Below are 57,671 nucleotides of genomic sequence, written 5' to 3'. Positions count from 1 at the left end.
TCGCCAGCTGGGAAAGGTCGCTTTTTCGTTCGGAATTACGCGTGCGCATTTGATAATTAGGATAGTAGACCGCCACAAGACCAATCAAAATACCAATAACTCCAATAACAACCAACAATTCGATGATGGTAAAGCCCGATTTGTTCTCGCGTTGCCTATCGAAGATGCCCATATTCGATCAGTTCCTTTTCCGTCACTATAGCATAAGCGTTACTTGGGCGGCAAATACTTTGAGATAATTTTAGCCTTCGCCTCGCCAACGGCACCGGCAAGCTGCTCAAGGCTTGCCGCCTGAACACCACGAAGACTACCAAATGTACGGATAAGTTTTTTGCGGGTTGTCGGACCGACACCGGGAATATCCTCAAGATTACTCGCTGTTTGTTTAGCGCGTTTTAAAACAGTATGATAGCTGACTGCAAAACGGTGTGATTCGTCGCGAATGCGCTGGAACAGCTTCGTGACGTCGGAATACGTACTGTGAGTTGAGCCTCCACGAAGGTTTTTTGAATGGGGCGATGCGTTCAGCTGTCCGGCGTGCAAATTAACAATAAGATATTCGCCCGAATTCATAACAAGCACGCCAGGAATCGGATCGTTTAGTAGTTCCGTCATTTTTTCCAAATTAACATTCGAGCGGGCTTTATGAACAACCACTTCTTCTTCTCGCTTGGCAATGCTGATCGCAGGTACTTTGACATTGCGCTCCTCGAGCGCCCGCAAAGCGGCATCGAGCTGCCCTTTCCCGCCATCAATCAAAAGTAGATCTGGCATTCCCCATGCCTTGATATTTTTTTCGCTAAAACGCCGGCTAATTGTCTCGTGCATATTATAAACATCGTCGTTGTGTTCGATACGGGTTTTGAACTTGCGATAGTTTGCACGGTCGCTCACACCGTTCGTAAATACCACCATACTTGCCACGACATTCGTGCCGCTCATGTGCGAAATATCGTACCCCTCTATTCGAGCTGGCGTTTTTTCAAGGCCAAGTAAATCACGAAGATCACTCAGCGCACGGTCTTTGCTGATATTCAAAAACTCCTTATCGCCAAACATAATGCGACGTTGCAGCTCACGAAGATTATTCAGTTTGTTGCGAAAACTTGCCGCCGCTTCAAAGTCCTGTAACCCCGCGGCCGTTTTCATATCACGTTCCAGTTCGCGCACCAGCGCCACACGCTCGCCCTTTAGGTACCGAACAAGATTGCGAAGCGTGGCTTTGTATTGTTCGCTTGTCGTGCCGGGCTTTGGGCTAAGCCCAATATGAACGTCGAGATCTGGTCGGCCGCTTGTTGGCGTTTTTGTGTAATACGGAAATGTTTTACGCAGATAACGAAGCGCCTTTTTAACTGCATAGCCATTGTAGTAGGGGCCGTAGTAATCTGCTCCATCGTCGGCAGGATTACGCGTAAATTCGACGTGCGGCCACTCGTTTTTCATATCAATACGCACAAAAGTTTGCGACTTATCATCGCGAAGCAATATATTGTAGCGCGGCATATACCGCTTGACCATCTCGCTTTCAAGAAACAGCGCGTCGATTTCGCTCTCGGTTTCAATCCAGTCGGTGTCATCGATCTCGGCAACTAAAGCGCGGGTTTTTATATCCATGTCACGTTGGTTTTGGAAATATTGTCGCACACGGTTTTTTAATACTGCCGCTTTGCCAACGTAAATAATCTCGCCGGTTTTTGACTTATGAAAATAAACCCCAGGGCTGCGAGGAAGTGTGGCTAGTTTTGCCTTGTGGGCTTCGTTCATAGTTGTATTATACCTTTTTATTTAGAGTATACTGATAGTATGACAGCAGATAAAAAAACCGAAGAGTTCAGCGTTAACGGCGAGGAATTACTCGCAAAAGTTAAGTCACTTATCAATGAAGGCAATATCCGCCGCATTATTATTAAAGGCGAAGACGGCAAAACCCTTATTGAACTGCCCCTTACTATTGGCGTTGTTGGGGTGGTGCTTGCACCAGTTCTTGCCGCAGTCGGGGCTATTGCTGCGCTTGTTACCAAATGCACGCTTATTGTTGAACGCCGCGAAGACTAAGCGCGCTTCGTTCGCATATCTTCAATAATTGTCTCAACGGCGTCGTTGAGCTCGTCGTGAATTTGCACCAAAAATGCAAGTTGCTCGGGCGTACATTTGCTAACAATACGATGATATGCCTCACTTAGCGGCGCATATGCATCGCGTACAATACAGCTTTTTTCTTCGTCGTCGACGGGTTTTAAAAACACGCGGCGGCGATCTTTAGGGTCACGTGTTCGCGTTACCAGACCTTCGCGCTCTAGGCGATCAATAACGCCAGTAATTGCGCCTGTTGTTAGCCCGCACTTTGCCGCAAGTTTTCCAGCACTCATTGGCTGGTACCTGGTAATAACATCCATCGACTCGAATTCTGTTGCACTAAGGCCAATCTTGTCGGCGATAGCATTCGTATGAAGCACGGTAAGGGTACCGGCGCGCTGCATTGACTGGTTGAGTTCTTCTACTAATTCTTTTTTGGATTTCATAGTTGACTCGACTTTCGAATTATCTTACAATCTAAGATAATTATTAAATAAACTATTTCGTATAGTATAAATTGGAAAGAACAACATGTCAACCGAACATCCTACGCATTCGGCGTTGCATCATGCGGGCAAATTTACCCACAAGCAGCGCACGATCGCACTTGTCGTTGTCGCCCTTGCTTTTGTCATGGACCTCCTCGACACAACTATTGTTAACATTGCCATTCCGTCGATCCAAAGCGGGTTAGGTGCAAGCTTTGCATCTATCCAGTGGATGATCGCCGGCTATGCCCTCGCCTTCGCCGTCCTTTTGGTAACAGGTGGACGCATGGGCGACGTCTTTGGCTATAAAAAAATGTTCCTCATTGGAGTTGGTGGCTTTACGCTTGCCTCACTTCTTTGTGGATTTGCCTGGAACCCTGAGGTGCTTATTGGTGCCCGACTCGTGCAAGGTGCCATGGCCGCGCTTATGGTGCCGCAAGTAATGTCGCTTATGCAGGTGATGTTCAAACCGCATGAACGCGCAGGAGTTATGGGACTATTTGGCGCGCTTGCCGGAATCGCCGCGTCTATGGGACCGGTTATTGGTGGTATTCTTATCCACGCAAATATTGCCGGACTCGACTGGCGGCCAATCTTCTTGATAAACATTCCTGTCGGTATCTTTGCGCTACTTATGGCTATGAAATACCTTCCTGAAGGTAAATCGTCACACCCACTAAAGCTCGATATGTGGGGCACCGGCCTTATTATGGTCGCAATGTTCCTTATCGTATTTCCACTTATTCAGGGGCGCGAACTTGACTGGCCAATTTGGACATTCATTATGATGTTCCTTGCCCTTCCTGTATTCGCCCTATTTATATGGTGGCAAAAACGCAAAGATTCAATCGACCAGTCGGCTCTTATGGCACCGATCCTGCTTAAGACTGGTTCGTTCATAAAAGGTCTGACCGTTAATATCGTGTTTCAGTCAGCAATGGCCGGATTCTTCCTACCATTCACCTTGCTCCTACAAATTGGTCTTGGCTACGAGATCATTACCGCTGCCCTTACGGGTATTCCGACGGCCGTCGGTATCGCGCTAAGTATCGGCCTTTTCGGCCAAAAGCTTATTCCAAAACTTGGCCGTTATGCGCTAAGTGTTGGTGCGATTGTTATGGCAATTGGACTTGCGATTACCTATATTACCGTTCAGCAGAACGGTCTAGACACTGCACCTCTGCAGTTTACGCCAGGCCTACTTATTACCGGACTTGGTATGGGCCTAATTATGGCACCTATCTTCGCGCTCGTTCTTACCGACGTCGATCCTCGTCACGCTGGTTCTGCGTCTGGCGTTATGAACGCCGTTCAGCAGCTTGGTGGCGCAATTGGTATCGCGCTTATCGGCGTTATCTTCTTTGGCCAGCTTTCGCACAACGCCGAAGCAAGCTTTACGTCGGTTGAATCGAACATCCGCAGCGAACTAACAGCGGCAAACATTCCTGAACAAATGCAATCTCCAATTATCGAGGGCGCAAAGGAATGTTACACCGACAGCGCAAAACAAAAAGACGCCAGCGAAACACCTGAAAGCTGCGAAGCACTTGAAGGTCAGCCCGCTAACCCTATGTCAGAAAAAATTGGTAGCATCATAGAGGAAAGTGTTAAAAAGGCCAACGCAGATAACTTTGCCAACGCATTTCGCGCAGGGCTTATCTACGAAGGAATCCTTATAGCGGTGACATTCGTGATGAGTTTCATGCTTCCGCGACACATTCGACCCGAAGCCATGCAAGCCGGACATTAATCCGTGAGCATAAAAAATAGCCAGGCAATCGCTTGGCTATTTTTATATGTACCTTAGGCAGTTGCCCCTATTTTTGCCTTGTCGCGACACATGTCACTGTGGAACAAAAGGTCTGGGTTCTGCTTGCAGAACAGGCAGATTAACACTAGATCGTTACAATTTGCCCAGGCGCAGTTTTCGTAGTTGTTGGTTTGGCCGCCGCAATGGCTACACTCGCCAATAACTGCAGCGTGGTCGCTAAAATCAACCGTCATGCGGTCGTCGAATACGCGTAGACTCCCCTCCCACAATCCATCGTCGCCAAATGTTTCGCCGTATTTTACGATACCGCCATCTATCTGATATACCTCTTTAAAGCCGCGGTTTTTCATGAGGCTCGATAAAATTTCGCAGCGAATACCGCCCGTGCAATACGTGACGATCGGCTTATCTTTAAGGTCATCATATTTGCCGCTTTCTAATTCGCGGATAAAATCACGCGAGGTATGCGTATCTGGGACAACTGCATTTTTGAATTTGCCAATTGCCGCTTCATGGGCATTGCGACCGTCAAAAAACACTACTTCGTCACCACGTTTTTCAACAAGCTCGTTCACTTGTTTTGGTTTTAGATGAACACCACCGCCAACAACTCCATTTTCATCAACTTTCAGCTCATCTGCTGCGTCGAACGCGACAATTTCAGGGCGAACCTTTACGCTCATACGAGGAAACTCTTCACGACCACCGTCGCTCCACTTAAAGACAATGTTCTTAAAGCCATCGTACTGTTTTGTTGCTTTAATATATTTTTTTACGTCTTCGATATCACCGCCGAGTGTACCGTTAATGCCGTGCTTAGAAATAAGAATACGCCCACGAAGATTAAGACTATCGCACAACGTTTTTTGCCATAGTTTTACTGCCGCCTCGTCGCTAATTGGCGTAAACTTATAGTAAAGAATGATTTTTTGCATACGTGCAATTATACCATTTTTTAGAGTTTTTAGCATATACGCTTGTGCGGCGTAACGTCGGTTGCTATACTGGTAGCACTATGATCAATCGCTGATCCTCTATTCGTTCACGTTCGGACGGCCGAACCACTAGCGATACAAACATTAAATTTCACATGCTAAGGAAAACTTATGCAAAAACAAATCATCTCATTGCTGTGGCATACGGCAATGAAATACCCCGCTCGTACACTACTAACTCTTGTTGGTTCTGCCGCAACCACGGTCATTGGTTCATTTTTTGGACCTTATATTATCTCGGAACTGCTCAATCAGCTCCAAACTGGGTCGGTATCACTAAACGCCGCCATGCCGCTTATCATTGCGTACACGGCAACCCAAATCTATGGCCAAATTATCGGCTGGCGTCTTAACCTATACTTTGCCTGGACCATGGAAACGGCAGCACAGCGTGATCTTTACCGCCGGATTTTCTCTAGCCTAACCGAACAGAGCCTCACCTTTCATTCAAACCGTTTTGGTGGCGCCCTTGTATCACAAACGACCAAAATGATTGGCGCGTTTGAACGTTTTTGGGATACAATCATTTTTCAAATCATGCCATCGCTCGCAAGCGTTGTAGCTGCCACGGTTATTTTGAGTTTCGTTTTTTGGCAGTACGCAGTTTTTCTTTTCGTTCTTTCTATCGTCTTTGCAATCACCGTTTTTTGGGGTTCAAAGTTTCTCGCAGTGCGAAACAAAGAAGAGGCGCAAGCAAGCACGGCAACAAATGCATACGTTGCAGATGCCGTTACGAATGTCGTTACTATAAAATCACATGGCACCGAACAAATAGAGCTCGATACACTTACTGAAAAAGCATCTGATTGGCGCTCAAAGAGTCTCTCAACAATGCGCGGTTTTTTGGCGGTCAGCAGCGGCTATTCACTTCTTATTAGCGTTCTCAACGTTGTTGCACTAGTTGGTGCTATTTGGGCTTCCGAACACAATATCATCTCGATTGGGACGGTATACCTAAGTATTACTTATACGTTTACCGTGGGACGCCAGCTATGGGAGATGAACAGTATTATGCGCAACTACAACCGTATTATGGGTGATGCGCATGACATGACCGAGATTCTACAGCTCGAGCCAACTGTCGTTAATAAAACCGATACGCCAATTTCGGTCAGTAGAGGTGCGATCGACTTTAAAGACGTTACCTTTGCGCACGACGGCAGCAACGAGAACCTCTTTGATAAGTTCTCTCTTCGCGTCAAACCAGGCGAGCGAATCGGACTTGTTGGGCATTCTGGTTCTGGCAAAACCACATTATCGCGGCTTCTTTTGCGTTTTTCAGATATCGAGAGTGGCGCGATTCTTATCGACGACCAAAACATTGCCGAAGTTACCCAGGAATCGCTCCGCCGAAGTATTGCCTACGTTCCGCAAGAGCCTATGCTCTTTCACCGTAGCCTGCGCGATAACATCGCCTATGGTAAAAAGAATGTTACCGACGAGGATATTCTAGAGGCTGCACGTCAAGCCAATGCTATCGAGTTTATCGAAAAGCTGCCCGAAGGCCTTGATACAATGGTTGGCGAGCGAGGCGTGAAGCTTTCGGGTGGCCAGCGCCAGCGTATTGCTATTGCCCGCGCCATCTTAAAAGACGCGCCTATCCTTCTCCTCGACGAAGCAACCTCTGCGCTCGATAGTGAAAGCGAAAAGTTAATTCAAGATGCCCTCGAAAAACTCATGAAAGGCCGCACGAGCATTGTTATTGCACACCGGCTTTCAACTATTGCAAAGCTCGATCGCATTGTCGTACTTGAAAACGGAACGATCAGTGAGCAAGGCTCGCACACACGCCTGCTTGAACAAAAAGGAACATACTCGAAGCTGTGGTCGCACCAATCTGGCGGCTTTATAGAAGAAGACACCGAGGAATAATCATGACCGAGCGTAACCTAGCCAGCAAACAAACAATCAAAAAAACGCTCGCTATTTATAAGCAAGAAATCCTCAAGGACAAAAAATCACTGGCGATGTATTCGGTAATGATACCGATCAACCGCCTTTTGTACCTTGTTATTCTGCCGTTTATATTTAGCTTGATTATCCAGTCGCTGATTACCCACCCAAGCAACTGGCAATATCCAGCGCTTCTTTTGGGCATCGCGACGGTCGTGTCGATTCTTGCGCTTATTACCGCGCAACTCGGCTTTTTAAAACTTTTCCTCCACGAAGAAAAGATGAAAACGTCACTACTGCGGAGAGCAACCGAAAACCTGATGCTTCACAGCGATCAGTTTTTTGCCAACCGTAAGGTTGGGTCACTGGCGGGCGACGTCAGTACGTTTAGCGGCTCAATCGGCACTTTCCTTGACATTCTTTTCCTGCAGGCCAGCGGTATCACTATCAACTTTATCGCAAGCCTCATTATTATCGGTATCATGTCGCCGATACTCCTTATTCCACTTAGTCTTGGAACATTCTTTCTAGTATGGCGCAGTATGGTTGCCGTATCGTCGCGCCGAACATTACGCCACAAGCGTAAACGTTTGGTTTCGCAGTTAAATGGCACCGTGGCTGATATCTTAGGTAATCTTCAGATCGTTCGTTATTTTGCGATGGGCAATAGCGAAGTCGAGCGCGTTATTCGTGACCGCACAAAAATTGAACATGTCGTACACAAAGAAATCGATATCTTCCAGCGCGAATCAATTACCCGACAGATGACCCTTTTTGCATTTCAGCTTATTACAATGGGTGTGTGTATTTGGCTGTTTACCACAGGTAATGTCACGATTGCCGCGCTTGTGTTTGCCGTCACCTATCTAGGTCGTCTCACAAGTTCACTATTTGAAATTACCCCAATTATTCGTGGGATGGAGCAGCTATTTCTCGATGCATCAAACATTACGGATATTCTCGATGAACAGCCCGAGATAAAGGATTCGCCAAATGCCGCTGATCTTGTCGTAAAAAAGGGCGGTGTCGAACTGCAAAACATCAGCTTTGGCTATGCCGATAACAAGAAGACAAAAGTTATTCAGAATATCTCAATTTCAATTAAACCAGGTGAACGTATTGGTCTTGCGGGCTCAAGTGGCGGCGGTAAAACCACACTTACGAAACTCTTACTTCGCTCTGCCGATGTTTCAGATGGCGCGATTCTTATTGATGGCCAGAATATTTCGGAGGTAACGCAAAAAAGCCTGCGAGCTTCGATTGCTTACGTGCCCCAGGAACCTTTTTTGTTTCACCGTACACTACGCGAAAATATCGCCTACGCCCACCCAGAGGCTACCGACGAAGCAATATTCTCGGCGGTTAAGCGCGCCAACGCCTACGAGTTTATAAAAGATCTTCCAAGCGGACTCGATACGGTCGTTGGTGAACGTGGGGTTAAACTTTCGGGTGGGCAACGCCAGCGAATCGCGCTCGCCCGGGCAATCCTAAAAGACGCGCCGATTCTTATTCTCGACGAAGCAACCTCTGCGCTCGATAGCGAAAGCGAAAAACTCATTCAGGACGCACTCGCAAAACTTATGAAAAACCGTACATCAATCGTTGTCGCACACCGTCTTAGCACTATCGCCGACCTCGACCGTATTATCGTGCTCGATAAAGGCCAGATTGCCGAAGAAGGTACTCACTCGGCACTTATAAAACAAAAGGGTATCTACGCCAAGCTTTGGGCTCACCAATCCGGCGGGTTTATCGAGGAATAGAGACGAAAAGAGCCCGCCCGAAAAGGCCAGCGATAAGATATAATTTTATATCTTATGGGCTCTTTTCGGGCGGACAGGACAGATCAGATGCGAACCTCGCCGCTGGCGACGAGACTCTCGATCTCCTTCAGGAGCCGAGTCATCACCGTGGCCTGGTTGACGCCCGCAGCGGGCATCATGACAGCCGTGTTCGGCAGCGTGCTCGCCGTCGTGAAGCCGTTCGGCATCAGCAGTCCGCTGCGCTCCATGGCCTCGCCCACCTTGTAGTGGGTGGCACCCGGGCAGCTTACGACGATGGCGACGGTGCTCAGCACGACGAATTCGATCTCTTGAGTCATGGCTTCTCCTTCGGATAGAGAGTCGAGAGTATCCTCGTCTCTTGGCCATTTTTATATTATAGCATACAATAAGCTTTTATGCAAAACGCCCTCGCTAGCAAAAGCAAGGGCGTTTTTTAAATTCCAGAGCTTATTCTATTTTGCTGGCTCTTCTTTTTCTTCCGTTGACTCACCATTCTCAGACTCAACCTCAGACTCATCTTCAGCATCACCACCAGCCGCGTCGTTTGCCGCCTGAAGTGCGCTTGGCTCGTAAACATTTGCAACAACCAAATCCATATCTTGGTCGTTCGAAGCAAATTCAACACCTTCTGGAAGTTTAACATCCGCAAGTGTCAACTTGTCTTCGTCGGTTGTCAGTTCAAGAATCGACATTTCTAGTGATTCAGGTAGTTTGGCTGGAATTGCCTTAACTTCAATCTTTTCAATTGCCTGAAGCACCACCAAGCCGGCGCGCTCTGCGGCACTCTCACCAAGACCAGTTAGTACAATTGGCACCTCGGTAGTAATTGTTTCGTTCTGTTTGATCGTGTGAAACGCTACGTGGCGAACCATGTGCTTTACAGGATCAATATCGATACTCTTAATAATCGCGAGCTTCTTTTTATCGCCAATCATAAGGTGGACGGGCGAGTGCTTGCCTGCTTGCTTTGCAACTTTCGTTGTCTCAACCATTGGAGATTGTGTTGCAATCGGCTCGGCCTTGCCGCCATAAACAACGCTTGGAATCATTCCTTCGCGCCGTAGCGCATCCATCTTTTTTCCTACTACTGTACGTTCGGTTAATTTCAGTGAAATTTCGTTCATAGTCCTCCTAATCGGTCTTTTACCATTATACCATTTTCGGCTCTCATGCTAAAATAGGTGGAGTTATGATACCTGGATTTGACCTTACAGAATTTGCCATGACCACCGGGCCGTGGATAGTGACACTTGTTATTGCACTTATTATTTTTGCCGAGAGCGGGCTGTTGATTGGCTTTTTCTTACCAGGAGACAGTCTTCTTTTTAGCGCCGGCTTCCTTATGAGTGCGGGCAAGCTCGACTTTGATATTCATTTTTTTGTTGTCATTATGTTCCTCGCCGCAGTTATTGGCGACGGCGTTGGTTATTTATTTGGGCGTCGTATCGGGCCAAAGATATTCAAACGGCCTAATTCCCTTCTCTTCCGACAAGAAAACATCGAAAAGGCAAAAGAATTCTACGAAAAGCATGGCAGTATAACTATTGTTATTGCACGCTTTATTCCTGTGGTTCGCACCTTCGCACCGATTGTCGCAGGCGTTGGACAAATGAAATACAAAAGCTTTCTTACTTTCAACGTTATCGGCGCGCTTTTGTGGGCGGTAGGCATTACCTACGCCGGCTTCTATATCGGTGAAGTACTTCACAGCATGGGAATCGAGATTGATACCGTTCTTCTACCGATTATTCTCGTCATTCTTATCTCATCGGTACTTCCCCCAGCTATTCATATTCTTAAAGATAAAGACCGTCGCTATTCGATATGGAACGGTACAAAAAAACAAATCAAGATTCTTCTTAGGAGAAAGTAAAAGTAAGAAAGGCCGCAGTAACAGATGTTCAATCCGCAGTCGTATCGTAGTTCAACACCACGTAATTTGCTTGTGGCTCTTGCATTTTTTATCACGGGCCTTACCCTGATTGCGATTATTTACGCAGGAGTGCGCAGTAACACAGGCCTGGCGTCATGGGACGTGATTGTCCACGATTGGTTCGTCGCCAATCGAACAGCCGGCATGACTCAGTTTATGGAATTCGTCACCTTCTTATTCGACCCCTACCTGCTGCTCGGAGTTACTGCGCTGGGGTCTGTCGTTTGGGCGTGGCACAAAAAAGAATATTGGCGACCAGCACTCGTTTCACTTTCGCTAGCGATTGCCTTTGTTGTTTCGACACTTATAAAAACAATCATTGAACGATCGCGACCACCCGAAGCCGACATGATATTGCCGCTGGAGACGGGCTTTGCCTTTCCCTCAAATCACACCTATGGCGTCGCTGTTCTTGCGCTTATCATTGGTTATTTTCTATATTCACGACGCGCCACGGTGAAAACATTCTACTCATGGCTCGCCGGAGCAATCATTTGTACAATTCTTATTGCTGCTAGCCGTCTTTACCTAGGCTATCACTGGCTAACCGACGTTACGGCATCGATATGTCTTGCACTTGTCGTGCTCGCCATTATTATGGCCGCCGACCGCCTTCAGACCAGGCGATTCCGTCCGCAGACTACAGAAGATCTTTAAGATATTTGCCCGTAAACGAAGCGGCAACCTTAGTGATTTCTTCTGGCGTACCGCTAGCAACCACCACACCACCACCAACACCGCCTTCAGGGCCCATGTCGATAACATGATCAGCCGACTTAACGACGTCGAGATTGTGTTCGATAATCACCATGCTGTTGCCGCCTTCAATCAGTTTTTGCAAAATCACAATAAGGCGCTTCACATCGGCGCTATGAAGACCAGTTGTCGGCTCGTCGAGAATATACAAAGTTTTACCGGTCGCACGGCGCGAAAGCTCGGTTGCTAGTTTAATACGCTGCGCTTCACCACCGCTAAACGTCGTTGCTGGCTGGCCAAGGCGAATATACCCAAGACCAACTTCTACAAGCGTGTCTAATTTTCGTGCAATGCCCGGAATATTCTCGAAAAACTTCGCGGCTTGCTCGACAGTCATTTCTAAAACATCGCTAATTGTTGCATCTTTGTATTTAATTTCGAGCGCTTCGCGGTTGTAACGCTTACCGTTACAAACGTCACATGTAACATACACGTCTGGCAAAAAATGCATTTCGATCTTAATAACGCCATCACCCTGACAGTTTTCACAGCGACCGCCCTTTACGTTAAAGCTGAATCGCCCGGCTTTGTAGCCGCGAATATTAGCCTCGGGCGTACCCGCAAACAACTCACGAATAGGCGTAAATACACCCGTATATGTTGCAGGGTTAGAACGAGGCGTGCGGCCGATTGCCGACTGATCAATAACAATCGCCTTGTCGAGGTGTTTGATTCCTTCGATATTCTCGTGCGCCCCAGGAACAGTCTGCGCGCGGTGAAGCCGTGCCGAAAGTTCTTTTGCCAAGATATCATTCACGAGGGTTGATTTGCCGCTGCCACTAACGCCACTTACTACAGTCATAACCCCCAGCGGAAATGCCACGTCAATATTCTTGAGATTATTTTCGCGAGCGCCACGAATCACAAGCTGACGATCGGCCATAATTGTTCGGCGTTTTTTAGGCACATCAATCTTTTCAGTTCCTGCAAGATACCTACCGGTAATGCTGTCTTTTTGCGCCGCAACCTCGGCAGGCGTTCCCGCTGCAACAACGTTTCCACCCGCTACACCAGCGCCCGGGCCAATATCTAACAAGTAGTCGGCTTGGCGAATTGTATCTTCATCGTGCTCAACAACAAGTACCGTATTACCAAGATCACGAAGTCGTTTCAGCGTACCAATTAAACGGTCGTTATCACGTTGATGTAGACCAATCGAAGGCTCATCAAGGACATACAATACACCCTGAAGGCCCGATCCAATTTGCGTCGCTAGGCGAATACGCTGCGCTTCACCGCCCGAAAGTGTATTAGCAGCACGGCCAAGTTCAAGATAATTAAGCCCAACATTACTCATAAACCCAAGACGTTCTGTAATCTCTTTCATGATTTGCGTCGCAATAAACCGCTCTTGTTCAGTCAGCTTCAGCTCGTTACGGAAAAGATCAAGTGCGTCATCGACACCCAAGTTACAGATATCCATAATATTCAGATCGTGGACGGTTACCGCAAGCACCACAGGCTTAAGGCGGGCTCCTTTACAGGTATGACATTGACGTTCGCGCATGAACCGTTCAATATCCTTGCGCATAAATTCACTGTCGGTCTCTTTATGGCGACGTTCTAGATTTGGAATAACGCCTTCGTACGTGGCATCGTAGTGGCGGCCATTGCCAAGTGATACAGTATATTTTTGATCGCCAGTTCCATATAAGATCTTGTCGAGATCATCTTTTTTAAGCTGGCCAACAGGAACGCTAAGACTAAACCCATGTTCTTCGGCAACTTTTGCAAGGCGTTTCATGTACCACGCGTCGCTGTTTACACGGTTGTACGGGCGAATTGCACCTTCGGCAAGTGTCAGATTAGGATTAAACACAAGCTCTGGATCAACCTCAAGACGGCTGCCGAGTCCGGTACACACCGGGCATGCTCCTTGCGGCGCGTTAAAGCTAAAGAGGCGTGGCTCTAGCTCGGGAATATCCTCGTTTGGGTGATCGACACAAGCATAGCGCTGGCTAAATACCGTAATGCTGTCACTATCGGCGTTCAAAAGCTCTACCACTCCATCGGCAAGCTCAAGCGCCTGCTCAATAGATTGCGTCACACGCCCTAGGATTTCTTTACTCATTGCGATACGATCGACGACGATTTCGATATTGTGCTTGTAGCTTTTTTGCAGATCTGGGAATTCATCGAGCGAGTATATAACACCGTCAACTCGAGCCCTCGCAAAACCAAGACGGCGATACTGCTCTGGCACGTGTGCAAACTCACCCTTTTTATCTTTAATGATCGGTGCCAAAATCATCAGGCGAGCGCCATCTTCGATCTTCATTACTTCATCGATAATCGCCTGAGGCGTGCGGCGAGAAACTTCTTTGCCACAAACAGGACAGTGCGGAACACCGATGCGCGCAAAAAGCAGACGCAAATAGTCGTAGATTTCGGTTACTGTCGCCACGGTCGAACGCGGGTTGCGGCTCGTTGATTTTTGGTCGATAGAGATAGCCGGGCTCAAGCCTTCGATCGATTCGACATCTGGCTTGTCCATAATTCCAAGGAACTGGCGTGCATAACTTGAGAGACTCTCAACGTAGCGGCGCTGACCTTCCGCATAAATGGTATCAAAAGCAAGGCTCGATTTTCCCGAACCAGAAAGACCAGTGATAACCACCAGCTTATCTCGTGGAATCTCCACACTGATATTTTTTAAGTTGTGCTCGCGGGCACCTGTAACGCGAATAACCTCTGGCATAACAACTAATTATACCACGAAAAGCAATGATCCTCCTACCCCGCTAAACGTCAACCTTTTTGTAGATCTAGGGAATTATTCGTCCGCAACAACTTCGTCGATACGATAGTATTTCGACGCCATCAGCACCTTAAACGGCTGCCATACACGTCGGGCTTTTTTGTGAGTTAACGTACTGAGTTTTACCAGAATAAACACCAGCATGGTAAGCCCCGTACACAAAAGTGCGGTCACAATATCAAGCGCCAAAACGCCGCCCGTATCAATCATAACGATGAATGCAAGCGTGATCGAAAACAAAACAATCATCACCATCCACTCGTTACTAAACACCTTGTTTCCTACCTGCATAGCGTAGTTGGTGCGGTTTTGCTGGTTCGCAACCAGTTTTTCAAGCAATTTATTAACATCTTCTTTGTGCTTGCCTTTGTAATCGACACAATAGCTAATAAGATCTTCGTATTCTTTTTCAGCAGCTAACATGTTGTTGTCAGAAGTCTTTCTTAGATACGAAGTAATGCGCGTTTTAATCTCTTGTTTCATCGATTCGGGCAATGTTCGTATGGCAAGCATTATTGCAAAAATAGCATTCGCCTCGGCGCGAACAATCTTGTGCAGTTCTTCAATGCGCGTTTTTTGCGCTGCGAGGATTGGAGAAATATAAAATCCATATAAAAACGAGTTAACCGAAAAAAGCGCAAGCGTATCACGGGTAAACGATATCTGCGGCATTATCGAAATAACTACCATGAAAATAACAAATAGAACCACAAACAGCACACTCAGACGAACCTTAGTAAGAATAAACGTTTTCATAGTGCTTCTATGATATATCAACTATTCATAAAACACCATTCTGCTTATCTTTGCATGGTTTTGACAGAACTGCTATATTGACTTTAAGTATATATTATAAAAGAGGTGCGGTTGGTGAAAAAGGTAGTAATTTTAACGGTTGTGGCGGGTTTCGGGCTAGTCGTTCTGCTTAATTCGGGCATTTTCGAATCTCTCGTTCTCTTTCTTCTCGCCGGCATCGTACCGGGCACCAACTATGCGATACCTTCGAGCATCATGCTGCTTTGTATTATCAGTATTGTATGGCTGATCCTCTTTCGGTTCATGGCTATCGAAGCGTACATTGTCTACATAAATAAACGCTCAGCTAAAAAAACCGCTCTCCACAAAAAGCGCATGCCTAAGCGCCGTTTCGAACAGGTTTAGCTTTCGGTCTCTTGGTTTTCGATATCGCTTGGCATGACACTCTCAGCCCAAAGCTGTAGTTCTTGCAAAATAAACTGTTTATTTTCATCTTTTTCCGTTGCCGAAAGTCGCTGAAGCGATTTCATGAATTGCGGCATTTGCGATGCAATATACGCGCCGCGCCATAATTCCCAGGTGTGAGCTTCGTTTTCATTAAGACTCTTCGGGTAATTGCGTGCTTTGTAGCGAAGCAACAGCGATGGCAATCTTTCATCTCCAAAGTCGGGGTTAAAATCGGCCAGTTCACGCTCGGCGGCATTACGCACTGTTTCTATGCGTAGTCTATCCATGTCGCCAACAAAACCATCGTATAGCTGCGCCTCGGCGTGAGGTGATTTTTTAAATTCGGCCCGCGACTCAAACAGCGAGCGAATATTCTCGGCAAAATGCGGCGCACGAAGTAGTGCTGTTTTGTGTTTTTCGATCGTCTCTTTGTTGAGGTGAATTTTTTTCCAGCCATCTGCCTGTTCTAAGACTCCAAGCGGCGCAACCGCCGGCGCCCTGTTATACTGCAGCTCTTTTACCGGCAATGGAACAAAGTCACTCTTCTGGCGCTCTTCCCATGGAGCGTAGAATTTTTTCTTCAAATCTTCAAGGCTCAGATCAATCACCGTCGACGGATCATAGCGAAGATCATACACGATAACATTGCCGTTCTTGCCAGCCGTCAGAGGAAAAGCCACGGTTGTTTTGTTGTGCTCAGAATCATATCGTCCGCTTGTATAAATAAACGGTTTTTTATCATCAAGATTCACCAACTCTTTTACTTTTTTCTTGTCGCGCATTGCAAAAAGATAGCCAAAAAGCTGGGGCTGCTTGGTTTTAATAAGTTTCGTCACCGCAATAAGTGCCTCGACATCACTAAGCGCATCATGCGCCTTAAGATGATCTATGCCATTCTCTTTCGTAAGAAGTTCGAGCCGGTTAGACGCCTTGCCATCAACCACCGGCCAGTTAATACCTTCCGGACGCAGCGCTCGGGTCATGCGAACCACATCTAAAAGGTCCCACCTAGAGCGACCGTCTTTCCAGCTCCATTCATACGGGTCATGAAAGTTTCGCCACATGTGATGTCGCACAAACTCGTCATCAAATCGAATACTATTAAACCCTACCGCCACTGTTTCAGGCGTAAAGATATCATCGTTCAGCATTTTAGCAAATTCGGCTTCGGTATAGCCATCTGCCTGGGTTTGTTGTGGCGTAATACCTGTTACCATAAGCGCCTCTGGGCTTGGCAACGTATCGTCACTAAGTTTAATGAGGATATTATAGGGTTCACCCACTGGATTCAAATCCATATCCGTCCGGATACCAGCAAATTGCATAATACGCGCATGGCGTGGATCGAGGCCGCTCGTTTCGAGGTCGTAAAAGAAGAATGTTTGTGCCATACCTCTAGCATAGCAAAAATCTACCTTTTACGCGGCGTTTAAATCACATTGATTATCGAATTAACCAAAGAACTGTTTCGCACTGCCTTAATTTATTGTTCTAAGTACGTAAACTCTTTGCCACCAATTTCGATAACACTATCGCCAGCTGCGCCGTTTCTCGTTAGCTCATGGGTAATACCAAGCTTTTTCATAATATCGCGAAGCCTGTTAACACCTTCGAAGTTGTCAAAGTTAGTCCGCCTAGCAAACTTTTCGATCTTATCACCCTTTACGATAAAGTGGCCCGTCTCTTCGTCTTTTTCGACCGTCCATGCATTTGCAATCTGAGCATCGTTGAGTGATATAACGTGAAGATCATCCTCGTCGTCTTCAAGTTCGCGTTCGATAGCACGAACGTTGTCTACCTTAGTACGAAGCGCACGTAGTACTTCTCTTAGACCTTTGTGTGCGGTCGACGAAACAGCAAAAATCTCTGCCTTTTTGCCAGCCACTTCGCGAAGTGCGTCAATCTGCATTTGAATCATTTCGTCATCGAGGCCATCGGTCTTCGTTAGTCCAATCACCTCTGGTCGCTCGGCAAGATCACCGCTATAGTTTGCAAGCTCGTTACGAATCGTTTTGTACGCGTCACCGATATCGTTCGTATACGCATCGACAAGATGAAGAAGTACGGCAGTACGCTCTACGTGGCGCAAAAACGCATCGCCAAGCCCCTTGCCTTCGCTAGCACCTTCAATAAGGCCTGGAATATCCGCAATCAAAAGGCTCGTGTCGTCGATATCGGCCACGCCAAGATTTGGCGTAAGCGTCGTAAAGGCATAGTCGGCAATTTCTGGGCGAGCATTGCTTACGACAGACAAAAAGGTTGATTTGCCCGCATTAGGAAACCCAACTAGTCCCACATCGGCAAGTAGTTTTAGTTCGAGTTCAGCTTCAAAAGTATCGCCGCGCTCACCAAGTTCTGCCATACGAGGCGTTTGACGAACCGATGATTTAAAGTGAGCGTTACCAAAGCCGCCGTCACCGCCTTTTGCAATTACTACACGCTGGCCATTTTCAACAAGGTCAGCAATCACCTCGCCACCTTTACGAACCACCGTTCCCATAGGAACTTTTACAATAAAGTCTTCGCCCGAGCGGCCACGCATATTTTGCTTTGAACCGTTTTGGCCGTGCTTTGCCTTTAGTTCCGGCTTGAATCGAAAGTCAACGAGCGTGTTAACATTTTCGCTTGCCTCAAAGATAACATCGCCGCCTTTACCGCCGTCACCGCCGTCTGGACCACCCTTGTCGATATAAATTTCATGCCTAAAACTGACGTTTCCGTTTCCGCCATTTCCTGCTGCAATAAAAACTTTCGCTGTATCAACAAACATAATTCCTCCCATTATAACAAAATCGCCCCTATATTGACAGGGGCGATTTTTTATTCAGAAATAAACTGTTAGTGAATGAAGCTGTAGCCGCCGCTTGTTGCCTCGCCCCAGCTCATAGTACGGCTAGTGACGCGGTTAAAGTTACCGGCATAGTTCATTTCGCTAATAGTAATGCTTTCGCCTGGGTTAACGCTTTCAACGATACCAACGTGACCATAGCCACCACCGTTTTGGATAACGGCGCCAACGCCAGGTTTCGTATCAACACGGTAGCCAGCTGCACTTGCGTACATAGCCCAGGTTGCCGCGTTACCCCAGAAGCTTCCAACTGGGCGGCCAAGCTGCATACGGCGCTCGTAGGCATACCACGTACAGTTACCGAAGGCATAACGGTTACCAGCAGACGCTCGCGCAATCTGTGCGTCGATAGTTGAGTAACCACCGTTGTATGCACCCGAAGTATAGCCACCAGTAGACGGTGCAACATAACCAGGGCGTTCGGTATTAGGAAGAACACCGCCAGGAATGATAATCGTCATGTTTTTACGAAGGCCGCTAAGTTCAAGGTCGTTAAAGGCAACAATCTGATCTTTGTTCGATTTGTATTTGGCAGCAATGCTTGAAATCGTGTCACCAGCCTTAACAATATAGACAATACCGTCAATTGGTGGGATTTTGAGCTTTTTACCCACAGCAATGGCGTCAGACGTCAGGTTGTTCGCCCATTTAATTGTATTTGCCGAAACGCCAAACTTGCGAGCAAGTTTTGAAGTCGTGTCACCAGCAACGGCCGTGTAAATTTTTACTTCGCGACTATCAGCCATTGGCTGAATGATTTGTGGCTTACTAATAGCATTCGCGTCGTTTTGGGCAAGCTCGCTCTCGGCAGATAGTGAAACCGAAAGGTTAGCAACGTTTGTTGCAATAGGTAGTTCAGCACGTTCAGCAATACCGGCTGCAACGTTCGTTGCAACAAGGTCGTCGACCGAAGGTTGGCTGGTTGACGTTTGAGATTCGGCAGCGCTTGCGACGCTATCCATATTTTGTGGTGGTTGGTAACCGATTGCTACCAACGACATAATAAGCAAGAAAACACCAGTATACGCTGCGACCGTTGTCGACTTGAGTCCGCCCTTAGCCTTTTTAGAGCTATTTTTATGACGAGCAAACACTTGTTGCCGTAACTCGGCAGCTGACGCTTGAGCTGAGCTCAGAACGGTTTGATGATTACTAATTATTGTTCTCCTGCCATTCGTATTACTACAAAGGCGTCTACCTTACTTTGTCTTTCTTCTCGCAATTTAAGAACAGGGTATGTGTGTCGACCGATTTCATTAATTATTATTAGTTGAAAAGTTCTTTATTCAATACCCGTAGCGACATTTTTGGTAGGCTCATTTATGGCTCGCTTTCCACCCGCAGATGCTGTCACAGACAGGCATTGGCAGACGAACTCACAAATGTGCTGTAAACAGTGTATCAGCTATTGCAAAGTATGTCAATTTATTTTATAGAATGTAAAATTGTCAAGTTCTATGGAATACTGCACTTAACTTGGCAATGGTTCTTGATATTGTCTTCGTGCTCTTCGTTCGTAATCGCAAAGTACGTTACTTCGTCGTCACCACTGAGGAAATAGACATAATTACCACTCGCTGGAGCCGCCACCGCTTGAAGTGCCGTTAACCCCGGCGTACCAATAGGTCCTGGGGGCAAACCCTTGTGAAGGCGAGTGTTGTATGGGGTGTCGACAGCAACCGAGCGAGAAACACCCTTTTTGTCCGCCCCATAGTACGCCGTCACATCCGACCCTAGCTGCATATCCATATCAAGGCGCTTAAAGAATACCTGCGCTACCTGCTTTTGATCGTCGGCATCGGGTACCTCGCGCTGGATAATAGAGGCGAGCGTAATGCCTTTATAGAGGTTCAGACCCTGTTTTTCGAAGCCTGCAATAAGATTATTTTCTTCGATTTTGGCATAAAATTCATCAAATGTACGAACGAGCACATCCTCTACGGTTGCATCGGCCGAAAACGTATAGGTTTCGCCGTAAATATACCCTTCAAGATCCGCTGTGGCTGGTTTTGAGGCAAATAGAGGGTGATCATACTTTTTAGTAAGCGCCGCGTCTACCTCGGCCTCTGTGTATCCCGCCTCTATAAGTCCTTTACGGTTATCGGCAAGAGTTGCCCCAGGAAGGAACGTTATAGAGAACTGATCGACATTTCCCGATACGAGATGTTTCACTATCTGTTCAGTCGATTCGGACTGCATAAGGCTGTAGGTTCCCGCCTGCAACTGAGAGCGCGTGCCGGATAGACGCGTGTAAAGATCGAATGCAAGACTACTCTTAATAAGCTGCTTACCCTCTAGTAAATCACCGATATCCGAGGGAGAGCTCCCCTCGACGATTTCTACGCGTGTTTTTTCACTGTTTTGGCTATTTACAGGCGAAAGTGCCATAACGTACCAAAAATACGCACCAGCAGTGGCCGCTACAATAAGACCAAGAATAATTGCAAGAACCCATAAAATAACCTTTTTAGGCGATTTACGAGGCTTTTCAAGCATAAGTGGTGTCTCTGGCGCTTCTAATAGCACTTCGGGCTCTGGGGCCTCTAGCGCCTTCTGGGGTGGCATTTTTATATCGCGTGGCGTATTTGGTCGCACATCTTGCGATAATGGTCGTTTTGGAGGAAGAATGTCGTTCATATTAGTGTTGCTCCATATAATCTTGTAGTATTATCGCTGCGGCCTGGGCGTCTATATCCCCCTTTGAATAGGGACGCCCGTATCCTTTGAGCCGCTGTTCGGCCAGCACGCTCGTAAGCGATTCGTCTTGAAATACTAGATCTGGCGCGATATCGGCAAGCTGCTTGGCAAAATTCTCAACATACGCCGTTTGAGCCGTTGGCTCACCTGATTGGTTACGAGGATAGCCCACGACAACCGTATCAGCCTTTTCGCTCACCACAAGCTGGGCAATTCGCTTAATCTCGTTGCCGTCAACTTCTATCGTGTCAAAAGGAACGGCAATCTTAACCCCGCTGTCGCCTACTGCGACCCCTATGCGTTTCTCACCGACATCTAGCGCAAGGAACGACTTAGTTTGACTCATTGAGATTAAATTCTATGCTGATTTTCTTTGTATCGTTTGGCGCAGACGACACCCAGAATGGCCAGAACTTAACATCCACATTGTCCACGCCTTGAATTGCTTCTAGGGCAGACTGGATATCGCCGTAACGTTTACCTTTGGCAAGATCCTTGATCGCGTTGTCGTCGATTTTTGGACCAATCTTTGCCGTGGCAACAATATTACCTGTAAAGCCGCCCGATACTGCTGCGATATTTGTAAATGTCACCTGCCCAGCGCCATTATCGTAAACTCGTCGGTCGTCTTGGCCTTTGATTTGATCTGCAAAATAGTCACCAAGGAACTGATCGACGTCTGCCTTTGCAACCGCAGACAGTTGGTAGGTAATTGTACTTGTTAGCTTCGACTTACTGCCCTCAGTCACCTCTTTGCCAATTGCAGGGGTTACCACAGGGTCACCACGATCGATCTTGAATGTTTGTTCGAGAATAACAAATGTGTCATTAAACTGACCCGTTAACTGAGCCTTAATGTCATCGCTTTTTTGCTGAGCAAGCTCATCTGTTGCCGATTGAACATCGCTCGTGCTCGCAACCGTGATTTCACGCTTTGTACCGCCCGCCATATCTGTACCATTTGCACTAATACCACTGACACTCGAACTATAGGCTCGTGCAGAGACATTATATTCCTCGCCAATCTTTACCGCTTCGACACTTACCGTCGCAGAGTCCTGAACAATCCCGCCGGGACCAACAGTGGTGCCGTTCAATGTTGCGCTTTCGGTGCTGACAAAAGTGATTTGATCGCTACTAAAACTTGTGCCCGCTGGTACCGTGATAGCATTACTCGATACCGAGGTACGGCTAATCTGCATTTTACCGGTCGCCTTTTCGCCTACTTCTTTTTTACCAGTCGGAGTAAATTCTACAGAAACGTCCTTTTTAGACTCTTGAACGACTGTTTTGATCGTTCCGGCCGAGAAATTAGTTGCAGCACTATCGGCAAGCTTTACCTTAGCATTTGCCGATGATTCTGTTGTGCGCGCGGTAATAATAACTGTCGCCTGTGGCGCAAAAAAGATTCCCCACACAAGCCCTGCGATAAGCAAAATAACCCCTGCAATAATAAGCACGAATTTTTTACGGAACTTATTGAAATTCGGTACACTCACGCCACTCTTTGATTTTGCTTTCGGAAGCGGACGACCCGGAGCTGGCGGCACTGCCCGAATTGGCGCTTCGGCTGCGTTCTCTTTAACGGCGTCGTCTATTGCAGCATTCGAGGCAAGCGCAACGGCTCCCATTCCTGCAACCCTAGCATGATCACCAACCGGCAATTGCGCACCATCGATAATATCCTCGCCGTTATCGATATCAAGTGCGGATATTTCGGCCATCTCGGGTTTACTTTGCAGGTTTTTTGCCGTTGGAACCTGTGCGGCCGCGGCAAGTGCGGCAAGTGCCGAGTTATTGCTAATAAGCACAAGTCGCTTATCAGCCTGCTTTGCTGCACGGGCAATCAGGCGCAAATTGACAGCGCTTTGCAAAACGCCAATACGCTTTGGCGGCACTAGTGCAACAATTTTCTCTTTAGCACCCTTAACTTTACCGATTATCGCGGTAATATCATCTTCAACATCGATATAAATAACGTCTTTATTCATGTTTATATTCGTAAGATTCGATTAAGTTTATCCTTGATGGTATCAGCATCAGTACTCCCCATCATTGTATCATATCCGACGCGCAGAAGACCCATAGCGGTGATGTAGGTGTGGTCGTTCGCAGCACCGGTTTTATCGGTAATGCCCACGACTTCACTAGGGTTAATGCGCTGAACGGTCGGACGCTTAGTAAAGGGCAGATCTTTATACCAATCCTTTTCGGCGAGCGCATCCATAAGCTTCGTAAGGCTGGCGCCACCTCCACAAAGAAGAATTCTGTTTGGCAAGTGATCGACAGAATCGAACTCGGCAAGCGCCAGTTCAACACCAGATAGCCAGACATCGAGTGTTTTGTCGATCGCTTCTTCGGCATCTTTTTTAACACTTGCTTTAATTTGCGGGCTATCGATATTTACCTTTAGTTTTTCGGCATCTTTGTAGTCGAGGTTCATTTCGCTGGCAATCGTGCGCGTAAAGCTACGCCCACCTATGCCGAACATCTTTGTCCCCTCTACGCCACCGTCGTTAACAACAGCAATGTCGGTTGTACCACCTCCAACATCGGCAAGGATCGCGGTAAAGTTACTGCTAGCATCGGTACCAAGAACAGAACGGCTAACAGCAAATGGTTCGGCTGCAACTGCTACAAGATCAAGCGCAAGTTCATCGGCGACGCGCTCGAGCGCCCCGATATGCACCATTGGAGCAAACGCGGTGTAAATCTGAACGGCGACATCACGCCCCTGAAAACCGATTGGGTTAGAAATCTTGTAGCCGTCGATATGAATACTAACGAGAGCGCTGTTAACGAGCTTTACCTCAACTTCTTCGTTACCCGTTTCGAGAGCGATTTGGCGCTGTGCTTTGCCCTGCGCGCGTTCTTGCACCTTTTCGATGATAAATTCCATTTCAGCCGTATCGAGCGGGCGGTCGGGCTGCGGGCGGCGGTAACGAATAGTGTTCGTAACGCCTTTTACCAGCTCGCCGGCAATACCAATAACCACGCGCTTTGCCTGCAGACCGGCTTGATCTTCGGCTTCTGAAAGCGCCTCTTCGCAATTACGAACAACACCCGAAATATCGGCAATCGCACCCGAATGCATATCACTAAGATCTTGGCGGGCGCGCCCCACGCCGACAATCTCTAGCGTGTCGCCGGTTTGCTTGGCGATAAGCGCCTTTACAAACTCTGTTCCGATATCAAGCGCCACCACATAATCGTTGTCGAGCTTGTCTTGCGTTCGTTTGCGTAATTTTTCGAAAACCATAATTAGTATCATTATATACCATTTGCCTATAGAATAAACATCCGTCTATAGAACCCCTGGCCTCGTATATTGAAAAATAATATAAAAAATTGTATAATATATTCAGTCATCGGCCCCTCTACGGAAGGAGCGCCATGAAGTTCTGGCGCATCATCTCGGTAGTTGGTGGTCTGCTTGTCGCCATTGGCTACACCAAGGGCGTACAGCAGATTTACAATTACTGGGAGAGCAAAGCAATTCAGGAGGCAGCGAAAACCAAAGCGTTCCGCACCGAGTGTCCTACGCACAACCCGTTCGACTGCACATTCACCGAGATTCCGGTGCATGTAAACCGCCTAGTGGATATCTATCTTCCGACAGGCGGTTGCGCAGTTATCTTTCTTGCGGCGATCATTGCCGCATGCATATGGCTCTACCGCTCCGGAAGACAGGCTTCCGGCTAACCCGAAAGAGGTACGCATGAACCTTGGTCTTACCGAAGACGAATGGCAGCGACTGCATATCACGAACGGCGTGATCACCACGATCCTGTTCGTGATAGCTCTCGTGGTCGTTCCGCTGGGCTTCTACTCCGACCTCGCCTTCTTCACCGGAGTACTTGGCGTTGTCGGGATCATCATCAGCGGCCTGCTGTACATCGCAAGTGTGTGGATACGAGCAATCCGCCCCGTGATCTACGTGGCGGTGATAGCCCACTCGCTCTGTCCGATACTAGGCGTCCTCACCGCGGGATTCGTCCTGCACGTGATCCACTCCCTGTTCTAGATTCGTCAGAACGCCCCCGGTAGCACCACCTCTCGAACCGAGAGTCGAGGTGTCACCGGGGGTCGTTTTGTTTTAGCCTATTTTAGAACAGCCTTGATACGACGAATGCCTGCCGAGCTTGACTCTTCTTTGGTGATTTTGAAGATCTTTTTGTCGTCTGCAAGTTCACCAGTATGATCAACATGAGGACCACCACAAATCTCGAAGCTAAAGCGCTGATCGCCCTCGCCCATTTGGTAAACTTTTACCGTATCACCGTATTTATCACCAAACGCGCCAATTGCACCTTTTTCGAAGGCTTCATCTGTTGGGTATTCTTTGTAAAATACTGGCAAATCTTCGTTGATTTTCTCGTTCACGATACGTTCAACTTCAGCAATCTCTTCGGGTGTCATTTTTTGGTCGTGGTTAAAGTCAAACCTTAAGCGGTCTTCGGTAATATTGCTGCCGTGCTGGGTAACGTGGTCGCCAAGCACCTGCTTAAGTGCAGCATACATAAGGTGTGTTGCGGTGTGATATTTTTTGTGGATAAGCGTTTGGCCACCAAGACCACCCTTGAACGTTCCTTTTGCTGCAGTTTGCGAACGAGCGCGCTGTTCGGCCATTTTGTCGTCGAACTCTTGGCGCCAGTTATCCGAAAGCTTAATTTCTTGCTTGAAAGCTTCTTCGGTAGAAAGCTCTACTGGGAATCCGTAGGTATCATATAGCATGAACAGTTCGGCGCCCGTAAGACCATCTGATTTGAATTTTTCCATCTGCTTTAGGCCTTTTCGAAGCGTCTGACGGAAGACTTTTTCTTCTTTTACAAGCACAGCGATCACTTCTTCACGTTTTGTAGCAACTTCAGGGTAGTCGTTGTGGTAAAGATCAGCGATAACCGGCACAATCTCCTCAAGAAAGTTCTGTTCAATACCAAGATCGAACGCAAAACGAATTGCACGGCGAAGCAAGCGACGCATAACATAGCCCTGCTCTTTATTAGCAGGCACACAGCCATCAACCGCAAGGAATGTTGCACCACGCAGATGGTCGGCAATTACGCGCATTGCGTTCGTGTTACTTTCGTAAGTTTTGCCGGAAATCATCTCCAGTTTTTCAATAATCGGCCACATAAGACTGATCTTAAAGACATCTGGACTGTCGATAGCAGCTGCCGCAATTCGCTCGAGGCCCGAGCCTTGGTCGACGTTGCGGTTGGGCAGTTTTTCAAAACCCTCGCCGCGGCGCACGTATTCCATAAAGACATTGTTGCCGATTTCCATAAACCTACCGCAGTCACAGTTTGGGTGACAGAACTCGCCGTATTGTTTTTTCTCGGCGTCGGTGTGTTCAGATTCATCAAAGCGGTAGAACATTTCGCTACTTGGACCACCTGGTTCGCCCTCGGGCATACCTGCGATTCCTTTGCCGCGCCACCACCAGTTTTTAAACGCATCGTAAAAGAATATCCGCTCGCCGGGCTTCATCCCCCTAGCGTAGCCATCTTCTTCCGAACCGAGATCGGCCGTCAGCGCTTCGATGCCGCGGTCTGCAAATATTTTCTTTAGAAGTTCTGCGCTTTCGTTATCACGGGGAATGTTAAATTCTTCGTTACCGATAAAACAGGTTGCATAAACTTTGTTAATATCGAGCTTCACAACATCGAGCAAAAACTCGTACATCCACGGAAGCTGATCTGCCTTAAAGTAGTCACCGAGCGACCAGTTTCCAAGCATCTCAAAGAACACTGTATGGCGATTATCGCCCACATCTTCGATATCCTGGGCGCGAAGGCAAGGCTGGCTATCGACAAGGCGCACTCCATCGGGGTGGCTCTCGCCAAGGAGATATGGCATAAGGGGCTGCATACCACTCCCCGTAAACAGAGTTGTAGGGTCATCTTTTAGCATCAAGGCGGCGCGCGCTATCACAGTGTGCTGACGGTCTTTGTAGTACTGTAGGTAGGCGTTTCGTATATCTTGTGCATTCATAATAGACTTATTATAACAGATGTAGCAAACAGTAAAAGATCTACTGTGTCGTCCAGCCGCGCCAGCCGCTATCTACAGAAGCAGCCTCCGTTCGCTGGTAGCCGAACCAGCGCGCGTAACCAGGATCCGTAAGAGCAATGCCCACCCGTGGACACGATGTCGTTTGCTGGCCGACCCACGAATCAGGACTAAGAGAAATACCGCCATTAGAGGTATACAGCCATACGCTTCCCGATTTTGATAACGCAAGGATTCCAAACTGCGGATCAGTACCGCCACTTCGAACACAAATAAGAATATTACGACGGTTAGTATCGCCAGCCGCCGCTTGCGTTGTTACATCATAGGCGGTGCGAGTGATCTTTACATTTGATTCATTCAGCCCTGTCGTGGCCGTATTGTGGATTTCACTAATTTCAGTTTCGGTTGTCGGATACGTTCCTTTGATCGTTTTATAATTCGCAAAGGCTTTTCCGATCGCGCTCAAATCGGACTTGATAGCCGTATCCTGAGCCCTTTGCTGCATGCCGTTATAGGCAACGATAACAATAACCGCCAGTAGAGCAATAACAACAATAACGATAAGAAGTTCGACAATCGTAAACCCCTTTTGTCGCCCACCCATCTACGCTCCTTTTTACTTCTAACTGCTTACGTTTATACCACAAATTGTCGCAGCAGGGCAACCTAGGATCTTGAGTCTAGGCGATAATTCCTCCGCCAAGGCAGGTGTCATCGTTATAAATAACCACCGATTGACCTGCGGCAATGGCGCGCTCGGCATTCTCGAGATGAAGATTAACACTCTCGTCGTCTAGTATTTCAAGCGATGCATCAACGAGCTTTGCGCGGTGACGAACGCGAATTTGATACGTTCCATTTTGAGGCGCGTCGTTTATCCAATGAACCGCGGTTAACGCGACATCGTTCTTCCAAAGCGTATCGTCGTTAAGATCCGTCGTTACATACACCTCATTTTTATCCATGCTTTTACCAACAACATAGTAAGGCAATCCGCCACCAAGTTCTAGGCCATGGCGCTGACCAAGCGTGTAAAAAATCGCACCGTCGTGAACACCTAAAACTTTACCCGTTAGCTTATCAATAATCTTTCCAGGCTTTTGCTCGACATACTGGCTCAGAAAATCACGAATCCCAACTTTACCAACAAAACATATACCTTGGCTGTCTTTTTTTGCAGCCGTAAACAAGCCACGCTCCTCTGCCATTTTGCGAACTTCGGGTTTTGTAAACTCACCAAGCGGAAATAGTGTTTTTTCAAGCGCCTTACCAGTCACTCGGTACAAAAAATATGTCTGATCTTTGTTGGTATCGACGGCCATTTTTAGCACACCATTAGCAACGCGCGCATAGTGTCCTGTTGCTATCATCTCGGCGCCGTCTTCTAGCGCGGCTTCAAGAAACAGCTTAAACTTAACCTCTTGGTTGCACATAATATCTGGGTTTGGCGTTCGTCCAAGCTTGTACTCTTCTATCATGTAATCAACGACTTTGTGCTTGTATTCATTCTCAAAATCAAACACCTTAAAGTCGATTCCAAGCTGTACCGCAACACGCTTCGCGTCGGCAAGATCATCTGCCCATGGACATTTCATGCCAGGCAAATCTTGCGTCCAGTTTTTCATATACACACCAGTCACGTCGTACCCTTGCTCTTTTAAAAGAGCTGCTGTCAGGCTACTATCGACACCACCGCTCATACCAACATAGACACGCATTAGCGACTACCTACTACATAAAAAGCGATGATTTTCGTAAACTCACCAAGCGCTAAAAACCAGCCCATTGGCGTTGCCCACCAAAACGCCGACCATTGATGGTCGCTTGCCACGGGGTGATTACGAACAGCGACTTCTGCGGTTCGCGAGCTAAATTCTAATCCTGCGCGGCGCTGGTGATACGCCGACGTCACTAAAATGACCGACGAAATGTTATTTTCGGTAAAAATACTTAGCGTGTTTTCGGCATTTTGCTTTGTCGTTTCGCCGTACTCTTCGATAATAATATCGGATTCTGGCACGCCACTATCAAGCGCTAGCCGTCGCATAACCTCGGCATTGCTTGGGCCAGATTTATCTTGTGCGGCACCCGAAAAAATGAGCTTTGGCGCCCAGCCCATTTGATACAGTTGAATCGCCTCTTCAGTTCGGGCCGTCGTGTCGCCACCACTTACGGCAACAATCGCATCTGCCGGTTCGCACATCGTTGCTCCGTCTGGCGCGTCGCCACAATCGGCCAGGTCGTCTGGTGCGAGGTACATCGTAAGCCCTATCACCACAATTGCAAGCGCAACGATAATCGCTATGATTGTTTTCATAGACCTACCCTTTTTCGCTCGCGCGTCACTTCCTCGATAATAATTTCACCAGCCCGCTTGGTGTTTTCGTCGGTCGATAAGTGGCCCAATGTCAAACGCAAACTACCATCTGCAACTTCGGGCGCTAACCCTATAGCCGTAAGAACATGCGAGCGCGTTCCTTTGTTTGCTGCACAGGCACTACCCGTTGCCACCAACACACCACGCGTTTCAAGCGCAAATACCAAACGCTCAGCATCGACGCCAGGGAACGAAATGTGTAAGTGTCCAGCAAGACGGCGCTTTTCGTATCCAGATACGACCGCATCGCTAAAAGCGTTCGTAAGCTGCGTTTGCAACGTATCACGAAGCTGCTTTAGCCTGTCTGTCTCGAAACGTCGGTGCTTTTCGGCAAGCTCCATTGCCTTCGCAAACCCAATAACCCCCGCAACGTTTTCGGTGCCGCTACGCAACCCTCGCTCTTGTCCACCACCTACAATCTGAGGCTCTAGCTGCACGCGGCTATCCGCCCACAAAAGCCCTACCTGTTTTGGCCCATATACTTTACCAGCGTTTAGCGTTAAAAGATCAACGCCGAGCCGTGAAACATGAATATCAAGCTGACCCGTGCCCTGCGAAGCATCGCTATGCAGATAAATTGGCGTCGTGTCGCCGGCCTCTAAACGCTTATCGCGCTCGGCTTTAATAACCGCTGCAATATCGCGGATCGGCTGAATAGTACCAAGCTCGTTGTTCGCAAGCGCAATACTTACCAGCCGCGTATCGTGGCGGATTGCTTTTTTAACTGCATCGGCCGACACAAAGCCGCGGTCATCACTTTGAACGAGCGTATGTTCATAACGCTTTGCAGCCGCAAGTACCGCATGGTGTTCAATATTCGCCGTGACAACATGTCCGCCAATACTTGCAAAGGCAAGATTAATCGACTCGGTTGCGCCGGCAGTAATAACCAGCTCGTCGCCCTTAGCACCAAACGTTCCCGCAAGCGTATGCTTTGCCGCCTCGTACTGGCGACGAACGGCTACAGCTGGCGAATACGGGCTAGAGGGGTTATAAAAAAGATCCGTAAAGTACGGCTGCATAGCAAACAAAACACGCTCATCCATAGGCGTTGCAGCAGCATGATCCAGATAGATCGTCTCGGTGTTCATATACTCCTACCAGTATACCAGCTATAGAATTTTCTGGCCGGTAGCAGGGTCGATTTTATAAACGCCACGCATTACTTGTTCGTAGTACATTGTGGTCGCAGCCAAAAGGTTGTCGAGCTCTGCGCCCGTAATAAACGAATAACGCGCGCCTTCTTGCACCTTTAAAATACCGTTAGCGTGCACTTCGTAGCGAACTGTTCGACGATCAGGTTTATTAGTCTTTGGATCGAGCCACTCTTCGTACCAAATCCATGTTTTTTCATCGAGGCAAAAAAACTCGCGGCGATGCCCAGCGGGAACATCACCAAATAATTTCGATCCGATTTCACTTTCTAGTTGCAAAAGTTCACGCTCGGAAAGCGTTTTAAAAGGACGTTTTTTGTCCTTGGGCATAGTAAGTACTTGTGCGGGATCACCAGTGATAAGCGAGAGTGCTTTTTTGAGTATCGACATATGATATCTCCTTTCTATGCAGCGAGATCAAGATCTTCGCGCGTTAGCGGAACTTCGCCGCCGGCTGTTTGGCGGCGTACGACGGTAAGGTTTCGGCTATATCGGCCGATTTGCTCGTGACGCGAAAATACAGGGCGCTCAACTGTAGCTGGAGTTTCCTCGAAAGCAGCGAGTGTTTCAGCACGCACCTCGTCCATCGTAGGAAGATTGCTTTTGTGAAGGTCGAGCTCTACCCCGTCTTCAAGAGGCGTCGCAATAAATTCGACGGTCGATGATGGAATATATTCCGAAGATCGTGGCCTGTTTTCCATAACAGCATACACCTCATATTAGAGTTGGCGTTTTCTACTGTTTGTTTTTAGATCGCAAATAACGATTCGGCATTCGCCGTGGTGATCGCCGCAATTTGTTCGTACGGAAGATCACGAATGAGAGCCTGGTGCTCTGTGATATGGCGCACAAATGCTGGCTCATTGACTTTACCACGTAATGGCGCTGGCGTCAAGAATGGTGCATCCGTTTCTAACAATAAGCGGTTTAGAGGAATTGTCGCAAACATTTCCTGCTGATTTTCGTCTTTCGTAAACGTACTGATACCATTTACCCCTATAAACAAACCTCGTTTTAAAGCTTCGTCTCGGTGCTGGGCTGTATCGGTAAAGCTATGCACCACGCCACGAATACCGTGAAAATTATCAAAAATCGGCCAAAAATCATCAAACGCCTCACGAACATGAAAAATAATTGGCAAGTTATGCTTTAATGCTAGGTCAATTTGCCATTCGAGTCCGCGAATCTGCACGTCCTTAGGGCTGTGCGCATAAAAGTAGTCGAGCCCAATCTCGCCAACAGCCACTGCCCCCGGCGCATGCGCGGCAATTTCTTCCCAGCCGTCTTTTGTTTCGTGCGGGTGAATACCAATAGAATAAAACACATTATCGTGAGCCGCCGCAAATTCGGCGGCTTCTTTTGTGCTGTTTTTGTCGGTGCCAACGCAAATCATTTTTGCCACACCCGCTTCGTGAGCGCGCTGCAAGACATGGTCGGTATCTAGCGGATAGGCCGAATCATGAATATGACAATGAGTGTCGATCAACATTACTTTTCCTGACGAGTACGAGGGTCTTCAGTGTGTTTGTATATCTTTGGGAACAATCCCCCGACGGCTTCGATAGGCACAACAACACCGGTGCCAAATATCTTATTGATATTTTCGGCTGTTGTTGGCAAGAACGGCGCCAAAAGTTCAGCAACCTGCAGTAATGTTCCAACGGCCTGTCCTAAAACTTCAGCAAGGTGCGCTTCGGCATCTGGGTCGGTTTCGCGACGTTTTGCAATTTCCCACGGCTTTACCATTTCGATATAGCGATTAAGTTCGCGAATCGTATCCCATACTTCGTCGATCGCCTGGTTAAAGCGAAGTTCATGCATTGCATCGTAGTATGGCTTTGTATCGTGATCACCCTTTGGCGCGTCACCAATAACGCCACTTTGATAGCGCGATATCATGCTGGCAACACGCGACACTAGGTTTCCCAAGTCGTTACCGAGCTCGTTGTTGTAGGCGTTTTCGAACTTCTCCCAGGTAAAGTCGCCGTCGTCGAGGGTTGGGATATGGCGCGAGAAGAAATAACGGAATGCGTCGATACCATACTCATCGATAATCTGGCTAGGGTCAACAACATTGCCGACAGTCTTGCTCATTTTGGCACCGCCTACGTTTACAAACCCATGAACAAGCAGTTTTTTAGGAAGCGGAAGATCAAGGCCCAAAAGCATCGCCGGCCAAATGCCTGCATGGAAACGCAGAATATCTTTACCAATCACCTGAACATCGGCTGGCCAGTATTCTTGCCAACCTTCGCGGTCTGGGTAACCCAAAATGGTAATATAGTTCGCCAACGCGTCGAGCCACACGTACATAATCTGTTCGTGATCGCCAGGAACGCTTACTCCCCAGCTAAGGTGCTTGTTCGGGCGCGAGATACTGACGTCTTGAACACCGTCCTTTATCATTTCAAGGAATTCCTTGGCGCGATATTCGGGTACGATTTCCATGTGACCACTGGTAATTGCGTCGCGAATTTTATCGGTAAAGGCACTGGTTTTTAGATAGTAGTTTTCTTCGGTAACATGTTCGTACTGCGTTTGATGATCGGGACAAACACCGTTTGTCGCCTCCACCTCTTTATCGGTAAAGAACGCCTCGTGGCCCATACAGTACCAGCCGTCGTAGCTACCCTTGTAAATATATGGTTGAAGTTTTTGCCAAATAAACTGCACGGCGCCTTCGTGATGGGGGTCGGTAGTGCGGATAAAATCGGTATAACCTGCTCCGACTTTTTTCATTAAAAGCTCGAAGTTGCCATACATTTTGTCGGTGTATTCTTTTGGCGTTAGGCCAAGTTCGGTAGCTTTTGCAGCTATTTTGTTTCCATGCTCGTCGGTACCAACCTGAAAGCGAACATCACGTCCGTTCTGCTTTTGGTAGCGGGTCCAAATATCGGCAAGCAGGTAATCAAGAGCATTGCCAATGTGCGGCGTGCCATTGACATAAGGGATTGCAGTGGTTATGTATAATTTTTTTCCCATAGTTACTTTCTAGTGTATCAGATAATAAAGAGTATTCTAAGCAGCAGGCTCACCCTGCTCGCCCATCATCATAGCAACAACAGCAAAACGACCCTTGCTGTCACGATTTCCGGCAAGATACTCGCTGTGTGAAAAGTAGTTCTTATCACGGGCGGTATCAACCGCGCTTACCTCTATATTCTCCTGACGTAAGCCGGCGCCCAGAAGCTGTTCAACAATTATCTCGTGCAAACCTTTATCGCCCAAGGCATGAACCGGATAACTTGCTTTACCGACAGCAGGACTTAACCAAGCGCGGATATCAGCAGGACGCGACGCAAACGAATCCATAAGATAGTGGACGCTCTTTTTCGCCCCGTCTACCTCGGCACTATGGCGACCAACATGCGATACCATCAAAACACCTTTTACTGCGTCATGCAAAATAACCCCAACACAATCAGCAAGGGGCAAGAAAAGCGCATGGCCAGGCTTTGTCACCACAAGCGCATCGGCTATGGTTTCGGAATCTGGCGCAAACATACCCCCTGCTTTTTCGCTGTCGTTTAGCGTACGATACTGCGTGTAATTTGCAGCGGGTGAATAGTCGATAGTCACAAGGGTGGTATTTTTTAGGTCGATACCAAGATTCTCTAAAAATACCTGCCTGTTTTTTAAAACATCGTCATTCTCGATACCAAATTTCATATTACCATCGCTTACCGATGAAACTGCGGCAATGATTTCTTTGCCAAAAATAGTAGGTTGGTCAGATGCGATCATGCGACCCTCGCAAGCGCCGCCCACTCCTCGAGGCGTAAACTCTCGGCACGGGCCTCGGGGTTAACACCAGCCTTTTGCAAAAGCGCCACCGATTCGTCTTTTGAGATACCTAGTCCACCAGCCAAACTACTGCGAAGTTTTTTTCGTTTTGCCGAAAATCCAGCTTTTACCACGCGAAAGAATTCTTTTTCTGAAATATCGCTAAGAAACGGCTTATCGCGAAGTTTTAATATGACCACCTGTGAATCCACCTTTGGTGGCGGCGTAAACATAGCAGCAGGCACAATATCACCTAGCGTTACCTCGGCAAAAATCTGTGCGCTAATAGCCAAAATACTCATATCGCCAGGCTTTGCCGCGAGACGTTCGGCAACCTCTTTTTGCACGAGCAACACTGCAATCGATGGCTTGTTTTCGGCAGTCATAAGCAGCTGAACGATTTTACTCGTAATGTAATAGGGAACATTCGCTACAACCTTGTAACCAGCAGGCATACCCGAAAGATCAAACGATAGAATATCACTTTGAATAACTTCTAGGTTTTTACCAGGAAACTGAGCCGGCAACTTACGCGCCAAAGCTTCGTCGAACTCTACCGCCACCACTTTTTCGCTGCGACGAAGCAGTTCGCTGGTAAGGGTGCCAAGACCCGGGCCGATTTCAAGCACCGTATCGGTTTTTTGCACGTCGGCACAATCGGCAATATGAGCAAGAACTCCGCGATCGCGGAGCCAGTGCTGGCCTAGAGATTTATTCGGACCGGCCATTCTATTGAGGTCCCGGGTCACAGCCCCAGTGCGACCAGCCACCGCCAGCCATCATGCTTGTTGAAACGCCTATCTGAGCATCTACATCAAAGTATGAAGCTCCGGCAAAGCCGTAACGCGCCGCTCGACTAGGCCAGTAATTTGGATCGTGCTGGAAGAGTCCTTTATAAAACCCGCTATCAGAACGAGGGTTGAATCCACTCTCACATCGGGCAATTAGCAATACGCGCTGAGCGTCAATACCTTTGGCTGCGGCGGCGGAACGAATCTTTGACATGATTTCTTCAGGACCTTCGACCTTTGCACCCACAATCTCTACCTGCTTTTGCGCCTTCTCAAGCACGACACTCTGAATCTTTTTACGACTCACCTCTTTACCATTCTTCATGATAATTTCGTAGGTAACAGACTTTACGCCCTTTACGCCCGGCGTAGTGATTTTTTTGTAGCCAACTTCACGGTCAGCGTCCTGGATTTGTTCGATAGGAAACGCGATCTTCTCTTTTTTCGTCACCGTTTGCTTACCGTTACGCCATAGCTCTACTTTCATGCCCTCGTGAATTTCGGCAGTAAGCGGTTGTGAGAGTGTATCGCCAACGCCAACAACAATCCCCTTTTCATTGAGCATATCCCCAACCGTTTTTTGTTGGGTATAGGCAGTTGTTTCGTTACCATACAGCACCAATTTAAATGATGTCGCACGAGTAACATGCAGCTGTACGCCCGCGCCCTGGCTAACCATGTCGGTACTTGCGCTAAGCGTTGCCGTATCTTCGTCGTGAAGGGTAATATTTGCCTGTTTAGCGATTTGTTTGGCGGTTTGATATGGCGACATTACTTTTTCGCGAACAGCACCGTCGATAATCGTTACTGGGCGTGCACGGTAAATATTAACATCGTAATTAGTTGCCACCAGTTCATCATCGAGCCCAGGTTCGACCGTATCGTTTGGATCAATCGTGATATCCGCTTCCTCAAATGCGGCCCGAAGCGTCGTAGCATGAGTAAGAATACCCCTGTCGCGACCACGATCGTGGACAGTAATGAGGCGCTGACCTGCAGAAAGCGATGGTGACGCCGCCTGGGCATACGAAGAAACAATACTGCCAAGTACGACAATAGCAAGCAAGAGCACAGCAACGACTATGCCTACCGGCGTGGAAGATTTTTTGGTTATACTCTTCATAAATTAGGGCAACACCTCACATGGCGCTACATAGAAAAAGTATATCAAAAATACCAGGGTTTGGGTAGTTTGCCCACTGTTTAATTGACGTAAGCGATTTATGGGTATATGATATGTTTCGAACATTTGCACGATACTACGTAGCAGCGTAACGATCTGAACAGTTCGTTACGGTCGTACAAGGAGTGACATGAAGAATCATGATCGGCTTTTGGCACGCGCCAACCGTCGTCTTGCAAGAACAGCGCGAGGCCGACGGGCAATCCGCGGCGCAAGCAAGCTGGGGCCTTGGGTGATCGGACGATCGATTTCACCCTACCTTCAGCGCGACGCATGGCGGCGCAGCATGGCAGTCACCGCCTGAGGTTGCACTTGTTTCAAAAGGCCGTCCGCTACCTCAGAATTCCTGAGGCGGCGGACGGCCGATAGTTTTAAGACGCTTTGGCGTCTCCTTTAAATCGTATTCACAACCCTGCGCCACCCGTCATTACTGAGCGGCGCAGGGCGACGACTCTGTGGAGTCATCTGGGCATGCGCAAGATTAGCTATGACTAGCCCTCTTACGGATACCCGTCAGCTAGACCACTCGGGCCGATCCTTGCGGTGGTTCACGCCGCCCACGCTGATGACGTCTGCCTTCCGCATGGACGCAGCGCCGTGCACCACGCAGGCCGACCGGCCCGGCGACGGGCGGGTGTTGGTGGTGATGTACACGCACTGCTGCGGCTGGTTGACAGCGCAGTAGTAGGCGTGCAGTACGAACGTACCCTGCCGGTCGCCCAGTTCGGGCATGCCCAGCAGTTCCTCGACCGACACATCGGCCATAACGAACACCTCCCAGTAAAATGGCACTGACAAAGTGTATTTTGCTATTGAATTATAGTTTTGTCAATTAGATTTTTTCAAGACGAGCGTACTCGACGTTCAACTTCTTCGTTTGGCCCGATGCAAATTCAATCGTTACGGCCATTCCGTCGATATCGACTATCTCGCCAATACCGAACTGTGCCGAACGAACACTATCGCCAATATCAAATGCCGGCACATCGCTAAATTCATCGTATTCACCGGTATTTTTAGCCGTAAACGACACAGCTGGCGCTTCGGCTACTTCATGGCCCATATCTGCCAAAAAGCGTGATGCCGGGTTGTAGCCACGCTGTCCAAACTGTAAACGGCTTTGCGCGTAGCTAAGATGCAACTCTTCACGGGCGCGGGTCATGCCCACATAACAAAGCCTGCGCTCTTCCTCGAGTTCGTTCGGACCAGCCTCGTACACGCGCGCTGTTGGGAATACCCCCTCTTCCATACCCACCATGAACACCACTGGAAACTCGAGTCCTTTTGCTGCGTGGATTGTCATGAGCGTTACTTTTTGCTCGTTACTACTTGTATCGGCACTCGACATCAATGCGACTTCCTCGAGAAAATCGGGCAGCGTCGCAAAGGCCTTGGCGTCAGAAACCAGCGACCCAATGTTTGCTTCGCGCTCTTCAGCCTGCGGAGTGCCATCTAAAATAAAATCGCGGTAGCCTGTTTTTTCGATAAGCGATTCAATGATATCTGTCGGAGATTTATCGGACTGCAACTTTGCCTGCAACCCCCGTAGCAGATCACCCAGCCGGGCGAACGCCATTTTTGCACGAGGCGTAAGGCTAGACGTTTGTTCGACATTGATAAGCGCTGAAATAATATCAAATCCACTTGTTGCCTGCCACGTAAGAAACTTCTCGAGGCTTGTCGCGCCGATTCCACGCGTCGGAATATTCACAATACGACTAAAACTCATGCGGTCGTTCGGCTGATATAACAAACGAAGATACGCAATAACATCTTTAATTTCTTTACGATCATAAAAACGTACACCGCCCACAATTTGATACGGTATCCTGTGCTGCAACAGCGCTCGCTCTAGAGTGTAACTTTGCGAGTTCATACGGTACAGCACGGCAAAATCACCATATTTGCGCGCACCGATACTTGCCTGCGCGTTGATTCGGCTGGCAACCATGTACGCCTCTTCGCTTTCATCGTACACAGGGTGAACCTGCACGGGCGCGCCCGCAGGCTCGGCTGTCCAAAGCTTTTTTTCGGATCGTTGCACGTTTTTAGTGATAACACTATGCGCGGCCTCAAGGATTGAGCCTGTACTTCTGTAGTTTTGTTCGAGTTTCACGATTTTTGCCCCAGGAAAGTCCCGCTCAAAGTTCAAAATATTCGTAAAATCAGCCCCTCGCCAGCTATAAATAGATTGCCAGTCGTCGCCCACAACACAAATATTACGTGTTTCGCCGACAAGACTTTTAACGATTGCGTACTGCGCGGCGTTCGTGTCCTGGTACTCATCGATAAGAATGTGCTTGAACTGCGTACGCCATTTTGCACGAACTTCTGGGTGATCGCGGAATAAGCGGACCGCCTCTATTAGCAGGTCGTCAAAGTCGAGCGCGCCAGCCTCGATGCGCATCTTTTCGTAAAGCGTATAGATCTTGGCAACTTCTTTTTCGAACGGATAGTTAGCATGCGCGGCAAATTCCTCGGGCGATCGAAGTTCGTTTTTTGCATTTGAAATCGCACTACTTACTGCGCGCGGTTTGATTTGCTTGTCGGTAATCGACAGCTGTTTCATAGCCTGCTTTATGAGACCTTGGCGATCGTCTTCGTCGTAAATGACGTAGTTTGGCGATATGCCGATTTTGTCGCCGTCCATACGAAGCAGCCGCACACAAATACCGTGAAATGTCCCCATCCAGGGCATAAATTGCCTGGCGCTACCGTCTTGCTGCAATAAATGCCCCAGACGCTCGCGCATTTCTTTAGCGGCTTTGTTCGTAAACGTTACGGCTAATATTTCGTTTGGCCATACACCTTCGTTTGCAATCAAATATGCTATTCGGTGCGTCAAGGTTTTTGTCTTGCCACTGCCCGCACCCGCCAAAATAAGAAGCGGGCCGGACGTCGTTTTTACCGCGTCAGCCTGCGCGGGATTGAGGTCTTTAAGTAAATCCATTATCTCTAGTATACCGAACTATACGATACCGAGGAAGTACAACGCGGCACCACCACCGGCACCAACGATCAATATAACGATAATAGCAATCACCCATGTCCAACCCGGCTTCTTTTTAGCAGGGTGAGCAAGAGGCTTGTGATATGAGTCGGTGTCATAGATGGTGCCAGCCTTTTGATCGGTCGTACTAGGTTCTTCGCGGTATTGTTGCGGAATAGACACAGGACCAGTAGGAACAGTTCGCTCGCTTGTTGGCTCGCTCGCCTTTTCTTTTGGCTTCTCTTCTTTAGCGACCACTGGTTCAGGTTCAGTCTTCTCTTCAGGCAACGCCTCTACGGGTGTCACAGGGTGTGATTCGTCGGTTTTAGGCACACCCATGTGTGTATCTGCCTCGATAGCCATGAGATCACCCTGAAGCTCCTCGGGAAGCTGTACTGGCGTGTCACTTGGTGACGCCGGAAGTTGCGCATCGGGGTCATCGACCGTCTTGTCCTCTTTTTCAGCCGTTGGCGCATCCTCGGTATATGTAGGAGCGGCGCTACCAAGAGGTCTTTTTTCTACTTTAGCGCCCGAAAGAAACGGCGAGGTAAGTGGTGGTGTGGCACCATCTGTTTTTTCTTCATGCTCCGCCTTGTCGGCTTCGGCCAGAAGATCTGCCGCCAGGTTATCGTTCGTCATTTGTGGAGCAGCTGGTGCTTTGAAATCTGCCATTTCTAGTGGATCAGGCCATTCATTATTCGAAGCTGTTGGTTCCGTGGCTGGTGTTTCTATAGCTACAGGAGCTTCAGTTTGTGGCGTATCATCGCTTACTGAAACATCTGGTGCAGGCGCCGCAGCAGCAGTACGTCCGATCATTACCCCTTCACGCGATACGGGGCGAGGAGGAATGACTGTCTTTTTCATGTCAGAAGAAGGATGCACAACATCCATGAAGCGTCCGCCACGTCGTGCCGCAAGGGGCGCTTGTGCATCTGAAGACGATACCGGCTGAGGAGTTGCGTCCACAGCAGGCAGCGGTACAGCGGGAACAGCAGGGGTTGCTGCAGCAGGTGCTGGACTCGAACTTACAACAGGAGCACCTGTCGTCTTGGCAACTGCCTTATCGAGGTCTTCAAACGACGGAGCAGCATCTGTCGCTAACGTTGGCGTAATATCGAGCGTCTTTTCCCCGTCTGCGTTCGACTCATCCTGAGATGGTTGTTTAGCGCCACTAGTACCTGTCATAAGCGAGTTCACCGCTTTGTCAAGTTCATCAAAATCTAGATCTTTCATTTCCCACCCCTATTTCTTAAACGACCGAACCCTTATGCGCCTTGTTGATAATTTCGGCAAAAACGTGTGCGTCGAGACTCGCGCCTCCGACCAGCAATCCGTTAATACCCTCTGTTGCTAAATAATCAGCTGCGCTGTCCGCCGTAACGCTTCCACCGTAGAGAATAGCCATGTCCTTTGCCGCCTGCGCCCCGTATAAATGCTTTAACTGGGCGCGAATAGTCGCAGCCGCTTTCTTGACCTCTTCGGGAAGTGCGTTATTGCCCGTCCCAATTGCCCAAACCGGCTCATACGCGATCACCACATGCTGTAGTTCTTCGCTGGTGACGTTTGCAAGTCCACCAACAAGCTGATCATGCAGCACTGCGTTTGTTTCACCTTCCATGCGCTCGGTAACCGTTTCACCGATACATAAAATAGGCTTGATTTCGTTACGAATAGCCGCCTGTACTTTGTTGCGGATATCTTTGTCGGCTTCGTGAAAGATATGGCGGCGCTCGGAGTGGCCAATAATTGCGTAGTCGGCAACCCCGCGAAGCTGGCTGGCCGAGACTTCGCCGGTAAAAGCGCCTTGATCTCGCCAATAAAGATTTTGAACGGCAAGTTTAAATACCCTGCGATCTACCTGCAAGCTAAGTGATTGCAGTGCTAAAAGTGTTGGCGCCAGTACAATTTGAACATCACGATGCGCCCTCACCATGCCAGATAGCTTGTGTAAATACAAACTTGCCTCATGAGTGTTGAGGTTCATCTTCCAGTTGCCAACGATGAGTTTTTTATCTAGAGCCATATACCACTTATGCTTATTTGCTCTTAGTGTAGCGCAATTAGCCCTTGGCGTCTAGCAGGCTTTGCACCCCAGGCAGCTTTTTGCCAGCCATAAGCTCCAAGCTCGCGCCGCCCCCCGTTGAAACATGCGTAAAGCTCTCGCCTTGGCGCGAATCCCACTTCAATACAAAATCCGCCGTATCGCCACCGCCAATAATAGACGTAACGTCGGGGTGAGTTGCCAGCGCCAGCGCCACCCTGGCAGATCCGTGCGCAAAGTTAGGGATTGTTGCATAGCCAAGCGTTCCGTTCCAAACGACGGTTTTAGCTTTTTCGATAAGCGCCACGGCTGTATCAATACTGTCATCTCCTATATCCAGGGCGATATCATCTGGTGCAACACTATCTAGCGTCACGTTGCGACGTGGCTCATCTGTGCTAATCGCCTTGCCTACGGCCAGATCTGTTGGCAAAACAATAAATTCATCTACTTTATCAGCGCCAACCTTTTGCCTGGCTGCTTCGTAAATCGCGTCGATTGTAGCAGTAAGATTGGGCTCGTAGACACTCTTGCCCATTGCGTAGCCTTTGTACGCCAAAAACGTATTCGCCATAGCACCCGTAATAATGATCGTGTCGGCAACCTTCACGAACGCCTCAATAATTTCTACTTTGTCACTGATTTTTGCACCACCAAGCATGGCAATCAGTGGGCGCTTAGGTTTTTTCATGGCGTTAGTAATGGTCGTATATTCGCGCTCGAGCAGCAACCCGGCAACGCTTGGCAATTGCATGGTCATTGCGTCGGTGCTAGCATGCTTGCGATGCACCACACCAAAGCCATCCTCTACAAAATAACGCGCGCCCGACGTCTTGGCGACATCTCGCGCAAACTGCTCGCTATTTTCTTCTTCACCAGGGTAAAAACGTAGATTCTCAAGTACAATCACGCTGCGTTTTGGCGCGCGCTTAATTGCCATTCGTGGCTTGTCGCCAATTGTCTTATCGACAAAGCGAACGGGTTCGCCCAAAAGCTCGGCGAGCCGCTGGGCAACCGGCTCTAGACTCAACTTTTCATCCCAACCGTCTGGCCGCCCTAAATGACTAATAAGAACAACCTTACAGTTGTCCTTAAGTAGTTTTTTAATTGTGGGAAGACTAGCACGAATACGAAAATCATCCGCAATCGTGCCATCTTCGTTTAAGGGAACGTTGTAATCAACCCGCACGAGAACCGTGTGGCCGGATATTTGCACCGTGTTGATTGTTTGTTTAAAAAAGCTCATCCCACCCTTTGCTTTTATGGCTAGTTTTATTCTAGCACGCGAACACGAATCGTGTCAGTAGCGCCGGCAAGTCCTGGCTGGCGACCGCTAACAATGGCCACTGTCACCTTTTCGGTGTCACCAAAGTAACCATCTGCCTTCAGCTCTTTAGCAATATCAAGTCCCGCTTTTTCGCCGTCTGGACGAACAAAGCTTTGACTTGCGTAGGTAAGCGCAAGCTGCTGAGCAGTACGCGCATCGCTGGTAACGCTGATAATAGGCAGGTTAGGGCGATGTGTTGCGATGTTTGCCGCCGTTGCACCAGATTTTGTCTCGGCAACAATGGCGTCAACTTTTAGCTGCTCGGCAAGTTTTACCGCTGCGGCACTAATTGCATCTTGCTGTGGGTTCTTCATGTGGAATACTTCGTGGCGAAGTTCGGGAACGACAGTGTTCTGCTGAGCAAACAAAATAACTTTGCGCATAGCAGCAACCGTCTCTAGCGGGTACGAACCGTTGGCCGTTTCGTCTGAAAGCATAACGGTATCAGCGCCTTGAATAACCGCGTTTGCCACGTCGCTTACTTCGGCACGGGTTGGCTCTGGATTGTCAACCATGCTTGCCATCATTTGCGTCGCAACAATACTTAGCTTTCCGTACTTGCGGCAAAGGGCAATAATACGGCGTTGAACAATTGGCACAACCTCGGCACCAGCCTCAACAGCGAGGTCTCCGCGGGCAACCATAATACCATCGCTAGCTTTTACGATTTCTTCAAGGACATCTTCTTTAATAGCGGCTTTAGTTTCGATCTTTGCAATAATATGCGCAGTTGAACCAAGGCTCACAAGAATCTGGCGAAGGTTATTGATATCGTCTGGGGATTGAACGAAGCTAAGCGCTACGTAGTCAAGATCTTTGTCGGCACCGTATTCGATATCTTCGTGATCTTTTTTGGTAAGAATATCGCCACCGAAGTCGGTGTCTGGCAGGTTGATACCTTTGCGGCTCATCAACGTTCCGCTGTTTTCAACACGTACTTTAATTGCCGTTGCAGATGGAATTTCGATAACCGTCGTACGGATTTTACCGTCAAAGATATAGATCGGCTCGCCAACTTTTACCTTTTCAGCGAGGTTGTACTGCACAGGAACAACAAACTTACCGTCGTGTTCGGCAGCGTGGTCAAGTACGAGCTCGTCGCCTTTTTCTACCGGCGTGTTTTGCGTTAGCATTCCAAGGCGGATTTTTGGACCCTGAAGGTCTTGAAGGATCGCAACTGGCTTGCCGTGCTTTTTACTCGCTTCGCGGATCCATGCAATTTGCTGGTCGCGCTCTTCGTAGCTGCCATGGCTAAAGTTCAGGCGGAACCCGTTTACGCCACCATTAGCAAGCGCTTCAATGGTCTCATAATTATTTGTTGGAGGCCCCAATGTGGCCAAGATCTTGGTACGTTTAAAAATAACACTCATGGGGATATTGTACACCCTATTTTGCAAAATACATACTATAGATGTATAGTAAGTAATTGCCTAGACTAAATGTTTCTATTTATTTTTAGTCTTTCTATGAAAGGAGCGCTACGGTGCAAGAAAATCTTGAAAAGACCCTATCACAGCTAGTCTCTATCCCTAGCGTCAGCAGCAACTCTGCCGCCTGTCATGAAATCTTAAAGCTCGTACGCGGCAAATTCGACGGACTAAACCTCTACATTCACGAAAATTGCGACACGCCAAACCCTTGGTTTCTTGCGACAACACAGAACACCATGACCCCTGATATTCTTTTGCTCGCCCACCTAGATGTCGTTCCCGCAAGCCCCGAAATGTTCACCATCCAAAAAACCGATGGGCGGCTTTACGGTCGCGGATCGTACGACATGAAGTTTGCCGCCGCCTGCTACCTTGAGTTTATTAAAAATCACGCCGACAAACTTTCCAATCTTAATATCGGATTTCTTATAACAACCGATGAAGAGATAGGCGGCGCATGCATTGCCGACGTGTTCGCTTTGGGGCTTCGTCCGAAGGTTGCTTTCATACCAGACGGTGGTGGGGATTGGAAAATTGAAGAGCGCGCCAAAGGTCTTTTGGGGATAGAGTTTATCGCAAATGGCAAAAGTGCCCATGGGTCACGTCCATGGGAGGGCGAAAATGCATTGCATCGCCTTATGGACGCGCTTCAGATGCTTCGCAATGCCTATCCTCTGACTTCTAGCGACGACTCCACGCTTACAATCAATACGCTCAACGCTGGCAATGCGATCAATCAAATTGCCGACTATGCGGTCGCTACTGCTGATTTTAGAACATTCAGCCTCGACGAGCTTAACCTTTGCCGTTCGCTGGCAGCGCAAATTGCCGAGGAATACTCGTTAGAATTTACCATTTCTCACGAGGGCTATCCTTTGCTGCTCGATAAAAATTCGCCATACGTCACACCGTTTCTCGATGCCTACCGCAAACAAAGAGGCGGTGAGCCCGAATACGTAGAATCGTACGGCGCCACCGACGGTCGGCATTTCGCCGAGTACGACATCCCTTGCATCATAACCGAACCCTACGGCCATGGTCGTCACGCCGACGAAGAATGGCTTCTCGCCGAAGATTTGGGCAATTACTACAAACTTATCGAACGTTGGCTTTTGCCGCAACAATCGCTCTAAAATAAATACCCGCATTCTACGGGGTATTTATTTGTAGTATTTTTCTATTGTGCTGCGCGAGCGCCCATCTCCTGGGTGTATCGTCGCCCCTCGGCCTCTCGGTCCTTCAGCATTTCGCCAATCTTCCACTTCCTATCACCCTTGCCATTCACAATTCGAGCAAATCGCGTTACATTGGCGACAGTGGTCAATTCCTGTTTACTAAACTCTTCGGCCCACTGCAATGTCGCCTCTCTGCGAGCCGCATACCTTGCTTCATCTAAGATATCTGCAACAACTTCGTCTGCGATACGGTCAAGCTCTTCGTCCATACGCTCAAGATCGGCGACAAATCCACCCTCGCCATCTTTACCCTGAAGTGGCAAGCCACCTGCGTTACTCGAAAGCGACGGCGTACCTTTCAGCATTCCTTCGGTGCGACGGTGTTCGAACCCTTCAGCAACCGAGAAGTTTTCGGTGTACATACTATTTGCAAGTAGCACGTTTACTGCGGTAAAGTCATGTTCTAGCCCCACGACCGTAATGTATTTCGCATAATCGGCATAGCGGGTGCCCCGAAGTTCAATCATCTCGGCGAGTACTTTATTGCGATCAGGGTCATCAGTGGCGCCATTGCCCGTAATAATCGTGTGCGGAATCAGCTCTTCAGGCGCACCTAGACTAACCAGCTTGTCGGTAATCAACATTTGAAGGCGCATATTAAACTCTTGCCCCTTCGCCTTATCAAACCGGGCAAAGCCAGTTAGCCACTTGCGGCTCCTATCAAATAGCGGCTGGTCGTCTTTGTAATACTCTTCGTCGCTTGGTTCTTCGCCATGTTCGCGCATGTACTGTTCACGGTTTGCATAACGGCGTAAAAAGTTCTGCTTCATTACCTGGCCGTCAAGCCACTGAAGCTTCTCTTGTTTTTCCTCTTCGCTCACTTCACGGTTAAGATCTTCGTGCAGCTCGCTTGTTGGCGGCATCGCCACAACATGTTCGGTACCGTACGGAACAAACTGTTCTACGGGGTGCGCCACGTAGGCATCCACCTTGCCAACAGCACACTCATCGCGCAGATATTCATAAATAAGATTCTGGGGCGAGCCAGGTTCGGCCATTTTGTCGCGGTCGGTTTGAATATGATTACGGTAAATAAAGGTTGCGTTCGGGTTGATTTTCATCAGTTCCGGAATCATCGCCGCAAGTTGAGGATCCTCAATCCAGTAAAAGTCGGCCTCTGCAAAACCCGGAACGTTCTCCATCATGCCACGGAAGTTCTTTAGGCCGTACTCTTTATGCTTCGCTTTATCCTCGGCGGTAAAGGTTTCGCCCGCGCCCAGCACATCTTGCTGAAGGTTGTGCATTTTCTTCGTCGTAATAAACGCCTCGGGGTCATTGTCGGATACAAGCCACGTCACATCGGCGCCCATTTCATTCAACAGATCCAGCGCTGGCGGTTCTTGCATAGCCACGCCGCCGCCTTCTATGGTTGAACTAAGAACAAATCCTTTTTTACCTCTAATAGGCGCAACCTCGGCCTCCATAAGCTCCCACATAGCGGGCGGTGTTTCCTGCCTACGTTGCTCAAACGGCACTCTACTTTCGATAATAACTTCGTAAAACGTCTCGGGGTTACGGCGTACCGAGAAAACTTCGCCCTCTCTATCCGCCTCGTGACACCACTCAAGATCGGTAAGGTCACGCGCTTCGGCCGTTAAGCGGCGCTCGCTTTTTTCGGTTTTTAGTTGATCAGCTGTACTCATTTTACATACTCCTTAAAGTTGCGTTTTTATACAGCTATCGAAGTTACGCCCACGCTTAAAAACGTGTGCTCATGCATATTTTGTGGATGTGTTGGATTCGCAAAACGTGTCGGTATTCCGACTGATAACTTGCGGTAGCTCCGCCATTATCTGCCTGATATGTGTACGTATTCAAGCACAAGCATTATCAAATAGTCTTCAAAAAAGTATGTGAAAACATTACTACAGATGATTTGCAATTTTTCATATCGTTGTTTTCACGACAATGATATTAAGAATCCGTCCGATCCATTCGCAAAAACACTACTCCCCGGGACAACGCTCATGCTAAACTAAATCCATAGTAATAGGAGTATGGTAGCAAATGGCACGATTGCCACAGCCCGGTGCAGACGAAGGCCTATGGGGAGAGATTCTCAACGACTATCTTGTCGTATCTCATAATAGTGACGGCACAGTCAAAAACGACGCCATTACTTCGTCGGCCATCCAAGATGCCTCTATCGCCGGCACCAAGCTACAAGACGGCGCAATTACCATCGACAAACTTGCCGACGGTACGGGGACCAACGGCCAAATCCTCACCCGTGACAGCCTTAGTAGTGGCGGCTTCAAGTGGGATGACGTCCCCAGTGCCGCTCTCGCCACTGCTTCGACCCCGGGAACTGTGCAGCTTGCTGGCGATCTTGGCGGAACTGCTACTGCACCCACCGTGCCAGGCCTTGCCACCAAAGCAGACCTAAACGGCTCGGGATATGTCCCCCTAGCGCAGCTTGGGTCGGGAACCCCAAGCGCCGATACGTTTCTCAGTGGCGACAACAGCTGGACACTGTCGCCCGTGGCGACTGTCGCCGTCGCTACTGGCAGCGAAGCGCGGCCAAACGCCCAGATGGTATTTTGGATTGGCGGCACTATCGAGCCGACCAATATGGACAACGGCGATGTATGGATGATGGAGGCGTAGCGTGGCCGTCCGCGAATTCAGCAATGCGACAGATGACGATATAATCTTCTCAACGGGCGCCCTTTCGGGACTTCAATACGGTACTGTTGCGGCTATTATTAAAAGAACCTCCGTTAGTAATTATCGTCCGATTTTCAATCCTCACAATGCCGCCGGCACGGCACTTGGTTCGTTCCTTTTATGGCAGAGCGGTAACGTCTTGACATGGTTTGAACTCCCAAGCAGATCAAGCGACGCCACCTCCTTAACCGCTAATGTCTGGTACTTGGTTGTCGTTCGTAAAGCGCAGGGCACCGCAACCCCACGATTCTCGCTCTATAACTTTACCAGCGGAATCTGGACACACCAAGCCGGCGCCTCACCTATGACAGATTGGACAAGTCCTGGCACCGACGGAAGTATCCGGTTTACCTACGAAACAGAAACCGACAACCTCGACGGCCGTATTGCAGCCCGCGCAGCATGGGCAAATGCCCTTCCTTGGTCGGCAGATGGTGCGGGGGATACAGCGCTCGAGGCAGCAGGGCTCGAGACCTCTTTACAAAATTGGCTTACCTCTGATCCGTCGGCATTATGGGCGTTCAATCAAAGTTCGATCGCAACACCAGTCAGCGACCTTACTGGCAGCGGCGCAAATCAAACCTCAATCGTAGGCACAACCGTCGTCAACGGCGACGATCCTCCCGGGTTCGCTTTCGACGCCTCACGCTGGCGTCGCGGTGACGGCACGATACTGCGGCCTTTCTTGAAAACAAGCGGCATATTGGTAGAATTACAATAACCTATAGACCATAGAAAAAGCACCATACAATTGATGGTGCTTTTTCTATGGTGATCTCACCGGGAATCGAACCCGGATTGCCAGGATGAAAACCTGGTGTCCTAACCGTTAGACGATGAGACCATTTGTTAAATTAACGTTTGCTATTGTAACAGATTATTTTGGAAATAAAAAGCCCCTATTCGGGGTGTCGTCTGGTAGGCGACGCGGAGCCAACTTGGCCTCCGCGTCGCCTACCTCACTTCGACGACGAACGCTACCTCACGAGCACACGCTTACGCGTGGCCTGCTGGGGAAAGCGGTGGAATCCGCCGTTCTCCTGGTAGCTGCGGGTGGCGGCCTCGATCTCGTCGAGACCATCCATCACACTCTGGTACATGTTCCAGCTGCCGTCCGCCATGTAGTAGACCTCGTGCGCGCCCTTCATGGTGATCAGGACGCGCATGATGATCTCGCGACGGACGATGTCCGCAGCGGTCTCCTTGTGGCGGATGTCCCAGGAGCGAACAGCCTCGGTCAGACCAGCCGGCGAGAACACGCGCGTGCGTGCATCCTTGCCGAGGTGGTCGTGAACGAACCGTGCCAGACTCGACATGTTCTCGTCGAGCCCGAGCATGTAGCCCGGAGTGGCCTTGCGCCTGCCCTTGCCGGTCTGTGCCGACATGAACGCCTGGATCACGGCCTCACGGGCCGTAACCATAGCGCCCGCGAACTCCGGCATGTCGATCAGCTCGTGAAGACGAGCCTCTCCCCGGAGAAGGCGGTTAAGCAGGGTGTTTCCAACCCTCATGGTCTGGGTCATTCTTCCTCATTCGGTCGAAGTGCTATCGCAGGTACACAACATCTGGTCGTGTTAAAGCAACCTCCTTGTGGTGCGACTTATTTATATTTAAACATAATAAATGTAAATATGTCAATTATATATTGTAACCGTAAACAATTTCACCACTGTTCGCGCCTTACCTAAGTATTGACATTTGTGGGCTTTTGTGATAAATTAGATACATCATTCGTGTGTATGAAATGCGGACGGGAACGTTAACAAATCGGATCATTACAGTACATCGCCGTAGACTGTAGCACCGCACACGTAAACTTGTTTATGTGAGCCGTGCTGCAGTTTGCAGCACTACGTCGAGAAATCTTTCTCCGTAGATATGTACATGCAACTGTTATTTCCTTCTCTTTTGAGGTGGCTGGCATGTAGGAGATTACGTGGAGTAATCTTTTACATGCTGGCTATCTCGAAAGAGTACGCTCGCCGTTGCCGGCAACACGCCCGGCGACGACACAACGATCGGCTCCCGAAAGGACCCCCGATGCGCACCCTCAACACGCTCACCAACGCTCTGCGTACCCAGCACGGTCGGCACCAGTCGCTGCTGCTCCTCCTCGAGGCGACTCGACTGGAGGTCAAGCACGACCGCGTGCTCGACACCGACAAGGTCGCCGAGCTGGACCAGCGTGACGCCAACCTCGACAAGGCCGCCCGGCGGCTCGACGAGGCGGCTACCGCGTGGAACCAGACCAAGGCCACCCGGACCACGGTCACCCTCGCGGTGCTCGAGGGGTCCGTCGACAAGATCGACAACCTCCTGAGCGCCGCCGAGACCCTGATCACCGGCACCACCCCCGTGCCCGTCCCGGCACCCTCGCCCATCCCCGTCGTCATCCCCGTTCCCGCCCCCGTGGCGGCGAGCGGTGGTAGCGGCGGCAACGGCGGTGGAAACGGTGGCGGCGACAACGGCGGTGTCGACCTGGATGCCCTGCTCGCCAGGGCCCAGGAGATCATCGACGAGCTCGAAGGCCGCACGAACGAGAAGTTCGTGAAGGTCGACGAGCGGATCGATGGCGTCCACCAGAGGGTCAAGGCCCTCGAGGACGCCACCGGGCTCAACCCGGCGATCGTCACCCTGCTGAACGACCTCGGCGCCGACGACATCCGGTCGCGGCTCGAGGCTGGCCTCAGCGACAAGCAGCTCGACCTGCTCGCCGTCCTCGTTCAGATTCTCCCCGACAACACGTCGATCGAGAAGCTGAACCGGGCGCTCGCGCTGGCCGGCTGGACGTTCAAGCTTCAGGGCAAGAACAACCGATCCACCCCGGCCCACAGCTAGTCCACCTACCGAACTTCGGTTCAGAAAGGAGGAGGACCCCGTGGCTATCGCCTGGTGGATCCTGCTCTCTGTCCTTCTGGTGGTCCCCGCGGCGATCTTCGCCAAGCGGGGCCTCCCCTACACCGCGGCAGCCTTCGGGCTGACGTCGCTCAGCGTCCTGCTGACGGCGTTCACTCCGCTGGGATTCCTGCCACTGTTCGTCGTCGGCTTGCTGACGGCGTTCGGTGCATGGGCATTCTCGCAGCGAGTGGTCGCAGCAGGGCTCACGGCGTTCACGCTGGCGTTCCTCGTTACGTTGGTCGGCCTCATCGAGGCCCCCATCAACGGGTTCGTCCAGTTCATCGTCGTTCTGCTCTGCGTCGGTGCGGCCGTCGCCACCATCGCGTTCCACGCCGCCAAGGCGAGGAACGTGGCGTGGGTGGCGTTCGGGCTCAGTGCCTTCCTGGTGGTGTTCAACATCGCCATGGTGGGTATCACGAGTTCGAGCGTCGACAACGGCGCGCCGCAGAACATCCCGTCGTCCCTCACGTACAACCGTGGGGGCGAGGCCGAGACGGTGGACCTCGTGTCCAACGACCCGGCTACCACCGAGTCCAAGCCCGTCGCGGGCGCGGACACCACGAACGACACCACCCTGCGCCCGTCGCTCGACGACGGCAAGGGTGCGGTCACCTCGTGGGGCAACCTGGTCGAGCGCGTCAACGCTCTGCCGGAAGCCAAGAAGACCGCGTACATCGCTGCCTACAACCAGCGTTCCGAGCACATCGGAACGTGGGAAGACGCGCAGCAGTACGCCAACCTGGAGAAGACCACCGGGCTCGACACTCGTGTCATCCTGGTGATCAACTCCACAGTCACGGACCAGCAGGCCCGTGACGCAGTGCGACCCAACGTGGGCGCGGCGGCCGACAAGCTGCCGATCGTCCGCACTACGGGCGCGCTGATCAACACACGCGGTATCGAGACTGGCGCAATTCAGGACTTCGGGGACGCACGTTCCCAGGTCCGCGTCATCCTCACCGTCCCGGTGATGAAGGACGGCAAGCCCGTCGCCAACACCGAGGCGGCAAAGAAGTGCACTGGAGTCCTGACGGAATGCACGAACTTCTGCACAGGAGTCGTGAAGATCACTCCGCCCCAGCCTCCGGTACCCACTTCGCCCGGACCGACAAGCCCGTCAACGACTGCGTCCCCGACGCCGTCCACGACGAGCCCGTCTCCGAGCACGACGCCGTCGACCTCACCGTCGCCGACGCCGAGCACCACCCCGTCGACGACCCCGTCATCGACACCCAGCTCGACGCCTTCGACCTCACCATCGCCGACGCCGAGCACCACTCCTTCTACCACCCCGTCTCCGAGCACGACGCCGTCGACCTCACCGTCGCCGACGCCTTCGGAGACCAAGGGTCCGGTCATCGTCCCTTCGGACGACCCGACTCAGGAGGAGCCTCCGGGACCGGTCGAGACGACCGACCCCGTGGAACCCAACCCGGCCGATCCGACGGATCAGCCTGGGGACGAGAACACCGAGCCGGCACCCGGGGCGACCCAGGAGCCGACGCGTGACCCGATCCCCGAGCCGGAGCCGTCGAACACGGCCCCGGCTGACGGCGACGTCGAACCCGCCGCCATGACCCTGGCCTCATCGTCAGGTACCGGCGGAGGGCTCGGACTCGCTCTCCTCGCCGCGTTCTTCCTCTTCCCTCTGGGACTAGGGGTGTCGCGGCAGCGTCGTCGGACTGACGCCTCCTAGGAGGCTCGGTTCGAAGGAACACCACGCCGCGAGGTGGCCCGAAGCGACCCAGTGTCGCCAACGGTCGCCTCGCGGTGAGGTGCGCACATAACAGTGCATGTACTTCCCCAAGGAGCTATTCCCTGCCTGGGCATTTATGCTCGCAGTTGGCTAGTAGCTCCTTGGACAACCCCAATGTTTTGTAATGATCTGATTTGCCCCGAAAATGGTACATTAATAATTTAAATTTCACTGAGCATAAGCATTTACTTTTTAAGTAATATGTTGTATAATTTTATCAAATCCATTAATTCTAGTATGTGGAGTACTAGTAAAGGAGAGTGTATGAAGAAAATCATCGACGCTATCAAGCGAGCACCAAAGCGTGCTGCAGGTCTTGCGATCGTTGCAGCAGCCGTATTGGTTCCGGCAGCATTGTTTGCCTGGGGCCCGGATCGTCCAACGTTTACCGTGCAGAATCCTGCCGACTACGTAACGTTCAACTCTATCACCAATAACCCGCAGTGGGGCGACGAGCGCAACTTTGTTGAAATCAAAGAAGCCTCAGCACCTAACAGCACCTATGGCGAGCAGGTTACCCTGCAGCCAGGTAAAGAATACGCCGTAACGGTGTTTTACCACAACAACGCGAAAAGCAGTCTTAACGACGCCGCTCACGACTATAAAGGTATCGCCAAAAACGCATTTATGCGTGTACAGATGCCTGCTTCTGTAAAAGCTGGCGAAAAAGCTCGAATTACTGGTTTTGTTGGTGCCTCAAACGCCAACCCAGCACAGGTTTGGGACGAAGCCTACGGACTAGCAAGCGGCAACTACGCACTTCGCTACGTTCCTGATTCTGCAAAGATCTACAGTAACGGCGCAGTAAACGGTAAAACATTGCCAAACAACCTTTACACCACCGGAACACCACTTGGGTACAGCGCCCTCGACGGTAAGCTTCCTGGCTGTAACGAGTTTGCTGGTTATGTAACGTTCAAGTTCCGCGTTGACCAGCCTAACTTCGAAATCTCGAAGCAAGTTGGTAAACCTGGCGAGAACAAATATGCCGAAACTATTACCGCTCTTCCAAACGAAGAAGTAGAATACAAGATCAAGTACAAGAACATCGGTACGAGCCTCCAGAAGGACGTTATCATTAAAGACAAGCTTCCTGCTGGCCTAGAGTACGTAAAGGGTAGTACTTACTACTCAAACTCGAACACAGGTAACAAATGGACGCTTGCCAGCGACAACGTTACTGCACGAGGTATCAACCTTGGCGACTACAACCCAGGTGCTGCTGTATACGTAAAGTTCAAAGCGAAAGTTGTTGACAACAGCAAGCTCGAAAAATGTGGCGTTAACACCCTTGTTAATACCGCAACTGCCGAAACTAACAACGGCAGCAAGAGCGACACTGCGACAGTAACTGTCAGCAAAACTTGTGTCGAGAAACCAAATGAATGTAAGCCAGGTATCCCTGTTGGCGACGATCGCTGTAAGGAAAAACCTGAAGTCCCAGAAACTCCAAAAGAGCTTCCAAAGACTGGTGCTGGTGATGGCCTTGTTGCCGTCGTTGGTGCTGCCTCACTTATCGCTGCTATCGCCTACTACATAGCTAGCCGCCGCTCACTATAGAGACTGACCGCTCAACTTACTGAAGCGATTTAGCCTCAGATCAATCACCCTCGTTTTACACGGGGGTGATTTTTGTTTATACTATAGTCATCTATGGCAAAACAGAAGAAAAAACGCAACAAAGTATATACCGGCCAAGACGCTAGTGTCACGCGACCGGTTGTCACACGTATTAGCGCCGTAAAGCGCAACAAAATTCAGCAGTGGTGGTTCGAGAAAAAGCGTATCGCAAAGCCCGTACTTATTACCGCGGGCGTCGCTATCGTTGTTGTTTGGCTACTTATCGAGCTTGTTCGTATCGCTACTGGCGCTTAGTTTTTTAATTGGCAAACGGAATCCAAACGTACTGCCTTCGTTCTCGATAGATGAGAACACCATTGAGCCGCCGTGCGCCGTAATAACTTTCTTCGCAAGAAACAAACCAACACCCGTACCATCGGGGCGCTGCTTGCGTGCGTTGGTTGCCCTAAAGAACTTCGAGAACAGATGTGCTTGTTCTTCCTTTGGCACGCCGATACCAGTGTCTCTCACCTCAAGGACTGCATAACCGGCATCAACACCTAGCGTAATACTAATCGTCGTATTTTCTTCAGAGTAATAGATTGCATTATCGATAAAGTTCATAAGCACTTGCCGTATCTTACCTTCATCGATATTGAGCACAGGAAAATACGACGGAGCACGATAGTGGAGTTTCAAGTTATGAGCATGAGCGGTTGTTTGCAAACTCTCGACCTCTTGCGTCACTATCTTTGCAAGATCAACAGACTTCTTTTCAAGAATAAACGTTCCCGTTTGCAAACGCGACACGTTCAAGAAGTCACTAATAAGGTGCACCATGCGCTCACTGCTAATAAATGCCTCACTTAACAACTGACGCTGCATAGAAGTGATCTTGCCAGCGTCCCCCTCTAGCACCATGCTGATATACCCCTTTACGCTAGTCAGCGGTGTGCGCAGCTGGTGAGAGGCCATGCTCACAAACTCATCTTTTGCCTCGTCGAGGCGTTGAAGCTGCGCATTACTTTCGCGCAGTTCCTTTGTCGCATCCTCAATACGCTGTTGAAGCGTGTCGTTAAACCCTTGAATCTGCTCGAAGCGCAGAGTATTCTGAATCGCCACCGCTAGCTCGTCGCTTGCTATTCGTATTAAATCAATATCACGTTCGGAATAGGCACTTCCTGTCGTCTTGTAACCAAAGATACAATAGCCGACAATCTCACTCTTCGTCTCTAAGCGTACAATAATCGACACACCTGCTTTTTGCATCTCTCCATGAAAATGATCAGCCGGCGCCTCAATTAAATCGAAGCTCATGATATCGGCAACATGACGGCGAAATTGCTGTGGAGTTATGCTAGAAAAAACCGAGGAGTTATGGTCATCACCAAGCAGCTTCGTGCCATCTTTGGCCGTTTCGTCCATAAGTACCAATGTAATAAAATCAGATTTAAGCGCCTTCTTTAAAATTGCTAGCGACACCGCTGCCAATGGTTTGGTCTCGGTAGAATGCACAAGTACAGTCGCCAGGTTATCCAGGACGCTTTTTGTATCGTAATCGTCTTGGTAAAAGATCGTCCTTGTAATGTAGTTGAAGAACTTGCGAAGTGGCTGAACGAAGAGAACCAGAAACCCGACGACCGATGTCGAAACAAGAATCTGCGCAAGGCTTGGTTGCACACCTATGATGAAAAAAGATAGCGCCGCCCCCAAAAAACCATAAAGCAGACCCGCAACAAGCAAAAGCAAGAGATAAGCAACGAATCTCGCGATAATCAAACGAATATCAAAGAGCTTGAGTCGTATAATTCCGTAGGCAAAACTCGCCGTAAACACCAAGCCGAAAAGTGGCGACAGAAAGATAAACGACGTATTACGAAATACGATGATAACAACAAAGTTAAGAAGTACAAGAAGCGTAAAGGTAACCATAACCCCGATAAGCGCATATCGTACCTGTTCTTTAAGTCTCCCCTTTAGTAACCGAAAGCGTCGAAAAAGGATATAGATGCTGCCAGATAAGGAGGCGAAAACAAACGGCATAAACAACGCCATGCCCAGTCCGGGTATTGGGGTGACCGAGGAGCCAGATACTTCAAGACCACTAAAAACCAAGGGGGTTAACGCTAACAATGCTACAACGCAGCCAGATACAATGACAAGCCTTGCAAGGTTCTTGCGATATGCCTCGCCCTGCGGAAAAACGTTCGTCAAAAGCAGCATGGACATCGATAGAATGCTGGCTGTCGCCATAGCGACTCGAATCCATGTTAACTGATCAAGAAATATAGGGTGCGTAGAGATATAATTCGCAATTAGCCATACAACTAGCGACAGGGCTAAAAGTGCAAAGTTCCGGTTGACGCGCCCGTGCGGGTTTTTAGCGATAACAACCATGGCCAGCCCAAAGTTAGCAACTACGGAGATGAGAAGTATTATAAGCTCAAGCATTACACTTATAATACTACGATGTTATAGTAAAACTATAAAGTTTTATAAAGTTAGGCACGCATGAAGCAAGAAATCCCTTCTCATATCTCTGAACTCCTCGACTACGCCCGGCTTGCGCCTTCGGCACATAACGCTCAGCCATGGAAGTTTATTGTAGATGGCAACCTTGTTTCGATAGCCGTCGAGCTCGATCGGGTTCTTGGACCTGGTGATCCTACAGGGCGCGAAACATGGCTTAGCTTTGGCATATGCCTCGAAGCAGCGCTACAAGCCGCCGAGGGGTTGGGACTAAACGCCGAACTCGTCAGCACGCAGACCAGCTCGCTACAAGGAACTATTGCTGTGCTAAAAATAACAACCAGCAACAAACCTGAACAACCCGCCATTTTAAGCGCACTTAAAAAGCGCCACACGTACCGCGAAAAAATGCAGCCAGCTGAAGTCCCGCAAAGTCTTATCGCGCAGTGCCAACAAGCAGTCGCTGATTTAGAAGGCGTCAACGTTCACTTTATGCAAGATGAAGCATCGATACGCCGCGTTGGCGAATACACATTCAAGGCGATGTCACTCGCGCTTAGTAGCCCAGATTTCCGCAAGGAACTGTATCATCTCGTTCACTATAACTGGTCGCCCTCGCGCACAGGAATGCATGGCTATACGCTAGGCGAAGGCATGATTGGCTCTATATTTGGCAAATTATCTATAAAAATGGGTATTGGACTGCCACTTAAAGCCCGACACGACCAACAACGTGTTAACGATGCTTCGGCACTCGTTTTTATCGGGACAACAGGAGACGTGCCGAGTTTTTG

Annotated in this window: 54 protein-coding genes and 1 tRNA gene (2 of these 55 running past the window's edge); 18 read left to right on the top strand and 37 right to left on the bottom strand. The window is 49.3% G+C overall.

The genetic code is table 11. The features are described from left to right. Together HZB75_01510 and HZB75_01505 are read right to left on the bottom strand one after the other, a co-directional pair. Positions 1-172 carry the beginning of a prepilin-type N-terminal cleavage/methylation domain-containing protein gene (locus HZB75_01510; protein ID QQG51167.1) on the bottom strand. The gene continues 443 nt to the left of window position 1, outside the view, so only the first 172 of its 615 coding nucleotides appear in the window; the start codon lies at positions 170-172; its stop codon lies beyond the left edge, outside the window. A gap of 38 nt (positions 173-210) precedes the next feature. Then, entirely contained in the window at positions 211-1,764 is a 1,554-nt protein-coding gene (locus HZB75_01505; protein QQG51166.1) for an excinuclease ABC subunit UvrC, read from the bottom strand. A 39-nt stretch (positions 1,765-1,803) separates the two neighbouring features. On the opposite strand from HZB75_01505, the gene HZB75_01500 reads away from it, so the two are divergent. Beyond that, positions 1,804-2,055 (top strand): DUF4342 domain-containing protein, encoded by a 252-nt coding sequence (locus HZB75_01500; GenBank protein QQG51165.1) that lies wholly within the window; start codon positions 1,804-1,806, stop codon positions 2,053-2,055. On the opposite strand, the gene HZB75_01495 is transcribed toward HZB75_01500, so the two are convergent. Continuing rightward, positions 2,052-2,522 (bottom strand): MarR family transcriptional regulator, encoded by a 471-nt coding sequence (locus HZB75_01495; GenBank protein QQG51164.1) that lies wholly within the window; start codon positions 2,520-2,522, stop codon positions 2,052-2,054. The two genes, HZB75_01500 and HZB75_01495, sit on opposite strands and share 4 nt — an antisense overlap. 85 nt (positions 2,523-2,607) lie before the next feature. Between HZB75_01495 and HZB75_01490 the strand changes: the two genes are divergently transcribed. After that, positions 2,608-4,314: an MFS transporter gene (locus HZB75_01490; protein ID QQG51163.1), complete on the top strand. Its 1,707-nt coding sequence runs from the start codon at positions 2,608-2,610 to the stop codon at positions 4,312-4,314. Positions 4,315-4,367: 53 nt separating this feature from the next. On the opposite strand, the gene HZB75_01485 is transcribed toward HZB75_01490, so the two are convergent. Then, the gene (locus HZB75_01485; protein ID QQG51162.1) at positions 4,368-5,270 is read right to left on the bottom strand and encodes a rhodanese-related sulfurtransferase; all 903 of its coding nucleotides are present in this window, start codon (positions 5,268-5,270) and stop codon (positions 4,368-4,370) included. Positions 5,271-5,441: 171 nt separating this feature from the next. Between HZB75_01485 and HZB75_01480 the strand changes: the two genes are divergently transcribed. After that, entirely contained in the window at positions 5,442-7,202 is a 1,761-nt protein-coding gene (locus tag HZB75_01480; protein ID QQG51161.1) for an ABC transporter ATP-binding protein, read from the top strand. A 785-nt stretch (positions 7,203-7,987) separates the two neighbouring features. After that, on the top strand, positions 7,988-8,986 hold the full coding sequence (locus HZB75_01475) for an ABC transporter ATP-binding protein (GenBank protein QQG51354.1): 999 nt from the start codon (positions 7,988-7,990) through the stop codon (positions 8,984-8,986). 83 nt (positions 8,987-9,069) lie between these two features. Here HZB75_01475 and HZB75_01470 read toward each other — a convergent pair whose 3' ends face one another. Together HZB75_01470 and HZB75_01465 are read right to left on the bottom strand one after the other, a co-directional pair. Continuing rightward, on the bottom strand, positions 9,070-9,324 hold the full coding sequence (locus HZB75_01470) for a hypothetical protein (GenBank protein QQG51160.1): 255 nt from the start codon (positions 9,322-9,324) through the stop codon (positions 9,070-9,072). A gap of 135 nt (positions 9,325-9,459) precedes the next feature. Then, positions 9,460-10,131 (bottom strand): 50S ribosomal protein L25, encoded by a 672-nt coding sequence (locus tag HZB75_01465; GenBank protein ID QQG51159.1) that lies wholly within the window; start codon positions 10,129-10,131, stop codon positions 9,460-9,462. 98 nt (positions 10,132-10,229) lie between these two features. Between HZB75_01465 and HZB75_01460 the strand changes: the two genes are divergently transcribed. Next, the gene (locus HZB75_01460) at positions 10,230-10,880 is read left to right on the top strand and encodes a VTT domain-containing protein (GenBank protein QQG51353.1); all 651 of its coding nucleotides are present in this window, start codon (positions 10,230-10,232) and stop codon (positions 10,878-10,880) included. Positions 10,881-10,904: 24 nt separating this feature from the next. Next, on the top strand, positions 10,905-11,597 hold the full coding sequence (locus tag HZB75_01455) for a phosphatase PAP2 family protein (protein ID QQG51158.1): 693 nt from the start codon (positions 10,905-10,907) through the stop codon (positions 11,595-11,597). Here HZB75_01455 and uvrA read toward each other — a convergent pair. Then, the gene (gene uvrA / locus HZB75_01450) at positions 11,581-14,394 is read right to left on the bottom strand and encodes an excinuclease ABC subunit UvrA (protein ID QQG51157.1); all 2,814 of its coding nucleotides are present in this window, start codon (positions 14,392-14,394) and stop codon (positions 11,581-11,583) included. The genes HZB75_01455 and uvrA overlap by 17 nt on opposite strands. 75 nt (positions 14,395-14,469) lie before the next feature. Further along, on the bottom strand, positions 14,470-15,210 hold the full coding sequence (locus HZB75_01445) for a hypothetical protein (protein QQG51156.1): 741 nt from the start codon (positions 15,208-15,210) through the stop codon (positions 14,470-14,472). Between the two features lie 114 nt (positions 15,211-15,324). On the opposite strand from HZB75_01445, the gene HZB75_01440 reads away from it, so the two are divergent. Then, complete coding sequence (locus HZB75_01440) at positions 15,325-15,615, top strand: hypothetical protein (protein QQG51155.1); 291 nt, start codon at positions 15,325-15,327, stop codon at positions 15,613-15,615. On the opposite strand, the gene sbcB is transcribed toward HZB75_01440, so the two are convergent. From sbcB to pilM, 7 genes are all read right to left on the bottom strand, one after another. Beyond that, entirely contained in the window at positions 15,612-17,048 is a 1,437-nt protein-coding gene (sbcB, locus tag HZB75_01435; GenBank protein ID QQG51154.1) for an exodeoxyribonuclease I, read from the bottom strand. The two genes, HZB75_01440 and sbcB, sit on opposite strands and share 4 nt — an antisense overlap. Before the next feature lie 92 nt (positions 17,049-17,140). After that, on the bottom strand, positions 17,141-18,427 hold the full coding sequence (gene obgE / locus HZB75_01430; protein ID QQG51153.1) for a GTPase ObgE: 1,287 nt from the start codon (positions 18,425-18,427) through the stop codon (positions 17,141-17,143). Positions 18,428-18,495: 68 nt separating this feature from the next. After that, positions 18,496-19,506, bottom strand: a complete 1,011-nt coding sequence (locus tag HZB75_01425; protein ID QQG51152.1) for a LysM peptidoglycan-binding domain-containing protein — start codon at positions 19,504-19,506, stop codon at positions 18,496-18,498. Positions 19,507-19,960: 454 nt separating this feature from the next. After that, on the bottom strand, positions 19,961-21,142 hold the full coding sequence (gene mltG / locus HZB75_01420) for an endolytic transglycosylase MltG (GenBank protein QQG51151.1): 1,182 nt from the start codon (positions 21,140-21,142) through the stop codon (positions 19,961-19,963). 1 nt (position 21,143) lies between these two features. Then, complete coding sequence (ruvX, locus tag HZB75_01415) at positions 21,144-21,548, bottom strand: Holliday junction resolvase RuvX (GenBank protein ID QQG51150.1); 405 nt, start codon at positions 21,546-21,548, stop codon at positions 21,144-21,146. Further along, complete coding sequence (locus tag HZB75_01410) at positions 21,535-23,193, bottom strand: hypothetical protein (GenBank protein QQG51149.1); 1,659 nt, start codon at positions 23,191-23,193, stop codon at positions 21,535-21,537. The genes ruvX and HZB75_01410 overlap by 14 nt, the downstream gene beginning before the upstream one ends. A 2-nt stretch (positions 23,194-23,195) precedes the next feature. Next, complete coding sequence (gene pilM, locus HZB75_01405) at positions 23,196-24,461, bottom strand: pilus assembly protein PilM (GenBank protein QQG51148.1); 1,266 nt, start codon at positions 24,459-24,461, stop codon at positions 23,196-23,198. A 134-nt stretch (positions 24,462-24,595) separates the two neighbouring features. Between pilM and HZB75_01400 the strand changes: the two genes are divergently transcribed. Together HZB75_01400 and HZB75_01395 are read left to right on the top strand one after the other, a co-directional pair. Further along, a complete protein-coding gene (locus HZB75_01400; protein QQG51147.1) occupies positions 24,596-24,904 on the top strand; it encodes a hypothetical protein in 309 nt (102 codons plus the stop codon). A 16-nt stretch (positions 24,905-24,920) separates the two neighbouring features. Continuing rightward, on the top strand, positions 24,921-25,226 hold the full coding sequence (locus tag HZB75_01395) for a hypothetical protein (protein ID QQG51146.1): 306 nt from the start codon (positions 24,921-24,923) through the stop codon (positions 25,224-25,226). A 77-nt stretch (positions 25,227-25,303) separates the two neighbouring features. On the opposite strand, the gene HZB75_01390 is transcribed toward HZB75_01395, so the two are convergent. The 12 genes from HZB75_01390 to HZB75_01335 all read right to left on the bottom strand — a co-directional run bounded on the left by HZB75_01390 (position 25,304) and on the right by HZB75_01335 (position 36,445). After that, complete coding sequence (locus HZB75_01390; protein ID QQG51145.1) at positions 25,304-27,196, bottom strand: alanine--tRNA ligase; 1,893 nt, start codon at positions 27,194-27,196, stop codon at positions 25,304-25,306. 40 nt (positions 27,197-27,236) lie between these two features. Beyond that, positions 27,237-27,821, bottom strand: a complete 585-nt coding sequence (locus HZB75_01385) for a prepilin-type N-terminal cleavage/methylation domain-containing protein (GenBank protein ID QQG51144.1) — start codon at positions 27,819-27,821, stop codon at positions 27,237-27,239. A gap of 76 nt (positions 27,822-27,897) precedes the next feature. Next, positions 27,898-28,935, bottom strand: coding sequence for a tRNA 2-thiouridine(34) synthase MnmA (gene mnmA, locus HZB75_01380; protein QQG51143.1), 1,038 nt, complete (start codon positions 28,933-28,935; stop codon positions 27,898-27,900). Continuing rightward, positions 28,935-29,534 carry a YdcF family protein gene (locus tag HZB75_01375; GenBank protein ID QQG51142.1) on the bottom strand — a complete coding sequence of 200 codons (600 nt, stop codon included), beginning with the start codon at positions 29,532-29,534 and terminating at the stop codon, positions 28,935-28,937. Before HZB75_01375 ends, mnmA begins: the two co-directional genes overlap by 1 nt. Beyond that, positions 29,531-30,685 (bottom strand): cysteine desulfurase, encoded by a 1,155-nt coding sequence (locus HZB75_01370; protein QQG51141.1) that lies wholly within the window; start codon positions 30,683-30,685, stop codon positions 29,531-29,533. The genes HZB75_01375 and HZB75_01370 overlap by 4 nt, the downstream gene beginning before the upstream one ends. Before the next feature lie 21 nt (positions 30,686-30,706). Then, the gene (locus tag HZB75_01365; GenBank protein ID QQG51140.1) at positions 30,707-31,138 is read right to left on the bottom strand and encodes a hypothetical protein; all 432 of its coding nucleotides are present in this window, start codon (positions 31,136-31,138) and stop codon (positions 30,707-30,709) included. Between the two features lie 14 nt (positions 31,139-31,152). Then, a complete protein-coding gene (locus HZB75_01360; GenBank protein ID QQG51139.1) occupies positions 31,153-31,449 on the bottom strand; it encodes a hypothetical protein in 297 nt (98 codons plus the stop codon). Positions 31,450-31,496: 47 nt separating this feature from the next. Then, positions 31,497-32,237 (bottom strand): TatD family hydrolase, encoded by a 741-nt coding sequence (locus tag HZB75_01355; GenBank protein ID QQG51138.1) that lies wholly within the window; start codon positions 32,235-32,237, stop codon positions 31,497-31,499. Then, positions 32,237-33,730: a methionine--tRNA ligase gene (locus HZB75_01350; GenBank protein ID QQG51137.1), complete on the bottom strand. Its 1,494-nt coding sequence runs from the start codon at positions 33,728-33,730 to the stop codon at positions 32,237-32,239. Before HZB75_01350 ends, HZB75_01355 begins: the two co-directional genes overlap by 1 nt. A 36-nt stretch (positions 33,731-33,766) precedes the next feature. Beyond that, the gene (locus HZB75_01345; protein ID QQG51136.1) at positions 33,767-34,492 is read right to left on the bottom strand and encodes a polyphenol oxidase family protein; all 726 of its coding nucleotides are present in this window, start codon (positions 34,490-34,492) and stop codon (positions 33,767-33,769) included. After that, entirely contained in the window at positions 34,489-35,259 is a 771-nt protein-coding gene (gene rsmA, locus HZB75_01340) for a ribosomal RNA small subunit methyltransferase A (GenBank protein QQG51135.1), read from the bottom strand. The genes HZB75_01345 and rsmA overlap by 4 nt, the downstream gene beginning before the upstream one ends. 1 nt (position 35,260) lies before the next feature. Further along, positions 35,261-36,445, bottom strand: coding sequence for a DUF348 domain-containing protein (locus HZB75_01335; GenBank protein QQG51134.1), 1,185 nt, complete (start codon positions 36,443-36,445; stop codon positions 35,261-35,263). A gap of 190 nt (positions 36,446-36,635) precedes the next feature. On the opposite strand from HZB75_01335, the gene HZB75_01330 reads away from it, so the two are divergent. Further along, positions 36,636-36,809: a hypothetical protein gene (locus HZB75_01330; GenBank protein QQG51133.1), complete on the top strand. Its 174-nt coding sequence runs from the start codon at positions 36,636-36,638 to the stop codon at positions 36,807-36,809. 209 nt (positions 36,810-37,018) lie between these two features. On the opposite strand, the gene HZB75_01325 is transcribed toward HZB75_01330, so the two are convergent. The 6 genes from HZB75_01325 to pyk form a co-directional block, all read right to left on the bottom strand. Continuing rightward, entirely contained in the window at positions 37,019-37,270 is a 252-nt protein-coding gene (locus HZB75_01325; GenBank protein QQG51132.1) for a hypothetical protein, read from the bottom strand. A gap of 67 nt (positions 37,271-37,337) precedes the next feature. Continuing rightward, a complete protein-coding gene (locus HZB75_01320) occupies positions 37,338-39,455 on the bottom strand; it encodes a UvrD-helicase domain-containing protein (protein QQG51131.1) in 2,118 nt (705 codons plus the stop codon). 18 nt (positions 39,456-39,473) lie between these two features. Then, positions 39,474-40,727 carry a hypothetical protein gene (locus tag HZB75_01315; GenBank protein QQG51130.1) on the bottom strand — a complete coding sequence of 418 codons (1,254 nt, stop codon included), beginning with the start codon at positions 40,725-40,727 and terminating at the stop codon, positions 39,474-39,476. 16 nt (positions 40,728-40,743) lie between these two features. Continuing rightward, positions 40,744-41,517, bottom strand: a complete 774-nt coding sequence (locus HZB75_01310; GenBank protein QQG51129.1) for a triose-phosphate isomerase — start codon at positions 41,515-41,517, stop codon at positions 40,744-40,746. A 37-nt stretch (positions 41,518-41,554) separates the two neighbouring features. Further along, positions 41,555-42,781, bottom strand: coding sequence for a phosphoglycerate kinase (locus HZB75_01305; protein ID QQG51128.1), 1,227 nt, complete (start codon positions 42,779-42,781; stop codon positions 41,555-41,557). Between the two features lie 26 nt (positions 42,782-42,807). Continuing rightward, a complete protein-coding gene (gene pyk / locus HZB75_01300; protein ID QQG51127.1) occupies positions 42,808-44,232 on the bottom strand; it encodes a pyruvate kinase in 1,425 nt (474 codons plus the stop codon). A 113-nt stretch (positions 44,233-44,345) separates the two neighbouring features. Between pyk and HZB75_01295 the strand changes: the two genes are divergently transcribed. Further along, a complete protein-coding gene (locus tag HZB75_01295; protein QQG51126.1) occupies positions 44,346-45,425 on the top strand; it encodes a M20/M25/M40 family metallo-hydrolase in 1,080 nt (359 codons plus the stop codon). A 44-nt stretch (positions 45,426-45,469) separates the two neighbouring features. Here HZB75_01295 and HZB75_01290 read toward each other — a convergent pair whose 3' ends face one another. Continuing rightward, entirely contained in the window at positions 45,470-47,170 is a 1,701-nt protein-coding gene (locus tag HZB75_01290; GenBank protein ID QQG51125.1) for a hypothetical protein, read from the bottom strand. Positions 47,171-47,534: 364 nt separating this feature from the next. Here HZB75_01290 and HZB75_01285 point away from each other — a divergent pair, with 364 nt between their 5' ends. Next, positions 47,535-48,134, top strand: coding sequence for a hypothetical protein (locus HZB75_01285; protein ID QQG51124.1), 600 nt, complete (start codon positions 47,535-47,537; stop codon positions 48,132-48,134). Position 48,135: 1 nt separating this feature from the next. Further along, positions 48,136-48,915 (top strand): hypothetical protein, encoded by a 780-nt coding sequence (locus HZB75_01280; GenBank protein ID QQG51123.1) that lies wholly within the window; start codon positions 48,136-48,138, stop codon positions 48,913-48,915. 48 nt (positions 48,916-48,963) lie between these two features. Here the strand turns inward: HZB75_01280 and HZB75_01275 are convergent. Continuing rightward, positions 48,964-49,038, bottom strand: a tRNA-Glu gene (locus tag HZB75_01275). A 133-nt stretch (positions 49,039-49,171) separates the two neighbouring features. Then, entirely contained in the window at positions 49,172-49,717 is a 546-nt protein-coding gene (locus HZB75_01270) for a hypothetical protein (protein ID QQG51122.1), read from the bottom strand. Positions 49,718-50,234: 517 nt separating this feature from the next. Here HZB75_01270 and HZB75_01265 point away from each other — a divergent pair. The 4 genes from HZB75_01265 (at position 50,235) to HZB75_01250 (ending at position 54,723) form a co-directional block, all read left to right on the top strand. After that, a complete protein-coding gene (locus tag HZB75_01265; GenBank protein ID QQG51121.1) occupies positions 50,235-51,032 on the top strand; it encodes a hypothetical protein in 798 nt (265 codons plus the stop codon). A 40-nt stretch (positions 51,033-51,072) separates the two neighbouring features. Next, positions 51,073-52,788 carry a hypothetical protein gene (locus HZB75_01260; protein ID QQG51120.1) on the top strand — a complete coding sequence of 572 codons (1,716 nt, stop codon included), beginning with the start codon at positions 51,073-51,075 and terminating at the stop codon, positions 52,786-52,788. A 261-nt stretch (positions 52,789-53,049) separates the two neighbouring features. Further along, the gene (locus tag HZB75_01255) at positions 53,050-54,408 is read left to right on the top strand and encodes an isopeptide-forming domain-containing fimbrial protein (protein ID QQG51119.1); all 1,359 of its coding nucleotides are present in this window, start codon (positions 53,050-53,052) and stop codon (positions 54,406-54,408) included. 93 nt (positions 54,409-54,501) lie between these two features. Beyond that, a complete protein-coding gene (locus HZB75_01250) occupies positions 54,502-54,723 on the top strand; it encodes a hypothetical protein (protein ID QQG51118.1) in 222 nt (73 codons plus the stop codon). Here HZB75_01250 and HZB75_01245 read toward each other — a convergent pair. Then, positions 54,685-56,859, bottom strand: a complete 2,175-nt coding sequence (locus HZB75_01245; protein QQG51117.1) for a hypothetical protein — start codon at positions 56,857-56,859, stop codon at positions 54,685-54,687. The genes HZB75_01250 and HZB75_01245 overlap by 39 nt on opposite strands. A 60-nt stretch (positions 56,860-56,919) precedes the next feature. On the opposite strand from HZB75_01245, the gene HZB75_01240 reads away from it, so the two are divergent. Then, positions 56,920-57,671 carry the 5' portion of a nitroreductase family protein gene (locus HZB75_01240; GenBank protein QQG51116.1) on the top strand. Its footprint extends 223 nt past the window's final position, so only the first 752 of its 975 coding nucleotides appear in the window; its start codon is at positions 56,920-56,922; the stop codon falls past the right edge of the window.

It is taken from the genome of Candidatus Saccharibacteria bacterium (assembly GCA_016432585.1).
In the GTDB taxonomy this organism is placed as follows: domain Bacteria; phylum Patescibacteriota; class Saccharimonadia; order Saccharimonadales; family Saccharimonadaceae.
This window is presented reverse-complemented; position numbering and strand designations above follow the sequence as displayed.

Coding starts and splice junctions, on each gene's coding strand:
- HZB75_01505 (QQG51166.1), bottom strand. CDS start 1,764: ATGAACGAAGCCCACAAGGCAAAACTAGCCACACTTCCTCGCAGCCCT.
- HZB75_01500 (QQG51165.1), top strand. CDS start 1,804: ATGACAGCAGATAAAAAAACCGAAGAGTTCAGCGTTAACGGCGAGGAA.
- HZB75_01495 (QQG51164.1), bottom strand. CDS start 2,522: ATGAAATCCAAAAAAGAATTAGTAGAAGAACTCAACCAGTCAATGCAG.
- HZB75_01490 (QQG51163.1), top strand. CDS start 2,608: ATGTCAACCGAACATCCTACGCATTCGGCGTTGCATCATGCGGGCAAA.
- HZB75_01485 (QQG51162.1), bottom strand. CDS start 5,270: ATGCAAAAAATCATTCTTTACTATAAGTTTACGCCAATTAGCGACGAG.
- HZB75_01480 (QQG51161.1), top strand. CDS start 5,442: ATGCAAAAACAAATCATCTCATTGCTGTGGCATACGGCAATGAAATAC.
- HZB75_01475 (QQG51354.1), top strand. CDS start 7,988: ATGACCCTTTTTGCATTTCAGCTTATTACAATGGGTGTGTGTATTTGG.
- HZB75_01470 (QQG51160.1), bottom strand. CDS start 9,324: ATGACTCAAGAGATCGAATTCGTCGTGCTGAGCACCGTCGCCATCGTC.
- HZB75_01465 (QQG51159.1), bottom strand. CDS start 10,131: ATGAACGAAATTTCACTGAAATTAACCGAACGTACAGTAGTAGGAAAA.
- HZB75_01460 (QQG51353.1), top strand. CDS start 10,230: ATGACCACCGGGCCGTGGATAGTGACACTTGTTATTGCACTTATTATT.
- HZB75_01455 (QQG51158.1), top strand. CDS start 10,905: ATGTTCAATCCGCAGTCGTATCGTAGTTCAACACCACGTAATTTGCTT.
- uvrA (QQG51157.1), bottom strand. CDS start 14,394: ATGCCAGAGGTTATTCGCGTTACAGGTGCCCGCGAGCACAACTTAAAA.
- HZB75_01445 (QQG51156.1), bottom strand. CDS start 15,210: ATGAAAACGTTTATTCTTACTAAGGTTCGTCTGAGTGTGCTGTTTGTG.
- sbcB (QQG51154.1), bottom strand. CDS start 17,048: ATGGCACAAACATTCTTCTTTTACGACCTCGAAACGAGCGGCCTCGAT.
- obgE (QQG51153.1), bottom strand. CDS start 18,427: ATGTTTGTTGATACAGCGAAAGTTTTTATTGCAGCAGGAAATGGCGGA.
- HZB75_01425 (QQG51152.1), bottom strand. CDS start 19,506: ATGTCGTTGGTAGCAATCGGTTACCAACCACCACAAAATATGGATAGC.
- mltG (QQG51151.1), bottom strand. CDS start 21,142: ATGAACGACATTCTTCCTCCAAAACGACCATTATCGCAAGATGTGCGA.
- ruvX (QQG51150.1), bottom strand. CDS start 21,548: ATGAGTCAAACTAAGTCGTTCCTTGCGCTAGATGTCGGTGAGAAACGC.
- HZB75_01410 (QQG51149.1), bottom strand. CDS start 23,193: ATGAATAAAGACGTTATTTATATCGATGTTGAAGATGATATTACCGCG.
- pilM (QQG51148.1), bottom strand. CDS start 24,461: ATGGTTTTCGAAAAATTACGCAAACGAACGCAAGACAAGCTCGACAAC.
- HZB75_01400 (QQG51147.1), top strand. CDS start 24,596: ATGAAGTTCTGGCGCATCATCTCGGTAGTTGGTGGTCTGCTTGTCGCC.
- HZB75_01395 (QQG51146.1), top strand. CDS start 24,921: ATGAACCTTGGTCTTACCGAAGACGAATGGCAGCGACTGCATATCACG.
- HZB75_01390 (QQG51145.1), bottom strand. CDS start 27,196: ATGAATGCACAAGATATACGAAACGCCTACCTACAGTACTACAAAGAC.
- HZB75_01385 (QQG51144.1), bottom strand. CDS start 27,821: ATGGGTGGGCGACAAAAGGGGTTTACGATTGTCGAACTTCTTATCGTT.
- mnmA (QQG51143.1), bottom strand. CDS start 28,935: ATGCGTGTCTATGTTGGTATGAGCGGTGGTGTCGATAGTAGCCTGACA.
- HZB75_01375 (QQG51142.1), bottom strand. CDS start 29,534: ATGAAAACAATCATAGCGATTATCGTTGCGCTTGCAATTGTGGTGATA.
- HZB75_01370 (QQG51141.1), bottom strand. CDS start 30,685: ATGAACACCGAGACGATCTATCTGGATCATGCTGCTGCAACGCCTATG.
- HZB75_01365 (QQG51140.1), bottom strand. CDS start 31,138: ATGTCGATACTCAAAAAAGCACTCTCGCTTATCACTGGTGATCCCGCA.
- HZB75_01360 (QQG51139.1), bottom strand. CDS start 31,449: ATGGAAAACAGGCCACGATCTTCGGAATATATTCCATCATCGACCGTC.
- HZB75_01355 (QQG51138.1), bottom strand. CDS start 32,237: ATGTTGATCGACACTCATTGTCATATTCATGATTCGGCCTATCCGCTA.
- HZB75_01350 (QQG51137.1), bottom strand. CDS start 33,730: ATGGGAAAAAAATTATACATAACCACTGCAATCCCTTATGTCAATGGC.
- HZB75_01345 (QQG51136.1), bottom strand. CDS start 34,492: ATGATCGCATCTGACCAACCTACTATTTTTGGCAAAGAAATCATTGCC.
- rsmA (QQG51135.1), bottom strand. CDS start 35,259: ATGGCCGGTCCGAATAAATCTCTAGGCCAGCACTGGCTCCGCGATCGC.
- HZB75_01335 (QQG51134.1), bottom strand. CDS start 36,445: ATGAAGAGTATAACCAAAAAATCTTCCACGCCGGTAGGCATAGTCGTT.
- HZB75_01330 (QQG51133.1), top strand. CDS start 36,636: ATGAAGAATCATGATCGGCTTTTGGCACGCGCCAACCGTCGTCTTGCA.
- HZB75_01325 (QQG51132.1), bottom strand. CDS start 37,270: ATGGCCGATGTGTCGGTCGAGGAACTGCTGGGCATGCCCGAACTGGGC.
- HZB75_01320 (QQG51131.1), bottom strand. CDS start 39,455: ATGGATTTACTTAAAGACCTCAATCCCGCGCAGGCTGACGCGGTAAAA.
- HZB75_01315 (QQG51130.1), bottom strand. CDS start 40,727: ATGAAAGATCTAGATTTTGATGAACTTGACAAAGCGGTGAACTCGCTT.
- HZB75_01310 (QQG51129.1), bottom strand. CDS start 41,517: ATGGCTCTAGATAAAAAACTCATCGTTGGCAACTGGAAGATGAACCTC.
- HZB75_01305 (QQG51128.1), bottom strand. CDS start 42,781: ATGAGCTTTTTTAAACAAACAATCAACACGGTGCAAATATCCGGCCAC.
- pyk (QQG51127.1), bottom strand. CDS start 44,232: ATGAGTGTTATTTTTAAACGTACCAAGATCTTGGCCACATTGGGGCCT.
- HZB75_01290 (QQG51125.1), bottom strand. CDS start 47,170: ATGAGTACAGCTGATCAACTAAAAACCGAAAAAAGCGAGCGCCGCTTA.
- HZB75_01285 (QQG51124.1), top strand. CDS start 47,535: ATGGCACGATTGCCACAGCCCGGTGCAGACGAAGGCCTATGGGGAGAG.
- HZB75_01270 (QQG51122.1), bottom strand. CDS start 49,717: ATGACCCAGACCATGAGGGTTGGAAACACCCTGCTTAACCGCCTTCTC.
- HZB75_01265 (QQG51121.1), top strand. CDS start 50,235: ATGCGCACCCTCAACACGCTCACCAACGCTCTGCGTACCCAGCACGGT.
- HZB75_01255 (QQG51119.1), top strand. CDS start 53,050: ATGTTGTATAATTTTATCAAATCCATTAATTCTAGTATGTGGAGTACT.
- HZB75_01250 (QQG51118.1), top strand. CDS start 54,502: ATGGCAAAACAGAAGAAAAAACGCAACAAAGTATATACCGGCCAAGAC.
- HZB75_01245 (QQG51117.1), bottom strand. CDS start 56,859: ATGCTTGAGCTTATAATACTTCTCATCTCCGTAGTTGCTAACTTTGGG.